This window comes from Streptomyces sp. NPDC093065 (assembly GCF_044754585.1).
In the GTDB taxonomy this organism is placed as follows: Bacteria; Actinomycetota; Actinomycetes; order Streptomycetales; family Streptomycetaceae; genus Streptomyces.
In genome coordinates this window covers 166613-223403 of sequence record NZ_JBIVPJ010000009.1, presented here as the reverse complement: position 1 = coordinate 223403, position 56791 = coordinate 166613, and the positions used below count along the sequence as shown (strand labels likewise).

Annotated in this window: 46 protein-coding genes, 4 pseudogenes and 2 riboswitches (2 of these 52 cut by a window edge); of the genes and pseudogenes, 23 read left to right on the top strand and 27 right to left on the bottom strand. The window is 72.5% G+C overall.

All coding sequences use genetic code 11. The features are described from left to right. Both ACIQFU_RS18370 and ACIQFU_RS18365 read right to left on the bottom strand, forming a co-directional pair. Positions 1-624, bottom strand: the beginning of a protein-coding gene (locus ACIQFU_RS18370) for an HtaA domain-containing protein (RefSeq protein ID WP_402552663.1). The gene continues 981 nt to the left of window position 1, outside the view; the window shows 624 of its 1605 coding nt (coding positions 1-624); its start codon is at positions 622-624; the stop codon falls past the left edge of the window. 30 nt (positions 625-654) lie between these two features. Continuing rightward, positions 655-2085 carry an HtaA domain-containing protein gene (locus ACIQFU_RS18365; RefSeq protein ID WP_402552661.1) on the bottom strand — a complete coding sequence of 477 codons (1431 nt, stop codon included), beginning with the start codon at positions 2083-2085 and terminating at the stop codon, positions 655-657. Between the two features lie 109 nt (positions 2086-2194). On the opposite strand from ACIQFU_RS18365, the gene ACIQFU_RS18360 reads away from it, so the two are divergent. From ACIQFU_RS18360 to ACIQFU_RS18340, 5 genes and pseudogenes are all read left to right on the top strand, one after another. Next, the gene (locus ACIQFU_RS18360) at positions 2195-3214 is read left to right on the top strand and encodes a hemin ABC transporter substrate-binding protein (RefSeq protein WP_402552659.1); all 1020 of its coding nucleotides are present in this window, start codon (positions 2195-2197) and stop codon (positions 3212-3214) included. Then, the gene (locus ACIQFU_RS18355; protein WP_402552658.1) at positions 3211-4302 is read left to right on the top strand and encodes a FecCD family ABC transporter permease; all 1092 of its coding nucleotides are present in this window, start codon (positions 3211-3213) and stop codon (positions 4300-4302) included. The genes ACIQFU_RS18360 and ACIQFU_RS18355 overlap by 4 nt, the downstream gene beginning before the upstream one ends. Next, positions 4299-5141 carry a heme ABC transporter ATP-binding protein gene (locus ACIQFU_RS18350; protein WP_402552657.1) on the top strand — a complete coding sequence of 281 codons (843 nt, stop codon included), beginning with the start codon at positions 4299-4301 and terminating at the stop codon, positions 5139-5141. The genes ACIQFU_RS18355 and ACIQFU_RS18350 overlap by 4 nt, the downstream gene beginning before the upstream one ends. 38 nt (positions 5142-5179) lie before the next feature. After that, positions 5180-5793, top strand: a pseudogene (locus tag ACIQFU_RS18345) (FTR1 family protein); the annotation flags it as partial. Next, complete coding sequence (locus ACIQFU_RS18340) at positions 5753-6742, top strand: hypothetical protein (RefSeq protein ID WP_402552655.1); 990 nt, start codon at positions 5753-5755, stop codon at positions 6740-6742. The pseudogene ACIQFU_RS18345 and the gene ACIQFU_RS18340, both read left to right, overlap by 41 nt. 22 nt (positions 6743-6764) lie before the next feature. Here the strand turns inward: ACIQFU_RS18340 and ACIQFU_RS18335 are convergent, their stop codons facing one another. The 6 genes from ACIQFU_RS18335 to ACIQFU_RS18310 all read right to left on the bottom strand — a co-directional run bounded on the left by ACIQFU_RS18335 (position 6765) and on the right by ACIQFU_RS18310 (position 12789). Continuing rightward, positions 6765-7496 carry a bifunctional DNA primase/polymerase gene (locus ACIQFU_RS18335; protein WP_402552653.1) on the bottom strand — a complete coding sequence of 244 codons (732 nt, stop codon included), beginning with the start codon at positions 7494-7496 and terminating at the stop codon, positions 6765-6767. Positions 7497-7601: 105 nt separating this feature from the next. Next, positions 7602-8252 (bottom strand): TetR/AcrR family transcriptional regulator, encoded by a 651-nt coding sequence (locus ACIQFU_RS18330; protein ID WP_402552652.1) that lies wholly within the window; start codon positions 8250-8252, stop codon positions 7602-7604. 64 nt (positions 8253-8316) lie between these two features. Beyond that, a complete protein-coding gene (locus ACIQFU_RS18325) occupies positions 8317-9003 on the bottom strand; it encodes a response regulator (RefSeq protein WP_402552650.1) in 687 nt (228 codons plus the stop codon). Between the two features lie 74 nt (positions 9004-9077). Further along, entirely contained in the window at positions 9078-10067 is a 990-nt protein-coding gene (locus ACIQFU_RS18320) for a small ribosomal subunit Rsm22 family protein (protein WP_402552648.1), read from the bottom strand. A gap of 284 nt (positions 10068-10351) precedes the next feature. Next, positions 10352-11515, bottom strand: coding sequence for a serine hydrolase domain-containing protein (locus tag ACIQFU_RS18315; protein WP_402552647.1), 1164 nt, complete (start codon positions 11513-11515; stop codon positions 10352-10354). Next, positions 11476-12789, bottom strand: coding sequence for a multidrug effflux MFS transporter (locus ACIQFU_RS18310; protein ID WP_402552646.1), 1314 nt, complete (start codon positions 12787-12789; stop codon positions 11476-11478). The genes ACIQFU_RS18315 and ACIQFU_RS18310 overlap by 40 nt, the downstream gene beginning before the upstream one ends. A 92-nt stretch (positions 12790-12881) precedes the next feature. Here ACIQFU_RS18310 and ACIQFU_RS18305 point away from each other — a divergent pair, with 92 nt between their 5' ends. After that, the gene (locus ACIQFU_RS18305; RefSeq protein WP_402552644.1) at positions 12882-13922 is read left to right on the top strand and encodes a Gfo/Idh/MocA family protein; all 1041 of its coding nucleotides are present in this window, start codon (positions 12882-12884) and stop codon (positions 13920-13922) included. Here the strand turns inward: ACIQFU_RS18305 and ACIQFU_RS18300 are convergent. After that, complete coding sequence (locus ACIQFU_RS18300) at positions 13909-15579, bottom strand: alkaline phosphatase D family protein (RefSeq protein ID WP_402552642.1); 1671 nt, start codon at positions 15577-15579, stop codon at positions 13909-13911. The two genes, ACIQFU_RS18305 and ACIQFU_RS18300, sit on opposite strands and share 14 nt — an antisense overlap. Positions 15580-15711: 132 nt before the next feature. On the opposite strand from ACIQFU_RS18300, the gene ACIQFU_RS18295 reads away from it, so the two are divergent. Continuing rightward, a complete protein-coding gene (locus ACIQFU_RS18295) occupies positions 15712-16503 on the top strand; it encodes an SDR family oxidoreductase (RefSeq protein WP_402552640.1) in 792 nt (263 codons plus the stop codon). A gap of 202 nt (positions 16504-16705) precedes the next feature. Here ACIQFU_RS18295 and ACIQFU_RS18290 read toward each other — a convergent pair whose 3' ends face one another. Next, positions 16706-17032 (bottom strand): nuclear transport factor 2 family protein, encoded by a 327-nt coding sequence (locus tag ACIQFU_RS18290; RefSeq protein ID WP_402552638.1) that lies wholly within the window; start codon positions 17030-17032, stop codon positions 16706-16708. Positions 17033-17175: 143 nt separating this feature from the next. Here ACIQFU_RS18290 and ACIQFU_RS18285 point away from each other — a divergent pair, with 143 nt between their 5' ends. Both ACIQFU_RS18285 and ACIQFU_RS18280 read left to right on the top strand, forming a co-directional pair. Further along, entirely contained in the window at positions 17176-17718 is a 543-nt protein-coding gene (locus ACIQFU_RS18285) for a DoxX family protein (protein ID WP_402552636.1), read from the top strand. Positions 17719-17769: 51 nt separating this feature from the next. Then, positions 17770-18108, top strand: coding sequence for a MazG-like family protein (locus ACIQFU_RS18280; RefSeq protein ID WP_402552634.1), 339 nt, complete (start codon positions 17770-17772; stop codon positions 18106-18108). A 61-nt stretch (positions 18109-18169) separates the two neighbouring features. Here the strand turns inward: ACIQFU_RS18280 and ACIQFU_RS18275 are convergent, their stop codons facing one another. Continuing rightward, positions 18170-19165 carry a polysaccharide deacetylase family protein gene (locus ACIQFU_RS18275; protein WP_402552633.1) on the bottom strand — a complete coding sequence of 332 codons (996 nt, stop codon included), beginning with the start codon at positions 19163-19165 and terminating at the stop codon, positions 18170-18172. Positions 19166-19202: 37 nt separating this feature from the next. Continuing rightward, a complete protein-coding gene (locus ACIQFU_RS18270; protein WP_402552632.1) occupies positions 19203-20204 on the bottom strand; it encodes a glycoside hydrolase family 11 protein in 1002 nt (333 codons plus the stop codon). Between the two features lie 255 nt (positions 20205-20459). On the opposite strand from ACIQFU_RS18270, the pseudogene ACIQFU_RS18265 reads away from it, so the two are divergent. Then, a pseudogene (locus ACIQFU_RS18265) lies at positions 20460-21356 on the top strand (LLM class flavin-dependent oxidoreductase); the annotation flags it as partial. 29 nt (positions 21357-21385) lie between these two features. On the opposite strand, the gene ACIQFU_RS18260 reads toward ACIQFU_RS18265, so the two are convergent. The 4 genes from ACIQFU_RS18260 to ACIQFU_RS18245 form a co-directional block, all read right to left on the bottom strand. After that, on the bottom strand, positions 21386-23644 hold the full coding sequence (locus tag ACIQFU_RS18260; RefSeq protein WP_402552630.1) for a UvrD-helicase domain-containing protein: 2259 nt from the start codon (positions 23642-23644) through the stop codon (positions 21386-21388). Positions 23645-23691: 47 nt separating this feature from the next. Next, positions 23692-26832 carry a Zn-binding domain-containing protein gene (locus tag ACIQFU_RS18255; protein WP_402552628.1) on the bottom strand — a complete coding sequence of 1047 codons (3141 nt, stop codon included), beginning with the start codon at positions 26830-26832 and terminating at the stop codon, positions 23692-23694. Between the two features lie 256 nt (positions 26833-27088). After that, positions 27089-27370, bottom strand: coding sequence for a type II toxin-antitoxin system RelE/ParE family toxin (locus ACIQFU_RS18250; protein WP_402552626.1), 282 nt, complete (start codon positions 27368-27370; stop codon positions 27089-27091). Positions 27371-27375: 5 nt separating this feature from the next. Further along, positions 27376-27657, bottom strand: coding sequence for a type II toxin-antitoxin system Phd/YefM family antitoxin (locus ACIQFU_RS18245; protein WP_402552624.1), 282 nt, complete (start codon positions 27655-27657; stop codon positions 27376-27378). Between the two features lie 316 nt (positions 27658-27973). On the opposite strand from ACIQFU_RS18245, the gene ACIQFU_RS18240 reads away from it, so the two are divergent. From ACIQFU_RS18240 to ACIQFU_RS18230, 3 genes are read left to right on the top strand one after another with little or no spacing between them, the layout of a single operon-like run. Continuing rightward, complete coding sequence (locus tag ACIQFU_RS18240; protein WP_402552623.1) at positions 27974-29029, top strand: hypothetical protein; 1056 nt, start codon at positions 27974-27976, stop codon at positions 29027-29029. Further along, positions 29026-30315, top strand: coding sequence for a hypothetical protein (locus ACIQFU_RS18235; RefSeq protein ID WP_402552621.1), 1290 nt, complete (start codon positions 29026-29028; stop codon positions 30313-30315). The genes ACIQFU_RS18240 and ACIQFU_RS18235 overlap by 4 nt, the downstream gene beginning before the upstream one ends. Further along, positions 30312-33662 (top strand): WD40 repeat domain-containing protein, encoded by a 3351-nt coding sequence (locus tag ACIQFU_RS18230; protein ID WP_402552619.1) that lies wholly within the window; start codon positions 30312-30314, stop codon positions 33660-33662. Before ACIQFU_RS18235 ends, ACIQFU_RS18230 begins: the two co-directional genes overlap by 4 nt. Here ACIQFU_RS18230 and ACIQFU_RS18225 read toward each other — a convergent pair. Together ACIQFU_RS18225 and ACIQFU_RS18220 are read right to left on the bottom strand one after the other, a co-directional pair. Then, positions 33638-34213 carry an ATP-binding protein gene (locus tag ACIQFU_RS18225; protein WP_402552618.1) on the bottom strand — a complete coding sequence of 192 codons (576 nt, stop codon included), beginning with the start codon at positions 34211-34213 and terminating at the stop codon, positions 33638-33640. The two genes, ACIQFU_RS18230 and ACIQFU_RS18225, sit on opposite strands and share 25 nt — an antisense overlap. A gap of 214 nt (positions 34214-34427) precedes the next feature. Next, entirely contained in the window at positions 34428-34574 is a 147-nt protein-coding gene (locus ACIQFU_RS18220) for a hypothetical protein (protein WP_402552616.1), read from the bottom strand. 138 nt (positions 34575-34712) lie between these two features. Here ACIQFU_RS18220 and ACIQFU_RS18215 point away from each other — a divergent pair, with 138 nt between their 5' ends. After that, entirely contained in the window at positions 34713-36350 is a 1638-nt protein-coding gene (locus ACIQFU_RS18215) for a CBS domain-containing protein (RefSeq protein ID WP_402552614.1), read from the top strand. Between the two features lie 23 nt (positions 36351-36373). On the opposite strand, the gene ACIQFU_RS18210 is transcribed toward ACIQFU_RS18215, so the two are convergent. Further along, positions 36374-37837 carry a PHB depolymerase family esterase gene (locus tag ACIQFU_RS18210; RefSeq protein WP_402552612.1) on the bottom strand — a complete coding sequence of 488 codons (1464 nt, stop codon included), beginning with the start codon at positions 37835-37837 and terminating at the stop codon, positions 36374-36376. A gap of 303 nt (positions 37838-38140) precedes the next feature. Here ACIQFU_RS18210 and ACIQFU_RS18205 point away from each other — a divergent pair, with 303 nt between their 5' ends. The 3 genes from ACIQFU_RS18205 to ACIQFU_RS18195 all read left to right on the top strand — a co-directional run bounded on the left by ACIQFU_RS18205 (position 38141) and on the right by ACIQFU_RS18195 (position 42568). Beyond that, on the top strand, positions 38141-38914 hold the full coding sequence (locus tag ACIQFU_RS18205) for a 3-hydroxybutyrate dehydrogenase (RefSeq protein WP_402552611.1): 774 nt from the start codon (positions 38141-38143) through the stop codon (positions 38912-38914). A gap of 124 nt (positions 38915-39038) precedes the next feature. Further along, positions 39039-40466 (top strand): MFS transporter, encoded by a 1428-nt coding sequence (locus ACIQFU_RS18200; RefSeq protein WP_402552610.1) that lies wholly within the window; start codon positions 39039-39041, stop codon positions 40464-40466. Positions 40467-40564: 98 nt separating this feature from the next. Next, positions 40565-42568 (top strand): helix-turn-helix domain-containing protein, encoded by a 2004-nt coding sequence (locus tag ACIQFU_RS18195; protein WP_402552609.1) that lies wholly within the window; start codon positions 40565-40567, stop codon positions 42566-42568. On the opposite strand, the gene ACIQFU_RS18190 is transcribed toward ACIQFU_RS18195, so the two are convergent. Next, entirely contained in the window at positions 42561-43505 is a 945-nt protein-coding gene (locus ACIQFU_RS18190; protein WP_402552608.1) for an alpha/beta fold hydrolase, read from the bottom strand. The genes ACIQFU_RS18195 and ACIQFU_RS18190 overlap by 8 nt on opposite strands. Positions 43506-43651: 146 nt before the next feature. Continuing rightward, a pseudogene (locus ACIQFU_RS18185) lies at positions 43652-44359 on the bottom strand (branched-chain amino acid ABC transporter permease); the annotation flags it as partial. Between the two features lie 238 nt (positions 44360-44597). Between ACIQFU_RS18185 and ACIQFU_RS18180 the strand changes: the two are divergent. After that, the gene (locus tag ACIQFU_RS18180; RefSeq protein ID WP_161167603.1) at positions 44598-45107 is read left to right on the top strand and encodes a DinB family protein; all 510 of its coding nucleotides are present in this window, start codon (positions 44598-44600) and stop codon (positions 45105-45107) included. Between the two features lie 31 nt (positions 45108-45138). Here the strand turns inward: ACIQFU_RS18180 and ACIQFU_RS18175 are convergent. Further along, positions 45139-45240, bottom strand: a pseudogene (locus ACIQFU_RS18175) (IS630 family transposase); the annotation flags it as partial. Positions 45241-45293: 53 nt separating this feature from the next. Here ACIQFU_RS18175 and ACIQFU_RS18170 point away from each other — a divergent pair. Further along, on the top strand, positions 45294-46586 hold the full coding sequence (locus ACIQFU_RS18170) for an IS256 family transposase (RefSeq protein WP_402552607.1): 1293 nt from the start codon (positions 45294-45296) through the stop codon (positions 46584-46586). Positions 46587-46601: 15 nt separating this feature from the next. Here the strand turns inward: ACIQFU_RS18170 and ACIQFU_RS18165 are convergent, their stop codons facing one another. From ACIQFU_RS18165 to ACIQFU_RS18145, 5 genes are all read right to left on the bottom strand, one after another. Continuing rightward, positions 46602-47015 carry a (2Fe-2S) ferredoxin domain-containing protein gene (locus tag ACIQFU_RS18165; protein ID WP_402552606.1) on the bottom strand — a complete coding sequence of 138 codons (414 nt, stop codon included), beginning with the start codon at positions 47013-47015 and terminating at the stop codon, positions 46602-46604. Next, positions 46996-47817 carry an ABC transporter ATP-binding protein gene (locus ACIQFU_RS18160; RefSeq protein ID WP_402552604.1) on the bottom strand — a complete coding sequence of 274 codons (822 nt, stop codon included), beginning with the start codon at positions 47815-47817 and terminating at the stop codon, positions 46996-46998. The genes ACIQFU_RS18165 and ACIQFU_RS18160 overlap by 20 nt, the downstream gene beginning before the upstream one ends. Next, positions 47814-48827 (bottom strand): FecCD family ABC transporter permease, encoded by a 1014-nt coding sequence (locus tag ACIQFU_RS18155; RefSeq protein ID WP_402552602.1) that lies wholly within the window; start codon positions 48825-48827, stop codon positions 47814-47816. The genes ACIQFU_RS18160 and ACIQFU_RS18155 overlap by 4 nt, the downstream gene beginning before the upstream one ends. After that, positions 48824-49873, bottom strand: coding sequence for an ABC transporter substrate-binding protein (locus tag ACIQFU_RS18150; protein WP_402552601.1), 1050 nt, complete (start codon positions 49871-49873; stop codon positions 48824-48826). Before ACIQFU_RS18150 ends, ACIQFU_RS18155 begins: the two co-directional genes overlap by 4 nt. A gap of 51 nt (positions 49874-49924) precedes the next feature. Continuing rightward, positions 49925-50101, bottom strand: a riboswitch (cobalamin riboswitch). A 14-nt stretch (positions 50102-50115) separates the two neighbouring features. Continuing rightward, entirely contained in the window at positions 50116-51531 is a 1416-nt protein-coding gene (locus tag ACIQFU_RS18145) for a short-chain fatty acyl-CoA regulator family protein (protein ID WP_402552803.1), read from the bottom strand. A 376-nt stretch (positions 51532-51907) separates the two neighbouring features. Here ACIQFU_RS18145 and aceA point away from each other — a divergent pair, with 376 nt between their 5' ends. From aceA to metE, 4 genes are all read left to right on the top strand, one after another. Further along, complete coding sequence (aceA, locus tag ACIQFU_RS18140; RefSeq protein ID WP_402552600.1) at positions 51908-53197, top strand: isocitrate lyase; 1290 nt, start codon at positions 51908-51910, stop codon at positions 53195-53197. An 83-nt stretch (positions 53198-53280) separates the two neighbouring features. Further along, a complete protein-coding gene (gene aceB / locus ACIQFU_RS18135) occupies positions 53281-54879 on the top strand; it encodes a malate synthase A (RefSeq protein ID WP_402552599.1) in 1599 nt (532 codons plus the stop codon). Further along, complete coding sequence (locus tag ACIQFU_RS18130) at positions 54876-55745, top strand: 3-hydroxybutyryl-CoA dehydrogenase (RefSeq protein ID WP_402552597.1); 870 nt, start codon at positions 54876-54878, stop codon at positions 55743-55745. Before aceB ends, ACIQFU_RS18130 begins: the two co-directional genes overlap by 4 nt. Positions 55746-55942: 197 nt before the next feature. Further along, positions 55943-56168, top strand: a riboswitch (cobalamin riboswitch). A gap of 152 nt (positions 56169-56320) precedes the next feature. Next, positions 56321-56791: the beginning of a 5-methyltetrahydropteroyltriglutamate--homocysteine S-methyltransferase gene (metE, locus tag ACIQFU_RS18125; protein ID WP_402552596.1), read on the top strand. It continues 1848 nt past the right edge of the window; only the first 471 of its 2319 coding nucleotides appear in the window; it begins with the start codon at positions 56321-56323; its stop codon lies off the right edge, out of view.

Below are 56791 nucleotides of genomic sequence, written 5' to 3'. Positions count from 1 at the left end.
CTCCGTGGTCGGCCCGGTGGTGGGCTCCGTGGCCGGCGGTGTCTTCTCGACCACCGTCAGCGGGTCGCCGGCCGCGCCCGCGTAGCCCGCGCTGCCGAGGTACTCGCCCGCCTCGGTGGTGAGGGTGGTCGCCATGTCCGTCATCTCGCGGGTCACGGCGACCGTGGCCAGCGGCACGTCGTCGCCCTTCTTGGTGGGGGCCGCTCCGGAGGTGTCGACCGTGGTCACGTCCGCGGTGATCTCACCGGCGGCGCTGTCGAAGCGCACGTCGGTGAACGTCACCTCGAAGCCGTGCGCGGCGGAGGCGCTCACCAGCTTGCCCTTGAAGCCGAGGTCGACGGCGTTCGTCGTGTGGTCGTAGGTGCCGGTGCCCTCGGTGAAGGTGAAGGCGCCGTTGCCGGCCGCCTGGGAGGCGCCGTCCGACGCGGTGAAGGTGCCGAACATGCCGACGTAGGTCCGGTAGGACTGCTTGATGCCCCACGTCAACTCGTAGTCCGAGAGCGGGGTTTCGGCTGCCGAGGCGGTGGTGGCGCCGCCCAGCGTGGCGAGGGCGGCCGTACCGAGGGCGGCGGCCGTGGCCACGGCGGCGGCGAGTGCGGTGGAGCGGCGTCGTCTGACGGGCATGGCTCGGTTCTCCTTGGGTGTCGGGGGTGTTCAGCCCTGGTCCGGGTCCGAGGGGGACGCGGCGGGCCGGGCGCGGCGCCTGCGGAGGGCGACGGCCACGAAGGCCGCGGCCGCCAGCAGCAGGGCGCCGGCCGCGAGGGAGACGGGAAGTGCGGGGAAGCCGCCGTCGTCGGTGGTGCTCGCGACGGGTGCGGCGGAGGTGTCGGCGCCGGTCTTGGCGGGCCGCGGGCTCGCGCCGGCCGTGGGCTCGCTGCCGAGGTCGGGCAGGGCGGGCAGTTTCGCGTCGGCGGTGAGGGCGACGGCGAGGGAGACCGGGTCCATCTCGGTGCCGGCCTGGTACATGCCGCCGAAGGCCTTCGCGCCGCGCGCGGTGAGCTTGGCGGGAGCCTCGGTGACCTTCACCAGACCGCCGGCCGGCTTCAGACCGGCCGCGGCGAAGGTGACCAGGGGCACCTTCTTCTCCTTGGCGTCCGGGCTCGTCACGTCGGCGTACAGCGTGCCCTTGCCGTCCTTCACGGTGGCCCGTACGCCGCCGAGGCTCAGGTCGAGTCCGTGGGCGCCGGTGAAGCGGACCGTGCCCTCGAAGGCGGCGGTGAGATCGCCGTCCTCGTACGTCCCCTCGCCGCCGGGGAAGCGGAAGAGCGCGCCGCCGTCCTGGGCGCCCGCGGACAGGGCCCACTTGCCGTCGGCGATGTCGCCGGTGACGTACTCGCGGAAGGTGCGGCGCACGCCCCAGTCGACGGCGCCGTCCCGGATCGCGCCGCCCGACGCCTTCGTGGGCTTCGGCGACTCGACCGACGGCGAGGACGTGGCCGACGGCTGCTTCTCCCGCTGCGGCGCGGGCGCCCGGACGTCGGCGGACAGGCTCACCGGGTCGAGCGCGGTGCCGGCGGTGTAGTACCCGGCGAAGGAGCGGGCGCCCTGGGCGGTGAGGGTGGCGGGCAGGTTGTTCAGGGTGACGGTGGCGCCGCCGCCCCGCATGTCGATGCCGCCGAGGGAGAGGGAGGCGAAGGGCACCTGACGGGACGTCGTGACCGTCCCGGTGTCCTTCGCCTTGCTGGTGACGTCCACGTGGAGCGTGCCGGTGGCGCCGGAGATGCTCACGGTGGGCCGGCTGAGGGTGAGGTCGAGCTGATGGTCGCCGCCGCTCGTGCGGTGGCCGAGGAAGTGGACTCCGCCGGAGAAGGACGCGCGGAAGGCGCCGGTGGCGGCGTCGTAGGTGCCGGTCGCCGAGTGGAAGCGGAAGGCGCTGCCGCCGACGGTCGCCGCACCCCCGGTGAGGGAGTAACTGCCCTTGGCGATGGGCCCGGTGACATAGCTCTGGAAGGAGGACTTGATGCCCCAGTCGAGCCGTCCGCCCTGCACGGACCTGCTCTCGGCGTGTGCGGCGGTCACGGGCAGCAGGGCGCCGAGGACGACCGCGCACACCACGGTGACCAGGGCGCGAAGACGGGCGGGCATGCGAAGTCCTCCGGATCGGGGGGCCGGTAGCGAGCAAAGGTAAGGCTAACCTAAGCTCTAGTCGACCGGCACCGGCCGTCGACGAGAGGAACGGACCACCGTGCGACGCTTGCGAAACCCCCTGGCGGGAGCACTGCTGTCCGTGCTCGCCCTCGCCCTGACCGCGACCGGATGCGGAGGTTCCACCCAGGCCGCGCCCGGCGACGGCGGCGGCTCGAAGTCCGCCCCGAGCGAGAGCTCCGTCGCGAACCGGGTCGAGCCGCTCGCGAAGAGACCCGAGCCCCGCCTCCCGGTGACCGTCCGGTCCGCCGACGGCGAGCGGGTGACCGTGAAGGGCGCCGAGCGGATCGTCCCCCTGTCCGGCAGCCTCAGCGAGATCGTGTTCACGCTCGGGCTCGGCGACCGGGTCGTGGCCCGCGACGTCACCGCCACCTTCGAACAGGCGGCGAAGCTCCCCGTGGTGACCCGCGGCCACGACGTCTCCGCCGAGAGCGTGCTGTCGCTCAAGCCCGACCTGGTGCTCGCGGAGACCACCAGCGGACCGGAGGAGGCGGTGGACCAGATCCGCGCCGCCGGGGTCCCGGTGCTCTTCGTCGAGGCGGCGGGGGGCCTGGACGACGTGGGCCCGCGCATCCGGGCGGTCGCCGGCGCCCTCGGCGTACCGGCGGCCGGGAAGGAGCTGACCCGGCGCTCGGAGCAGCGGATCGAGGCCGCACGCAAGGACGTTCCGCACGGCGAAAAGCCGCGGGTCGCCTTCCTGTACCTGCGCGGCTCGGCCTCCGTCTACCTCATCGGCGGCAAGGACTCGGGCGCCGGTTCGCTGATCGAGGCGGCCGGGGCGGTGGACGCCGGGGCCGCCTCCGGCCTGGACAAGGACTTCACCGCCATCACCAGCGAGGCCCTGGTCAAGGCCGCGCCGGATGCGATCCTCGTGATGAGCAAGGGGCTCGAGTCCGTCGGCGGCGTCGACGGGCTGGTGAAGATCCCCGGAGTCGCGCAGACCCCGGCCGGGATGGACCGCCGGATCGTCTCCGTCGAGGACGGCGTACTCCTCAACTACGGCCCGCGCACCGACCAGGTGCTCGAATCGGTCGTGGCCCAGCTGTACGGCGAGGACGGCGCCGAGTGACCGTGCTGGACAAGCCCGCCCGCCCGCAGGCACCCGCCGACCCGGCTCCGCCGCGCGCCCGGCGTTCCACCGCCTGGCTGCTGACCGCCGCCCTCGCCGCCGGTCTCCTGGTCCTCGTCCCCGTCGCGGCCGGGACCGGCGCCTATCCGATCCCGGTCGGCGACGTGCTCGGCTCGCTGCTGCACCGGACCGGGCTCGGCGGCACGGAACTGGACCGGGTGGCCGAGTCGGTGCTGTGGAACGTGCGCTTCCCCAGGATCGTGCTCGCGCTCCTCGTCGGTGCCTCGCTGGGCTGCGCGGGCGCGCTGATGCAGGGCGTGTTCGGCAACCCGCTCGCCGAGCCGGGCGTCATCGGCGTCTCCTCGGGCGCGGCGGTCGGCGCGGTCGGCGCCATCGCGTTCGGCCTGAACTTCCTCGGCACCTGGACGGTGTCGGTCTTCGCCTTCGCCTCCGGGCTCGTCACGGTGCTGGTGGTCTACGCGATGTCCCGCTCGGGCGGCCGTACGGAGGTCGTCACGCTGATCCTGACGGGCATCGCGGTGAACGCCTTCGCGGGGGCGCTGATCGGGCTGTTCCTGTTCTTCGCGGACACGGCGGCGGTCAACCAGATCACCTTCTGGCAGCTGGGCTCGCTCGCCCAGGCGACCTGGCCGAAGGTGCTGGGGGTCCTGCCCTGCGCGGCGCTCGGCCTCGGGCTCGCCCCGCTGTACGCCCGCCGGCTCGACCTGCTCGCCCTCGGTGAACGTCCGGCCCGGCATCTGGGCGTGGACGTGGAGCGGCTGCGGATCGTACTGGTGCTGGTGATCGCGCTGCTGACCGCGGCGGCGGTGAGCGTGGCCGGGGTCATCGGCTTCGTCGGGCTCGTCGTGCCGCACCTGCTGCGGATGCTTGCCGGGCCCGGTCACCGGTTCCTGATCCCGGGCAGCGCGCTGCTCGGCGCGCTGGTGCTGCTCGCGGCCGACCTGGCGGCCCGCACGGTCGCGGAACCGGCCGAGCTGCCGCTGGGCGTACTGACGGCGCTGCTGGGCAGCCCGTTCTTCTTCTGGCTGCTGCGCCGCACCAGGCGCAGGCAGGGAGGCTGGGCATGAGAAGTGTGAGGCTGCCGCGGTTCGCGCCGTCCCGTCCGGTGCCGCCCTCCCCGGCCGCGCCGGGCGACGTACTCGCCGAGGCGGAGGCGGTGCGCGTGCACCTGGGCGGGCGTCCGGTCCTCGACGGCGTGGACGTGCGCGTCCACGCGGGCGAGCTGCTCGCCCTGGTCGGTCCCAACGGGGCGGGCAAGTCCACGCTGTTGGGCGCGCTGGCCGCCGACGTTCCGCCCGCCGAGGGCGTCGTACGCGTCCACGGCCGCCCGGCGACGCGGTGGTCGGCGCACGAACTCGCCCTGCGCCGGGCGGTGCTGCCCCAGTCGGCGTCGCTGTCCTTCCCGTTCGCGGTGGAGGAGGTGGTGCGGATGGGCCGGGCGCCCTGGGCGGGCGGTGACCGGGAGGAGGAGGACGACGCGGCCGTCGCCGAGGCGATGGCGCGCACGGAGGTGACCGGCTTCGCCGGGCGCCCGTTCTCCGCGCTCAGCGGCGGTGAGCGGGCCCGGGTCGCGCTGGCCCGCGTCCTCGCGCAGCGCGCTCCGCTGCTGCTGCTCGACGAGCCGACCGCGGCCCTCGACCTCAGGCACCAGGAGCTCGTGCTGCGGCTGTGCCGGGAGCGGGCGCGGGCCGGGGACGCGGTGGTGGTCGTCCTGCACGACCTCGCGCTGGCGGCGGCGTACGCGGACCGGGTGGCGGTCCTGCGCTCGGGCCGGATCGCGGCCGACGGTCCTCCGGCGGAGGTGTTCGCCGAGGGGCTGCTGTCGGAGGTCTACGACCAGCCGGTGGAGGTGTTCCCGCACCCGCGCACCGGGGCGCTTCTCGTCGTCCCGCACCGGGCGCCGTGACACGCCCGTCCCCTTACCGGCGCCGACGGCCCGCCCTCTGGATGCGGCGCACCGCCCGGCACCTGAAGGCCGAGCTGCACGGCAGGCTGGACGCGGCCCTCGCGATGGGCACCGGCGCGCTGGTGGCCACCGCGTTCCTGGCGGTGGGCCGGGAGGGCCTGGAGACGGCGCTGTTCGTGTGGGCGTCGGTGCACGCGGCGAGCGACGGCACCCCCCCCCCCGCCCGCTGATCGGCGTCGCCCTGGGACTGGTCACGGCGGTGCTGCTCGGCTGGCTGTTCTACCGGGGTGCGCTGCGCATCAACCTGGCCCGGTTCTTCACCTGGACCGGCGGCATGCTGGTCGTCGTGGCGGCGGGCGTGCTGGCGTACGGGGTGCACGATCTGCAGGAGGCCGACCTGGTGCCGGGGCTGACGAACCTGGCCTTCGACATCAGCAACACCGTCGACCCCTCCAGCTGGTACGGCACCCTGCTCAAGGGCGTGTTCAACTTCCAGCCCGATCCGACCGTCCTCCAGGTCACGGTGTGGCTGCTGTACCTGGTCCCGGCACTCGCGCTCTTCCTCGCCCCGGTAGGGTTCGCCTCCGGGAAGGGGAAGGTGAAGGAACCTGATGAGCCAGGACCGCGGCCCTCGAAGGCCCCGCAGGCTTGAGAAGTGCGCGCTCATATCCGCCTCGGCGACCGCTTTGTCGTTGGCGGCGAGCGGATGCGTGGTGGTGCACGGTGAGCGCGAGGTGCTCCCCTCGGCCACCCGGGCCGAGGCCGCGAAGGCGCTGGAGCAGTTCACCACCGCGTACAACAAGGCGGACAAGGCGTACGACGCCGGTCTGGACGCCGACCGCACGACGGGCGCCCTCGCCGCGATCGACTCGGCGCGGCTGGAGGCGGGGGCGGCCGGCCACCCGGACGGCAACCCGACGCACACGCCGCTGGAGCTGACCGACGCCAGGTTCACGATCCCCAAGAAGGCGGGCTGGCCGCGCTGGTTCGTCGCGGACACCAAGGCCAACAAGGGCGGGAACGCGCGCTGGTTGCTGGTGTTCACCCGGAGCGGACTCGACGAGATCTGGGAGGCGGCGTACCTGACGCTGGTCGCCCCCGGCAAGGTGCCCGAGTTCAAGACCGACCAGGACGGCTGGGCGGAGGCCGTGCCCGCGAACTCGTCCGACGTGAGCATCCCGCCGGCCGGGCTGAGCAAGGGCTACACGACGTATCTGCAGGACGGCGGCGAGACCTTCGCGGACGGGACGCACACCAGTGCCTGGCGCGCGTTGCGCGAGAAGCGGTCGACCCGCCCGGGCCTGGCGACGCAGTACATCGACGAGCCGCTGACGAACGGCGACTACGCGCCGCTGGCGCTGCGGACGAAGGACGGCGGGGCGCTGGTGTTCTTCGCCACCCGGCACTTCGAGAAGCAGACCGCCGCGCGGGGCGCGTCGGTGCCGACGCCGAACAAGGACGTGCTGGCGCTGACGGACGGCGAGATCAAGCAGTCGCTGACGATGGAGTTCGTCTCCAACGAGGTGGCGCTCGACCCGGCGGACGGGCCGGTGACGGTACTGGGCCGGGTCCAGGGCCTGACGTCGGCGAAGGGCGAGTAGCCGCCTCGCGCGCCGCGGACTCTCAGCGGCGCAGCGGCCAGGCGGCGCCCTGGTGCTCGCTCTCCTCGCCGGCGTGCCGGGCGCAGGCGTCGGTGAGGGTCTCCAGGAGGGTCAGCGGGTCCGGCAGCGGGTGCTCCGGGCCGCGCACCCAGTGCACGGTCCGGTCCTGGCCGGGGAGCCGGGCCGGCGGCACCAGTACGTAGGAGCCGCGGCAGTGCCAGCGCAGCCCGGGGTGCTCGTCCATGGTCTCGGGGTGGCAGTCCAGCTCGCAGGGCCACCACTCGTCCTCGTCCTCGGGGGTGCCGCGGGTGAGGGTGAACAGCAGCATGCGCCCGTCGCCGCTCTCGGCGACGGGGCCGACCTCGACACCCGCGGCGAGCAGCCGTTCCAGCGCCTCCCGGCCGGCCTGGAGCGGCACGTCGAGTACGTCGTGCACCATGCCGGTCGCGGTGATGAAGTTCGCCTCGGGCTGGTGCCGGGCCCAGCGCTCGATCTGGGCGCGGTCGGTGGTGGACTGCGTCTGCCAGGCGAACGACACGGGGTGCCGGGCCGGGGTGGGACAGCCCACGCGGTCGCAGGAGCAACGGTATCCGGCGGGGTGCGCGGCGGGCGCCAGGGGCAGTCCCGCACCGGCGGCGGCGAGCAGCAGGTCCTCCCGGCCACCTTCCGGGGCGGCCTCCTTGGGGCGGCGTCCGCGCAGCCACGAGGAGAGTTTGCCCTGCAGACCGCTCCGACCGCCGAACTCCGCGCTCATCTATCCCCTTGCCTCGCCGTCGTGCGCTCCAGCATGCCCTATCGTCGCACCATTCGGCGCTTCGGGGTCGCGAAGGGACAAACTTCCCTGGTCAGGGCTCTTCGGTCACCGGGGAGCGAGCCCGTGCAGCGCGTAGTCGACGAGGGTGTCGGTGTAGGCGTGGGAGAACGGCCCGGTGTGCTGGAGCCAGCGCTGGGCGAGCGGGGAGACGAAGAGCTCCAGCGCGATCCGCAGGTCGATGTCCTGCCGCACCTGGCCGGCCCGCTGAGCGGCGCGCAGCCGGTCGGCGTGGAGCTGCAGCGACGGCTCCAGGAGCCGGGCCACGAAGGTCCGGCCCAGCTCCTCGTTGACGACACCCTCCGCGGCCAGGGCGCGGTAGGGGGCCTCGAACCTGGGATCGCACAGTTCGTCGACGGTGGCGCGCAGGACCGTCTTGAGGTCGGCGGCCACGTCGCCGGTGTCCGGAATGGTGTACGCCTCCTCGCCGGCGGCCTCCACGAGCCGGTCGCCGAGGTCGAGGAAGGCCTCCAGCAGGACGTCCGCCTTCGAGGACCACCAGCGGTAGATCGTCTGCTTGCCGACGCCGGCGCGGGCGGCGATGCCCTCGATGGTGGTCCTCGGGTAGCCGACCTCGCCGACCAGGGCGAGGGCGGCGTCGTAGATGGCCTGGCGGGACCGCTGGCTGCGCCGGGTGGCGTCGGGGTGCGGCCGCTCGGCGGCGGGGGCGGGGGTGCGGGTGGACTTCTGTGTGGCCATGCTCCGAAGCTACCAGGTTGACAAGACGCAGCGTCTCGCTGGCGGCGGAGAGTGGGCCGACGGCTCAGCGGCGTGGCGCCCGCGCGTTCTCCAGGTAGTGCAGAACGGCCGCCACCCGCCGGTCGACCTGGTCGGCCGGGGACAGGTCGAGCTTGGCGAAGATGCTGCGGATGTGCTTGTGGACCGCGCCGTCGGTGACCACGAGCCGTCCGGCGATGGCGCTGTTGCCCAGGCCCTCGGCCATCAGGGCGAGCACCTCCCGCTCCCGCGGACTGAGGCGCTCCAGCCGGGTGTCCTTGCGGGACCGGGTGAACAGCTGGGCGACGACCTCGGGGTCGATGGCGGTGCCGCCGCCCGCGACCCGGCCGAGCGCGTCCATGAACTCCTCGACCCGGCCGACGCGTTCCTTGAGCAGGTAGCCGAGGCCGCTCACCCCGCCGGTCAGCAGGTCGGTGGCGAAGGACTGCTCCACGTACGCGGACAGCACCAGAACGGCGAGTCCGGGGTGCCGGCGCCGGGCCTCGACGGCCGCACGGACGCCTTCGTCGGTGTGGGTGGGCGGCATGCGCACGTCCAGGACGGCCACGTCGGGCTCGTGTTCGTCGATGGCGTCGAGTACCGACTCGGCGGTGTCCGCGGTGGCCACCACGTCCATCCCCTCGGCCCGCAGCAGCAGGGCAAGGCCCTCGCGCAGCAGCGGGTCGTCCTCGGCGATCACGAGGCGCGGGGCACGGTGCACGTCACGGTCCACGGGGAGGTCCACTTCCAGGTCGTCGGGCCGCAACGACCCTACTCGTCGCGGGCGTTGGCGCCGGACACCCTCCGTCACCCCTCTCCGGCCGGCCAGGGGTCGCCCCAGGCCGCGTCCCGGGCCGCCTTGTACAGGTCGCCGTGGCGCTTGGTGACCGTCCGGCGGCCGAGCCGCTCGTCGGGCTCGCACAGGTCGAGCAGGACCTGGCCCTTGCGGATCTGCGGGCGCCGGACCACGCGGGAGGCGGCGGGTTCGACGGGAAGCCGGGTGGCGGCGACGTAGCTGAACTTCTCGTCCTCGTAGGCGAGGGAACCGCTCTTGACCTGCCGGTGCAGGCTGGACCGGCTGACGCGCGCCGCGAAGTGGCACCAGTCGGTACCCGGCACGATGGGGCAGGCGGCGCTGTGCGGGCAGGGCGCGGCGACCCGGAACCCGGCGGCGATCAGCCGGTCGCGGGCCTCGATGACGCGGGCGTATCCGGCGGGGGTGCCGGCCTCGACGATCACGACGGCCTGCGCGGCCCCGGCGGCGGCGTCGACGAGGGCGGCGCGGTCGGAACCGGTCAGTTCGTTGAGCACGTAGGACACCGTGACGAGGTCGGCGCTCCCGACGGTGAGCGCCGCTCCGATCCGGGCGCGCTGCCAGCGGGCGTCGCGCAGGGTGTCGAGGGAGGCGGCGATCTCCCGGCCGAGGGCGAGCGCGGGCTCGGCCCAGTCGAGCACGGTCACCGGACGCGTCCCGTCCCAGGTGTCGCTGACGGCCCAGGTCGCGGCGCCGGTCCCGCCGCCCACGTCCACGTGGCTGCCGGGCGCCCAGCCCGGCACGGCCGCGGCGAACTCGGCCAGTGCGGAGCGCACCGCGGCGAAGGTGGCGGGCATGCGGTACGCGGCGTAGGCGACGACGTCGGCACGGTCGCGGAGGATGGGGGCGTCGGTCGGGGTGTCCCCGCGGTAGTTGGCGATCAGCCGCTCGACGGCCTGCGCGGCCTGCCGGGGCGGGAGCCCGTCGACGAGGTCGGCGAGGGTGGCTCGCAGGGTGTCGGCGGGGGTGGCGGGGTGGTTCACCCGGCGATTGTACGAGGCCCCCCGTGGGGCGCGGTGGGTCGCGTGGTCCGGGGTCGACGGGCGCCCCGGGGCGGGTGCGGGCGCGGGGAGGGGTGCGCGGCCCGGCGCTGACGGGGCGGGCGGGGTGTCCGCCCGCAGCGGTCGGCGCGTCAACGCCCCGAGCCTCTTCAAGTGACCGATTCCGCGCCGTTCCGAGGACGGGCGCCCCCGGCCCGGCCACGGCCCACCACCGAACCCGAGGCGCTACGCGCACCCCCACCGAACCCGCACAGGCGCCGCAGGCATCACGCCCGCACCGCCCGTGCCACCTCGGTGCACAGGGCGGCGCGGGCGGCGTTGGACGCGGGGCGGCGCCGGGGGTGGACGGTGTTGGCGAGGAGGATCGCGAAGGTTTCCGTCGCCCGGTCGAGGACCAGCATCGTGCCGGTGAAGCCGGTGTGGCCCGCCGTCCCGCGCCCCGCCAGTTCGCCCATGAACCACGGCTGGTCGATGACGAAACCGAGTCCCGGTTCGGTGAAGAGCAGCTCCACGAAGTCCGGGCCCAGGATGCGGGCCGGCCCGTGGGAGCCGCCCGCGAGCAGCGTCCGGCTGAAGACCGCGAGGTCCCGCCCCGTGGAGAACAGTCCCGCGTGACCGGCCACCCCGCCCATCGCCCACGCGTTCTCGTCGTGGACGACCCCGCGCAGCATCCCCCGGTCCGTCTTGGCCCACGGCCGTCGCTGGTCCTCGGTGGCCGCCGCGTCGGGACACGGCCCGAAGCGTGTCGCCGCCATGCCCAGCGGCCGGGTGATCCCGTCGCGGACCAGGACGTCGAGGGTACGGCCGGTGATCCGCTCCAGGACGTGCTGGAGGAGCAGCATGTTCAGGTCGGAGTAGCAGTACGTGCCGGGCACCCCCACGGGCGGCTCCGCACGCAGCCGCCGCAGCCGTTCCGCGTCGTCGGCGCAGTCGTACAGCGGGAGCTCGGGCCGCAGCCCCGAGGTGTGGGTGAGCAGCTGCCTTACGGTGACGCGGTGTTCGGCCGCGGCCCGGAAGTCCGGCAGGTAGGCGCCCACCTCCGCGTCGATCCCGAGCGTGCCCCGCTCGATCTGCTGCACGGCGGCGACCGCGGTGAACAGCTTCGTCAGGGAGGCGAGGTCGAAGGGCGTGTCGACGGTCGCCGGCACCCGGGAGCGGGCCGGCAGCTCCACGCCCGTGTCGCTGTGCGGGTCGTAGGAGGCGTAGCGCACCGCCCAGCCGGCCGCCTCCTCGACGGCGAGCACGGGCCCGCGCCCCACGGCCACGACGGCACCCGCCGCCCAGGGGCGTTCGCCGTGGGTGAGGTCGTGCACCTGGGCGACGACACGCCGGAGCCCCACGGGATCGAGCCCGGCCCGCTCCGGGGTGTCGCCACGCAGTCTCGGAGCGCTCAGTTGTCCGCTCCCTTGCCTGCTCCCTGCCCGCGGCACATGGTCACGAGGAAGCCGAGCGCCACGACCGCCGCCGCGAGCTGGACCACGGCCATCGGTACGGCGGTGTCCTCCCCGGCGATCCCGACCAGCGGGGAGGCGACGGCGCCGATGAGGAAGGAGGACGTGCCGAGCAGCGCGGAGGCGGAGCCGGCGGACTTCCGCACCCGCATCAGGGCGAGCGCCTGGGTGTTGGGCAGGCTGATGCCCATCGCGGACATGAGCACGAACAGCGCGACGGCGACCGGCCCGAGCCCGACCTCGCCGAAGACGCCGAGGGACATCAGCAGCAGCGCGGTCGCGGCGGCGATCACGACGACGAGGCCGACGCCGAGCACCCGGTCCAGCCTGACCCGCCCGACCAGGATCTTGCCGTTGATCTGCCCGACCACCACGAGCCCGATGGAGTTGAGGCCGAACAGCAGGCTGAACGTCTGCGCGGAGGCCCCGTAGATCTCCTGGACGACGAACGGGGACGCGGCGACGTAGGCGAAGAGCGAGGCGAAGGCGAAGCCGCCCGCGAGCATGTACCCGGTGAAGGCGCGGTCGGCGAGCAGCCCGCGCATCGCGCGGAGGGTGTCGCCGACGCCGCCGGCGTGCCGCTCCTCGACGGGCAGCGTCTCCGGCAGCCTGGCCCACACGACCGCGCCCAGCACCACGCCGACCACCACGAGGACGACGAACACGCCCCGCCAGTCCGTCACGCGCAGGATCTGCCCGCCGATGAGCGGCGCGACGACCGGCGCGACGCCGGAGATCAGCATGAGGGTGGAGAAGAAGCGGGCCATGGCCACGCCGTCGTACAGGTCGCGTACGACGGCCCGGGCGATGACGATTCCGGCGGCGCCCGCGAGCCCCTGGACCAGCCGGAAGGCGACGAGGAGTTCCACGTTCGGCGCGACGGCGCACAGGGCGGTGGCGACGACGTAGACGGCGAGCCCGGCCAGCAGCGGGCGCCGGCGCCCCCACTTGTCGCTCATCGGGCCGACCACGATCTGCCCGAGGGCCATGCCGGCCAGGCAGGCGGTGAGCGTGAGCTGGACGGTGGCGGCGGGCGCGCCCAGGGAGCGGGTGACCTCCGGGAGCGCGGGGAGGTACATGTCCATCGCCAGCGGCGGCGTGGCCGTGAGGCTGCCGAGGATCAGGGTGACGAGCAGACTGATACGCCGGGCGGCGGGCAGCGGACGGACGGCCTCCCTGGCCTTCGGCGCCGGGTGCGGCATGGGTGGCGTGGACGACGGTACGGACGGTATGGACGGCCCGCGCTCGGGCATGTGCCCCTCCCTCTTCTACAGATCCGCCGCCTATGCTCTCAGGTCGTACGCAGTTGAACGAACCTGAGCGAGGGTGGGGCAGGGTGTCAGCGGTGACCGGGCAGAAGGTGCGCTGGGGGATTCTCGCGACCGGCGGGATGGCGGCGCGGTTCACGGCGGATCTGGTCGATCTGCCGGACGCGGAGGTCGTGGCGGTCGCGTCGCGTTCCCAGGAGTCGGCGAAGGCGTTCGCGGAGCGGTTCGGGATACCGCGGGCGTACGGCGGCTGGGAGACGCTGGCGCGGGACGAGGACGTCGACGTGGTGTACGTCGCGACGCCGCACTCGGCGCACCGGACCGCGGCCGGCCTGTGCCTGGAGGCGGGCCGGAACGTGCTGTGCGAGAAGCCGTTCACGCTCAACGCGCGCGAGGCGGCGGAACTGGTCGCGCTCGCCCGCGGGAACGGCGTCTTCCTCATGGAAGCCATGTGGATGTACTGCAACCCGCTGGTACGGCGCCTGAAGGCGCTGGTCGAGGACGGCGCGATCGGCGAGGTCCGCAGTCTCCAGGCGGACTTCGGCCTCGCGGGCCCGTTCCCGCCCGCGCACCGGCTGCGCGACCCCGCGCAGGGCGGCGGCGCGCTCCTCGACCTGGGCGTGTACCCGGTGTCGTTCGCGCAGCTGCTGCTCGGTGAGCCGTCGGACGTCGCGGCGCGCGCGGTGCTCTCGGAGGAGGGCGTCGACCTCCAGACGGGCGCGCTGCTCTCCTACGACAGCGGCGCGCTGGCGACCGTGCACTGCTCCATCACCGGCGGCACCCCCAACTCCGCGTCGATCACCGGTTCCGAGGGCCGTATCGACGTGCCGGACGGCTTCTTCTTCCCGGACCGCTTCGTCCTGCACCGGGACGGCCGGGACCCGCGGGAGTTCCGGGCCGACCCGGCCGACGGGCCCCGCGAGAGCCTGCGGCACGAGGCCGAGGAGGTGATGCGGGCCCTGCGCGCCGGGGAGACCGAGTCGCAGCTGGTCCCCCTCGACGGCACGCTCGCCGTGATGCGGACGCTCGACGCGATCCGGGACCGCGTCGGCGTCCGCTACCCGGGAGAAGCGGGCGAGACGGGGGAGGCCGCGGAGCCCGCCGTCACGCCGGCTTGAGCCCCGGCTCCCCCGCCTCGACGACGAAGGACCCGGCGTTCTTGAGCGGCGCGCCCTCGGTGGTCACGTGGGACACCGTCTTGAAGTCGGCGCGCGCCGACTCGCGGCCCAGGGACACCGTGGCGTAGCCGCGCAGCCCGTTGAAGAACCTCAGGTGCGGATTGGCGGCCATGAGGGTGTCCCAGTTGGACGGCTTCTCGGAGCCGTCACCGCCGCTGGTGACCGAGGTGGTGACGATCTCCGTGCCCAGGGTCCGGGAGTCCGGGTCGTCGAAGTCGCGCTTGACGTCGAAGCCGTAGGAGACGTGCACGTCGCCGGTGAGCACCATGAGGTTCTCGATCCCGGCGGCCTGCGCGCCGGCCAGGATCCGCTCGCGGGAGGCCGGGTAGCCGTCCCAGGAGTCCATGGAGACCTTGGACGGCGTGCTCGTCGAGTTGTACCGCTGGGAGAAGGTGACCTGCTGGGGCACCACGTTCCACAGGGCGTTGGACCGGTGCCAGCCGTTGATCAGCCAGCGCTCCTGGGCGTCGCCGGTGAGCGTGCGGCCCGGGTCCTCCGACTCGGGTCCGGGGAACTGCCAGCCGTCGCCGTAGGCCTGGTCGGAGCGGTACTGCCGGGTGTCGAGCACGTCGAACTGGGCGAGCCGTCCCCAGTGCAGGCGGCGGTAGAGCTTCAGGTCCGGGCCGTCGGGCAACTGCGGGCGCCGCAGCGGCATGTTCTCCCAGTAGGCGCGGTAGGCGGCGGCCCGGCGGATGAGGAACTCCTCCGGCGGGACGCCGTTCTCCGGCGTCTCGTCGGCGTAGTTGTTCTCGGTCTCGTGGTCGTCCCAGGTGACGACGAAGGGGTGCGCGGCGTGCGCGGCCCGCAGGTCGGGGTCCGACTTGTAGAGGGCGTAGCGCAGGCGGTAGTCCTCCAGCGTCACCGTCTCGTGGTTGAAGTGGGCGGGCAGGGTGCCCGCGGGGTGGGCGCGGGAACCGCCGGTGGCGTTCACGGCGTACTCGTAGAGGTAGTCGCCGAGGTGGAAGACTACGTCGACGTCCTCCCGGGCCAGGTGCTTGTAGGCGGTGTAGTACCCCTGGTCGTACCTCTGGCAGGAGACGAGCCCGAAGGTGAGGCCGGAGACCCGGCTGTGCCGGGCGGGTGCGGTGCGGGTGCGGCCGACGGGGCTGACGTACCGGCCGGCGCGGAAGCGGTAGTGGTAGACGTGGTCCGGCGCGAGGTGGCCGACCTCGACGTGCACGGTGTGGTGGAACTCGGGGTGGGCGGTGGCCCGGCCCCTTCTGACGACGCGGCGGAACCGTTCGTCGAGGGCCAGCTCCCAGCTCACCTCGACGCGTTTGGCGGGCAGTCCGCTGTCGGCCTGGTACGGCACCGGGGCCAGGCGCGTCCACAGCAGCACGGAGTCGGGCTGCGGGTCGCCCGACGCGACGCCGAGCGTGAAGGGGTCGGCGGGAAGCTGCGCGGCGTCCAGTTCGGCGGCGCTCGCCGCGCCGGCGGCCGGCAGGTTCACGGAGAAGGCCAGCGCGGCGGCGGCGCCGGTGACGGTCAGGAAGCGGCGGCGGCCCAGGCTCCGCGCGGCGGCGCGGAGTTCGGGCGCGTGCGAGGGCTGCGACTGGGCCGGGACCGGGGTCGGGGCCTGGTGGTTCGCGGGTGTCATCCGTTCCTCCCCTTGCGGTGGTTGCAAGGGGCATTCGACGGTCCGGGAACGACCCGGGCTTGGCGCGGACATGGCGATCGCATGTCGGACGAATGAGTTCCGCATGTTCCGCGACCCGTACCCTGCCGAGTCATGAACACCGTGAGAACCACCGACGAGGAAAGCACCGGCACGCGGAAGGTCGCCGTCGTCACCGGCGCCGGATCCGGCATCGGCCGGGCGGTCGCCGTCGAACTGCTCACCGCCGGCTGGTCGGTGGCCCTGGCCGGCCGCCGCCCCGAGCCCCTGGCCGAGACGGCCGCGGCGGCACCCGCGGGCGCCGGCACGGCGCTCACCGTCCGGGCCGACGTGTCACGCCCCGAGGACGTGGCGGCCCTGTTCGGCGCCGTGCGCGAGCGGTTCGGGCGGCTCGACCTGCTGTTCAACAACGCGGGGACGTTCGGGCCCGGCGGCGTGCCCGTCGAGGAACTGCCCTACGAGGCATGGCGGCACGTGGTGGACACCAACCTCAACGGGGCGTTCCTGTGCGCGCAGGCGGCGTACCGGCAGATGAAGGAGCAGGACCCGCAAGGCGGCCGGATCATCAACAACGGCTCGATCTCCGCGCACACGCCGCGTCCGCACTCGGTGGCGTACACGGCGACCAAGCACGCGCTGACGGGTCTGACCAAGTCGCTGTCGCTGGACGGCCGTCCCTACGGCATCGCGGTCGGCCAGATCGACATCGGCAACGCGGCGACCGACATGACGGCCGGCATGCAGACCGGCGCGCTCCAGGCCAACGGGGAGACGGCACCCGAGCCCGTGATGGACGTCGCCGACGTGGCGCGCACGGTGCGGCACATGGCCGGCCTGCCGCTGGAGGCCAACGTGCAGTTCGCGACGGTCATGGCGACGGCGATGCCGTACGTGGGGCGCGGCTGAATCTCTTCACACGATCGGAATTTCAGAGTCCGCGGTATTGCGGCCGGTGAAGGACGTATGCTCAAATCTCCTTCACCAGAACTTCACACTTGAGGCGTTGGTCTTCCACAACGCTCCATGGGCCACACCGAGGGGGGAGGCGGCAGCCGTTCCGCACACCGGTCGCACCGGCGCGCGGAACGGCTGCCGCAACATCTTCGGGTCAGGCCTGCCCGGTCTCGAAGCGGGCGATCCGGCCGTCCTCGTCCACGGTGAAGTCCCACCGGGTGCGCATCTCGCCCCAGGTGTCGTTGCGGTAGCGGGCGATGAGGGCGCGACCGCCGTTCGACTCGTTGTCGACCTCCATGTGGCCGTTGGAGGAGAAGATCTCCTGGTCGATCCACTGGTCGAGGTTCCGGTCGTCTCCGTCGTCGGCCATGGTGGCGTCCGGCGCGAGCAGCGCGAGGAAGGCCTCGCGGTCGTGGGCGTTGACGGCGGTGACGAAGGCGCGGACGGCCGGGTCACTGAGTCGCGTGGTCTGAATGGTCATGGCGGCAGCGTCACACCGGCTCCGCACCCCCGCCACCCGCCACCACCCGAACGGCGCCCGTGACGGGCCCGGCCGCCGCCGAGGGGCGACGGTGGACAGATGAACCGCCGCCGCCCGTGGGGGCCGTCCGCCAGGGAGTCGAAGTGAAGTGCTGTGACCGGCGTGATCTCGGACTGCTGCTGCTCCGCCTGGGTACCGGCGGCGTCCTGGCGGCGCACGGGGCGCAGAAACTGCTCGGCTGGTTCGGCGGGGGCGGGATCGAGGGCACCGGCCGGGCCATGGAGGCCATGGGCTACGCGCCCGGCCGGGCCAGCGCCACCGCGGCGGGCCTGGCGGAGGCGGGCGGCGGGACGCTGCTGGCCCTGGGCCTGGCCACACCGGCCGCGGGTGCGGCGGCGGTCGGCGCGATGGCGGGCGCCGCCGCGGTGCACGCCCCGAACGGCTTCTTCGCCCAGTCCGGCGGCTACGAGTACGCGGTCTCCCTCGGCCTGACCGCGGCGGGCCTCGCGGTCTCGGGCCCCGGCCGCCTCTCCCTCGACCACGCCCTCGGCCACGCGGTCAACCGGAACTGGATGGTGCCGGCCGCCCTCGCGGTGACGGCGGCCGCCACGACGGTGGTCGTGGGGGCGCGGAACAGGCGGCTGCGCAGGGCGGCGGAGGGGCAGCAGGAGCCCCTGTTCGACTGACGGCCGCGGGGGCGCCGGTGGGCCGGCCGGGGACATGGCACGCTGCTCCGCATGAGCGACAACCCCGACGGCACGCGAGCCGACCTCTGGAACACCGTCGACGACCTGTGGAGGTGGCTGGAGGCGGACCAGCCCGTCGGCGGCCGGGAGGGCCTGCTGCTGCGCATGCTGAAGCTGTCGGAGGAGGTCGGCGAGGTCGCCGAGGCGGTGATCGGCGCGACCGGCCAGAACCCGCGCAAGGGCGTCACGCACACCTGGGACGACGTGGAGGCGGAGCTGTGCGACGTCGTGATCACGGCGATGGTGGCGCTGCGGACCCTGACGCCCGAGGCCCGCGAGGTCTTCGGCCGGCACCTGGCACGGGTCGCGGGACGCTCGCTGGGCACGTGAGCGCGTACGGAGGTCCGCACCCGTGGGAGTCGGTCACGGGTGCGGACCGGTCAGAGCCTGGTCAGCCCGCGCTGCAGGACACGGTCGGCCAGGTCCAGTTGCCGTTGGCCTGGATGGTGGCGCCCCAGTTGTTGCCGCTGCCGTTCGGCTTGGCGGTCAGCGTCTGCGCGTTGGGGTAACTCGCGTTGACGTTCCAGGTCGACATGACCTTCGCCGGGGACGGCACGTTCATCGTCACCGTCCAGTCACTGCCACCACTGACGGACACGTCGAGGTTGTACCGGTCCCCCCACTTCTGCCCGGCGGACAGCGTCGCCGTACAGCCACCGCCACCACCACCGCCCCCGCCGCCGCTGCCGCCGTCGGGGGCGACCGCGCGGCCGGTCTGCGGCGAGATCATGCCGGAGCACAGTCCCTTGCCGGCCAGGGTCTGCGCGATGCGCGGGATCGCCGCGAGGGTGTTGGCGGGCCAGTCGTGCATGAGGACGACCTGTCCGTTGCCGAGGCGCGAGACGGCCTGGACGATCGCGTCGGTACTGGCGTTGTTCCAGTCCTGGGAGTCGACGTCCCAGATCACCTCCGTCAGCCCGTACTTGGCCTCGACCGACCGGAGCGTGGCGTTGGTCTCGCCGTAGGGCGGCCGGAACAGCCTGGGCGTCCCGCCTCCCGCGCCCGCGATCGCCTGCTGGGTCCGGGAGATCTCCGAGTCCATCTGGGCCTGGCTCAGCTGGGTCATGTGTGGGTGGGTGTAGCTGTGGTTGGCGACCCACATGCCGGCGTCGACCTGGGCCCGGACCAGCGCGGGGTTCTGGGCGGCGTACTGCCCCTGGTTGAACATGGTGGCCCGCAGTCCGTTCTGCCTGAGCGCGTTGAGCAGGGACTGGGTGCTGCCGGAGGGGCCGTCGTCGAAGGTGAGCCCGACGTAGCCGTTGCAGGCCGCGGCCCGGGCCGGAGCGGCGCCGGCCACGACGGTGCCCGCGGCGGCGAGCGCGGTGACGGCGACACCGGTGGCCAGGGTGCGCAGGGGGCGCGATGATGCCCTTGTTCTGGTACTCATACGAGTGTTTCCTCCTCTCTCGGGCGGGCGGCGCCGGTCAGCCCGCGCTGCAGGAGACCGAGGGCCAGGTCCAGTTGCCGTTGGCCTGGATGGTGGCGCCCCAGTTGTTGCCGCTGCCGTTCGGCTTGGCGGTCAGCGTCTGCGCGTTGGGGTAACTCGCGTTGACGTTCCAGGTCGACATGACCTTCGCCGGGGACGGCACGTTCATCGTCACCGTCCAGTCACTGGCACCACTGACGGACACGTCGAGGTTGTACCGGTCCCCCCACTTCTGCCCCGCGGACAGCGTCGCGGTGCACCCGCCTCCGCCGCCGCCGTTGTCGCCGCCACCGCCGGAGCCCGTGCCGCCGACGTTGATGTTGGAACTGCCGCTGCTCTGGTAGCCCTCGGTGGCCATGATCATGTAGTAGCTGAAGTTGCCCAGCGGCATCCCGGCCCGCGCCCACGCGTCGAAGTGGTTGCCGGTGGTGATGGTGCCGCCGGTCCGCTTCGACTGCCGCACGCTCCAGTACTGGTCGAAGGTGCGGGTGCCCTCGACGGAGGGCTGGTTCACGCGGGTCGTCCTGTAGATGTCGTAGGTGCCGCTGTCACTGGTGACGGTGCCCTTGAACTCCCCCGTGGGCCGGTAGGTGCCCCAGTTGTCGACGATGTAGTACTCGACGAGCGGGTTCGACGTCCACCCGTAGAGCGCCAGGTACGCGTTGCCCGACGGGTTGAAGGTGCCGGAGTACTGCACGGACCGGCGTCCCCCGTTGCTCCAGCCCTTGCCGGCCACGAAGTTGCCGGTGTTGCGCCACGAGGTGCTGTACTGGCCGCCGGACCCCATGTTCATGGAGACGGTGCCCTGGCTGTCGGTCCAGAACGAGTAGTAGTAGCCGTTGTTGGTGCCCTCCTGGTTGGTCGTGACGACCGTGTCGGCCTGGGCGGTGCCCGGCAGCATCAGCGCGGCGAGCGCGGCCAGCGCGACGGCCCACGCACTGCGGACGAGCAAGGTGACGGAGCCTCGTCTGCGGCGCCGCGACGGGACGAGCAGGTTCATGGGAGGCGTTCCTCTCCTGCGGGGTTCGGACAACGGCGCCAGTGTTGGCCTGCACGCGTCAAGCGTCAACAGTTTCGGTTAATGTTTCGAAACCTTCGCCCTGGCAGAAGTCACCGCGCACGGACGGAAGTTCCAGTTCAGTCAACCTGCCACGCATCCCGGCGTACGACTGAAAGAAGTAGCCGACAAAAGTTGCCGGAAAGAGTGAAGAGGTAGTCCGAAAATTTCGAAGCCTCGAAGCCCCGCTCTCTGGACAGCGGCCGCACCGACCGCATCCGCCTCGGCCCCAGCGTCTCCCCGGTGACGCTGCGCGAGCCGACCCTGGTCGCCCAGGCCCTCGCCACCCTCGTGCGGCCGCGCCGACGGCGTGCTGTCCAGCGGCAACTTCGGCCTGCCGGCCCGGTACCGCATCGACTGGGCCCGCACCAGGCCGCTGTCCCGCGTGAAGGAAGCGCTGCACGTGATGCGCACGTTCCTCGACGAGGGCGCGATCACGCACGAGGGTGAACTCTTCTCCTACGACAGCCTGTTCACCTTCTCCCGCCCGGTCCAGGACCGCCTGCCGCTCAAGCTCGGCGCGATGCGGGGCCCCAAGTCCGGCGAGGCGGCCAGGGAGTTGTCGGACGGCTGCCACCACGCCCTGAGCTACACGCGCGAGGCCTACGACTACGCGGTGCGGCACATCAGGGCGGGCGCGGAGCGGGCCGGGAAGGACTGGCGCTCGCTGGACATCGGTGCCTGGGTGGTCTTCGCCACCGGCCCCGACTCGACGACCGCCAAGGAGGCGGCACGCAGCATGGTCGGCATCTACGCCTCCTCGATGCCGGAGGAGCAACTGCGCCGCAACGGCGTCGACCCGGCGGAACCGAAACCGGTCGTCGACGCGATCGGCGCCGGCGACCTGGCCCGCGGCATCGAACTGACCACCCCGGAGATCGCCGAGCGCCTCTCGGTCGCCGGCACGCCCGAGGAGTGCCGGGAGAGGATCGAACGGGACATCGCGCCCAGCGGCGTCAACCACACGATCTGCGCGATCACCGACCGCGCCCGGTACGGGCGTTCACGGGCCGGGACCTGCCGGACGCGGCGGACGTGGACACGCAGCTGCGGCTGATCGCGGAGCGGGTGATGCCGGGGTTCGGGTTCGGGTGAGAGGTGCCGGAGACCGCGCCGCCCCGCGGTCAGGCGGCTGACGTTCCGGAAGGCGGCCCGCCCTGTCGGAGCAGCTCCGTGGCCCGGTGGGCGGTTCGGTCCGCGTCGGCCGGCAGGAAGCGGCTGGCCCGACCGCTCCAGGTGACGACGAGTTCGTCGCGGGCACGGGTGGCGGCGACGAACACCAGGGATCGAGCACGTTGCTCTTCCTGACGGTAGCGGTCCGGGTTGGTGTCCCGGTATTGCTCGATGCGCTGGTGGGGCACCTGGCCCTCGCCGACCGACGTCAGGAAGACGCGCTGGAACTCCAGGCCCTTGAAACGGTGCATGGTGCCAATGCGCACCGCGTCCTCGTCCGAACGCACTCCGTCCCTGCCGAGCTCGACGACCGGCAGGCCGAATTCTCGGAGGAGGACGTTGGCGAATTCCTGTGCCGCGCCCGAGTCCGGGACGCTGACGGCCATCGCCGAGTAGGCCGTGCCGTGCAGTTCGTGGCGTTCCTTGACCAAAGTCGCCACAGCCCGCATCTCGGTCAGCCGGTCTGGGGCACGCCAGAACTGGGGGGCGAGTCCGGTCAGTACGGACCGGTAGCCGTCGAGGGTGTCGGTCCCGGTGTCGAGGTCGTCGAACGGGGCGCCCTCGATCAGGCGGTTGGCGCTGCCGAGGATCTGGCGGGTGGTGCGGTAGTTGAGGGTGAGGCGGCGCGACGCCCGGCCACGGATCTCGATGCCCTGGTGGCTGAGCACGACCCGGCTGCCGTAGATGCGCTGATGGGCGTCTCCGGCGAGGAAGAGGTCGTTCGGTCCTCTGCGGACCATCGCGCGAAGCATGCGCCAGTGCGAGGCGGACAGGTCCTGTGCCTCGTCGACGACGACGTGCCGGTAGCGGGGTTTGAGCCACATGCCGCTGCCGGCCTCGCGGTGGACGAGGTCGCGGCCCTGCTGCTCCTCCTCCTTGTAGCGGGCCTGCTCCTCAGCACGGGCGATGCGGTGCTGTTCGAGTTCGGCCGCGCGGTCGGCGAGGAGCGCGTACGTCGTCCGCCGCGGCGGAGCGTCCAGGTGGGCCTTGTACGCCTGGACGAGCTGCCACACGTCGTGACGCTGGGCGGTACTGATGCGCGGACGGCCCGCGCGGCCGACGCGTTTGTAGGTCTCCCAGGCGCCGCACCGGTTCGCGAGGACGACGTGCTTGAACTCGGCGTCCAGGAAGTCGGCGTCGTAGTCGAGCAGGTCCGACTCGTAGCGCACTGTGTGCCACAGGTTCATCGCCGCGTCGTCGTCGAGCGGCCGGCCCGTTTCGCGGCGGGACTCCCGGACGACCTCCAGGGCAAGCGCGTCGACGGACTTGACGTCGACCCGGCGCAGCAGCGCGTCGCCTCCCAGCTGACGCAGGCGCTCACCGAGTTCCCGGGCGAGGTTGGTGTTGTAGGTGGTGAGCAGTACGGGGCGGGTGTGTCCGGGCGGCAGTCGTTCGACGAGATGGCGTACCCGGTGCAGTGCGACGACCGTCTTGCCGGTGCCGGGTCCTCCGGTCACCTTCGCGGAGCCCTTGAAGTCGCCTGTCGCGAGCCGGTGCTGCTCGGGGTGGAGGAAGAGGCGCCAGGCGTCGAAGCTGCGGCCCAGCGCGCCGAGGACGGCGTCGTCGTCGCTCTCGGCCCGGGAGACCGCGCGGCGGGCGGCGCGGGCCCAGTCCCGGGGGTCGACCTCCTCGTCGGCGCGCCACTTGTCCGTGATGTGGCGTCGTACCTCGTCCGGGTCCGTACGGTCGCGCAGGGCCAGGAGGACGTCGCGGGTGAGTTCGGGGAGGTTGTGGGCGAGAAGCCGGTCGAACTGCTCGTCCGAGGTGATCTCGCGCAAGGTCGGCAGCAGGGAGGGCACGACGCCGAGGTCGAGGAGGGTCCGGTCCTCGTACCGGGCGAAGAGGGGGGTGGCGCGGTCCCGCAGGGAGACCACGGTGGCGTCGGCCACGCTCTGGTCGACGACCTCGACGGCGCCGGAGACCGGGTTGATCTCCACGGTGAGGCGGGCGAGTTCGTCGCGGGCCCGTGCTCCGTCGCGGACCGCGAGGACGCGCATCTCGTCTCCGCCGTCCGTCGACAGGAGCAGGACCATGCAGCGGGGGTCGGGGTGGGCGAGGTACAGGTCCCCGTTGTCGCCGGCCCGGCGGAGCGGTGACAGGCGCAGGGCGCGGTTGGTGCGGTCGGCGCGCAGCCGGTGGACGAAGTCTCCCACCGCGTCGGCCACGGCCACGTCCCGGCGCTCGAGGTCGCCGTGGGCCTGGCGGTCCACCTGTACCCGCGTCCTGGTCCGCTGCCCAGCTCGCCCCGCCCCGTGGTTCATCGTGCGACCCCCTCCTCGCCCAGCAGCCGGGCGAGTTCCGCCACGTCCCAGTCCCCCGGCGCGCGCACCTGCCAGCCGGCCGACGCGCACTGGGCCATGTACTCCGCGTCCTCGGCGTCCTCGGCCAGGACGATTCCGATCCTAGGCCCGGGCCAGGCCAGTTCGACCGTGCGGGACACGCCGTCGACGTCCCAGGAGGCCTTGCCCGCGGGAACGTCCCCGCGGGCGGCCAGGTCCGCGGCCAGCCCGGCGACGACCGGGTCGCCCCATTTCGACAGCTCCCCGAGGGTCAGTTCCCAGGCCGTCCGCTCCACGGGGGTCATGCCGGACGCCGGTCGCGGGACGAGGGCGGGCTCCCGGACCGGCCCGTCCTCGTCACGGCCCTCGTCGCGGTCGTGGTCACTGTGGCCGTCGCGGTCGTCATCATGGTGGTCGCCGCGATCCTCGTCGACGGGTGCCAGGCCGGTGCCCGGGGTGGCGTCGCGCAGTGCGGAAAGCAGTCCGTCGGCGGGGCCGGTGGTGGCGGCGAGCAGGGCGGCGTCGAAGGTGTCGACCGTGGTGCGGGCGAGGGCGATTCCGTCGGCCTGTCCGCCGCCCGTGGGGTCGAGGAACTGGATGATGTTGCCCCAGCACAGCCAGGCCTTCCAGCGGCGCCGGTGGTCGTCCCGGTCACCCTCGACGGCTTCCGGGCGGTCGTCGAGCACCGCGAGGGCACTCCACCGCATGCCCTTGCCGTCGGCGCGGCGGGCCCCGGCGACGACGAGGGGCAGACCGGAGCCGTCTCGGAAGGGCAGCAGCTTGATCCCCTGGCCCGAGACGGCCGGCACGGGCTCGCCGCGCACCGCGGCGTCGATCCACCCGACGGCGGTGTGCGGGTCCGCGTCGACGAGTTCCGCTCTCCGCAGGGAGGCGGGCGCGCTGACGGCGAGCTGGGCGAGCTGCTGCCACCGGTTCGGGCGCGGGTCGCGCAGGAACCCGAGGAACGAGGGGATGGCGCCGGAGAACAGCAGGGCGTCCACTTCGGCGGGGTCGCGCCGGGCCTTGCGCCACTGTTCGCGCACCAAGGCGCCGGGGCCCGCCGTGGACGTCACCTCGTACGGCGGCCAGGCCGCGTCAGCCGCCCGGCCCGCGATGACGGCGTCGAGCGGGTCGGCCGGGGCGTCGGGGCCCCGGTCGGCCTCGCCCTTGAGGGCGCGGTCCCAGGCCGCGACGTCATCCCAGGTGATCTGCCAGACGAGGATCCCGTCGGCGCGCAGCCGGGCACGCTTGGCCGCGTCGGCGGCGATGCGGTTGGTGCGGGACGAGGCGTGCCAGCGGTAGCCGTCCAGGTAGACGGCGATCGGCAGGGGCGGCGCCCCGTCCCCGGCCGTGTCTCCCGCCACCGGCCGGAACAGCAGGTCCGGCCGGGTGCGGTAGTCCTGCAGATCCTTCTGGGCGACGACCTCCCAGCGGACCGGGCCGCCGTCCGGCCGGGCGAGGGTGAACTGCTTACCGTTCCTGCCGGTGGGCGTGGTGGCGTGATCCGCGGCTGCGTTGCCCGGCATCTCCAGCCAGCGGTCGAGGCATTCGATGAACCGGCGTTCCAGGTCGCTCTCCGCCTGGTCGGCGAAGCGGAGGCCTGCGTCGGCCGCGTCCTTGCGCACGTCCCATCCGCTTCTGCCGTCGGAGCCCAGCAGGCTGTCCAGCATCCACAGGGCCTCCTGCCGGTCGAGGTCCTTGTAGTCCCGCTCGGGGGCGTATCCGAGCAGGCAGCGGTGGCAGGCCCGGCGGGGGGACGGACCGCAGGGGCACTTCCGCAGCTCCTCCTGGGCCGCGGCGAGCACGGCCCGGAACTCCTCGCCCTCCCGGTCGACGAGGCGTTGCAGGTAGCCGGTGCCGCCGGGCAGCGCGTCGTACAGGACGAGGTAGTTGCGGGTGAGGTCGGTCTCCCGGTCGGGCTCGGTGGCGGGGGCGGAACGGATGTGGGCGGGGTCGCCGCCGTAGCGCTTGGCCAGGCCGAGGTGGAGGGCGGCCGAGAACGAGGCGAGGCGCTCGGGCACGTTCAACGTGGCGGCGGGCAGCAGGATGCGCAGGGCTTCGGTGCGGTGCTCGGTGGCGGTGATGACCTGTACGTCCTCCGGCCTGGCCTGCTTGTCGCGCCGCCGGGTGGGGCACCACGGCCGGTGGTGGGCCAGCTCGATGCGGCCGAGCAGGGACTGGCTGAGGGTGTCCTGGGCGGGTCCGTGGCCGGGCTCGCGGTCGGTGGCGCCTCCACAGCGCGGGCAGACCGTGAACCCGGTGACGGCGACCTCGGCCCCGGCGAAGAGCGTGTCGTTGCGCCTTCCGTGGCGGCTCTTGCCAAGGTTGAAGCGGCGGATGACCGCCTCGCGGACGTGGTCGACGCCGAACGTGGTCTTCTGGTGCCGCCAGGTCTGTCTGATGTCGGCGGGGTCGATGTCGACGGCGGTGACGGTGGTGTAGGGGGTCCGGGTGCGGCTGTCGTGGTCGTCGACGATGCGGGCGTCGTCCCGCTTGTCGTGGGCGGTGACCTTCCGGGGGACGACCACCCGGTGCAGGGCGCTGCGCCCGCCGATACCCGGTCCGCCGCAGCGGGGGCAGGGCGAGGTGTCCCCTTCGGCGTGCTCGCCGCCGCGGACGTGGCCGCACTCCTTGCACACCCGCCACGTCCGGAGTCCGACGGGCAGGCCGCCGTTGGCGTCCTGTGGGGTGGGACCGAGGTCGAAGCCGTCGACGACGTGCCGGTAGCCGCGTACGTAGTAGGCGTTGCCGGGGGCGAGTTCGGTGAGTGCGGCCTCGGCGGGCCGGTCGTAGGTGCGCGGTTCGTTGCTCCAGCGCGTCTTGGCGGGCTCGGCCTTGTCGGTCGCCCCATCGGGGGTCCCCAACGACCGCGCCCGGTGCGCCGGTTCCTTGTAACTGAGCTGTGCCTCGAGGCGTACGCCGTCCTCGACGAGGCTGTAGTTGGGCAGCAGACCGTGTTCGACGAGGAACCCCTGCGGCGTCGGCCTGTCCCATCTCCTGGAGGCGCGGCGAGTGTGGGTCTCATGACGCGCTGCCGCCCCCCGTATGCCGTGATCCGTCCCGCGAACCGGCCGTCCCGGCGGCACGAAGCGCTCGCCGGGACGATCGGAATCGATCACATTCCACTCTACGGGTGGGGTCCGACAGCCCCGCCGGCTTCGGGGCAATCAGGGCCCGAGGTCGATGAGGCGCACGGCTGCGTCACCTGACTCCGGCCTCACGCAGCCGCCGGTCCAGCTCCGCGTTGAGAGCCACCAGTTCGCTCTCGCTCGGGTTGTAGCCGTTCCACTCGCGCAGGTCGATGCGGGTCCGTTCGGCCCGCGATGCCCGCTCCTCGGGGGTGCCGGGGTGGTTGGGTTCGGGGGGGGCGCCACGTCAGGGAACCTGGCGGTAGACATCGCGGCGGTTGCCGAGGGCCAGGACCCACACGATCAGCCGACCGTCCTCGACGGTGTAGACGACACGGTAGTCGCCGACTCTGAGCCGCCGCCGGGCACTGTGGCCCTGAAGGGCCTTGATGTCGAACGCCGACGTGTCGCCCGAGTCCATGGCCTTCTGCAACTCGGTGAGGCGATACAGGATCCGCAGGGCGTCCGGGCGCGGGATTTTGAGCATGTCCCGCTGTGCGTGTGGCGTGAAGCGCGTCACGTACCCCATGGGTGTCAGTCCTGCCCGGCGCGGAGCATGGCGGCCATCTCCTCGAGCGAGACCGCCCCCTCCAATCCCTCGGACTCGGCTTCGTCGGCCAGCCGGTTGAGCCAGGCCTCTTCGGTGTCCTCGGCGATCCGGCGCAGACGCCGGTACTCCTGGATGTCGATTACGACGGCCTCCTGCTTTCCGCGCCGCGTGATGATCGTCGGGGTCTCCTCCCGCCGGGCACGGTCGATCACGTCGGCGAGGTGACCTCGGACCTCGGCCATGGATTCAATCACGGGATCACTCATGTCACGAATGTATCAGATGTACATGAGATTCCCGCAGCCCTGCGGTCCCGGGGACTTGCGGAGGCCGGCACAGCCGCCCTGATTCCGTCGGCGTTTGCCGAACTCAGGCTGAATGGGGGGCATTCCTGTTACGTTGCTCTACTTGCCCGATAGCGGTGGGAGCCGCGCGCGAAGACGCGCGGGTGATCGTCCGACCCGAGTGGCCGCCAGGCGCCGGAGCCCCGGCCCCTCCCCCCACCGCCGTGGGCCGCTGCCTCGGGTCGGACCGGCAGGGACCGGGCCGCCGCACGACTCCCGGTCCTGTTGTGGAGGAACTGTGTGTCCTGAGAGGTTCACGTCCGGCCCCGTCCTGGCCGGCGATCTCCTGGAGGAAGGAACGGTCGCCGGCTTCGGTTACGTCCCCTCCGGCAGACCGAAGGCCGCCTGCGACCGGCTGCTGCTGGCCGGAGAGGAGTCCCTGGCCGAACCGCCCCACCGGCCCGTCCCGGCCGACGCCGGACGGGTCCGCGTCCTCGCGCCCACGCCGGCCCAGCGGGTGGCCCCCGACCGGGTGCACCGTGCCGCGGCGGTCGACGACGCGCTGCCGGACACCGTCGCTGAGACCCTGGCCTTACCCGGGTCGCCATGGGGCGCGGTCGCGGGTTCCCTGATCGCCGAGGTGCGCGAGGCGCACCATCTGCTGTGGCTCACGGGCGGGTTCGCCCGGGACGTGATCGCCGGCTCCGCCCCCGAGGTGAACGACCTCGACCTGACAGGCACGGCGCCGCCGGGCCGCTTCTCCGATCTGGCCAAGGGGGCACGGCGGCGCAGCGGACTCGAGTTCCGGCGCAAGGTGTCCCCGTTCTCCCTGGTCTGTTCGGCCGTGCCGCCCCAGGGCGGCGAACGGCTCTACGAGTACCGGACCCTGAATTCCGCCGAGTTCACCTTCCCGGCCTGCGGCAGCGATCTCAAGGCGGACGCCGGCTGCCGGGACTTCACCGTCAACAGCCTCTACTACGACCCGGTGGGGGACACGGTGGCCGATCCCACCGGCCGGGGGCTCGCTGACCTGCGGGCCAGGCCGCGCCGCCTCGTGTGTGTCAACCCCACCGATGATCCGCTGGACCAGGCCCGGATCATCCTGCGCGCGGTGAAGTTCGCGGCACGCTGGACGGGAACGGCCGGCTGCGACCTCGGTGAGACCGCGGCCCGGCTGGCCCACCTGCCGACGACGGTGTGGGACGGACTGGCACCGGCGGCGTGGCAGCGCCTGACCGGCGACCATCACCGGGCCCTGGGCGACCACGACCGGCAAGGCCAGTTGAGCATCGCCACCGCGCTCGGCCCGGCCGCCGCCGGACTCCTCACCGTTCTGCTGGAGGTGCGGCCGTGACCGCTGTCCACCGCCCCCTGAGCGACTGGGTCCTGCGCCTCGAACCGGCACCGTCCCCGGGTACGAGCCCGATCAACGACGGCGACGAACGGGCCGACGCCCGAAGCCTCCCCCTCTTCGCGGCGGGCTGGGTACGCAGCACCGCGCCGGCGGGTCCGGACCGTACGCCGGCACTCGCCCTGCACCATCCGGGCTCCGCCCTCACCTATGTCGAACTCGACGACTGCGGGACGCCGCTGCCGGTCGACGAAGCCGGCGCGGACTGGATCGACCAGGTCGAGGCGTCCTGGCCCCGGCCCGAGTTCGCCCCGCCCGACCTGGCGGCCGTCACCGCGCTCTCCCCGGAGATCCGCTATCTACTGCTGCACCGGCTGAACCAGGAGGGCGCGCCGCCGCCCCATGTCTTCCACTGCCTGCCCTGGGAGCCGGTGACCGAGCTGGCGTCGGCCGTCGCCAGGCTGCTCGACGGTACGGAGCCACCGGCGTTGTCCCCGCAGGCACTGGATCTCGGGCACTGGGTGACGCCCGCGGCGACCGGTGTGACCGGCCCCCTGGAGCAGCTGCACGAAGGGCTCACGATCCCCGACCCGGTGCTCGCCGCGCGCGGCGGCACGGCACTGTGCTTGGGACTGCGCTCCGCAGACCCGGCGCGCTTCCCCGACCCGGTGCGGGCCGCCCTGGCCGACGTCGTGGACCGGCTGGCCTCCGTCAATCCGTTCCTGCGGCACGCGGCGGCACTCGCGGCCACCCGGCTGGCGGGCACGGCCTCGAACACCTTCGTCACCACACTCGACGCCGACCTGCCCAAGGCGGCGGCCGCGGAAGACCGTACGGTGGTCCGCCGGCTCGGGGACGGCGGGCCGCTCACCGTCCGCGCCGAGATCACGGCAGGCGGACGGCTGACGCTCACGGCGGAACTCGCCGTGGAGGCGACGGCGCAGCGAGAACGGCTCCTCGACGCGTACGGCGGGGCGTTCGTCCCGGTGCTGGTGTCCGCGGACGGGCGCGGCCTGCGCTACTGGGTGGCCCTGGAGGCGCGTCGGCGCTGGCTGTCCGGCGCGCTCGTCGTCCCCGCCGGGCGCGGGCGTTTCGAGGTCACGGCCGAAGACGCGGTGACCGGGCTGTGGGGCTTGTCCGGTGTCACCCCGGACGAATTGCTGCCGTCGCTGGCCGGAGCGAACCGCTCGGGTCTCCAGGTGTGGCGGGCCACAGCGGAGCGCGCGCCCGCCGGGCATCCGCTCCACCGTGCGGTCCGGCTCCTCGACGAGCGGGGCGGCGCGTCATGACCTTCGCCGAGGACATGCACACCCTGCTCGCCGACGAGCTGGCCGACTCCGACGCCGAGACGGCCCTGTACGGGGCGGTGATCGGCACTCCGCTGCTGCTGGAATTCGTGCGGGCCCTGATCGCGGCCCGGGACGTGGCGTCCCTCCGGGCGCTCTGCCACGGCACCGTCGAACTGCACGAACTGACCGAGCGCTACGGCACGGTCGCGGGTGCCCTCCCCACTCCCGCCGACGCTCCCTTCTCCGGCTGCGGCCCAGTGACCGGGGCGGTGCGGGCGGTCGCGGCCCTGGGGCTCGTCCTGGTCGACGAGGAGGAGCGGGTCGAGGAGCACCTGGGCATCGCGCTCACCTGGCTGGCGCACACGCGTGCGGTGGTCGGCGCGCCGTGGCCGGCCGGGCGGGCCGCACCAAAGTGCGCGCACGAGGACCGGCTGTCCTCCGTCGTGCGGGCACTGGGCACCGATCCGCACGGCACGGCCGTGATCGTGTGGCTCCTGGGGCTCCAGGAGGCCGCCCCGAAGAAGGGCGCGACGGCCGCGGTGGACGTGCTCCTGGACCAGGGGGATCGCGGCATCAGGGCGACGCTGCGGTGCACCTCACTGCGGCGGCTGCCCGACGCCCTGGTCCCCGACCCGGCCTCCATGCTGCTGTTCAGCGCGGACCCTCGGTTCCGTTCCGGCCTGGAGACCGCTTGGCGGACCGCCTGGACCGACCGTCGCCGAGACGGCCGTAGCGGCCGGCACAGACGGATCGGCGCGGTCCTGTGGTCGCTGCGCGATGCCGACGGCCCCGTGGACCACGTCCAGGATGTCAGCCTGACGGCGGCCTTCACCCTCCTCGTCGACGAGATCCGCCGACGCAACCGCAGGGTGCTGGGCCCGTTCACCTGGTGGCGCCTCGGCGGCTCGACCGCCGTCGTCGGCGGTGTGGACGACGACGGGCGGATGGTCCAGGTCACCGGCTACCGCAACAAGTTCGGCACCGCGGCCGGCCTGGACCGGGTCCTGGTACCGGCCGGCGACCTGGAACAGGCCCGGGACCTCGCGCGAGGACTCCAGACCAAGGTCATCGGCGTACGGACCTGGGGCGACGCGGCCCGTCGTAGCCGCGTTCCCAACCGTGGGGCCCGGTGGCGCTTCGTCCTCGTCTGTCTCGCCGTGCTGCTCGCGGGCTCGGGGACCGGCGGCGCGATATGGAACCACCAGCGGCAGATCCAGGCTCTGCGCGACACCGCCGCCGAGGTCAGGGACGAGGCGTACGAGATCTCCGGGAACGGGGATCCGGGCCGGGGGCTGCTGCTGGCCATGGCCAGCGATGACATCGCGGGCCGGGCCGGTGACAAGACCGACGTCCTCGACTCGATGGCCCGCGACAGCTCCTCCCTGCGCCGGATCCTCCGCCCCGAGGAGGGACGGTTCGAAGATCTCGCGCTGTCCGAGACCGGGGAGTGGGCCGCATTGTCGACGACCACCGGAGCCGTCCAGATCCTGTCGGGCCTGACCGGTGACACGAAGTGGCGGCAGAAGGGAGGAGGCGCGGAACTCCCCACCCCCGGCGTGTACGTCAGCGCTCTGGCCTTGTCACCCGCCGGCCAGTGGGCTGCTTTCGCCTCGACCGACCTGCGCCTCACCGTCCTTGAGCGCAAGGACGGGAAGTGGTCGGTCACGGCACGCCCCACCCTGCCCGTTCCCTCCCACCCCGGACCTCTGCACACCGAGTCCAACGCAATCGATCACCTGGCGTTCACCGCCGACGGGCAGCGCGTCGTGGCCTACTCCGACAAGGTGGGGCTCTTCGTCTGGGACGTGGAACACCCGGACAGCGCGCCGAAGCGGTGCGAAGAGGGTGGTGACTCCCGAGCATTGTCGGTAACGGACGAGGAAGCCCTGCTGACCACGGACGGGGAGGTCGTCCGGATCGACCTCACCACCTGTGCCCGGTCCGTGGTCCTCACCGCTCCCGAGGGGGTACAGCTCCACGGAGCCGTGCAATACACGGAGAGCGACACGGACAACGGAGTGGTTGCCGCGGCTACTCGGGACGCCCAGGTGTTCACGCTGCGCTCCGACGGGTCCGAAAGCGTGCTTTCCAACCGTGGACCGTACCGGAACGTCTCGATCACCTCGTCCCGCGACGGTGTCCATCTGAGCGCGACCACGGAATCGGCCACCCTCGGGTGGAAGGTGGACAAGAGGACACAAGAGTTCGGTCACGCCAACGCCGGACCCTCACAAATGAGCAAGGGCATCATGCTCCGCCACTACGGCGCGGTCGCGGAACTCCACGACGACCGGCACTCACCGGCGACGACGGCCTGGGCCCCGTGCGTCTGCGGCTTGGCGTCGGTCGCCTGGGCGGGCGACGCGCTGGTGCTCCGGTCGGGCCGCAGCGTACACGTCCTGCCTGGCGCGGCCGGGATGGCTCCCAGCGTCTTCTCGGATCCGGACACCGCCCAGCGCCTGCCCATGCCCCTCGGTGCCACGGCCCATGAACTGGCCACGAGCAAGGACGGTCCTTGGGCCGCGGTCCTGTACGGCAGCGAGGGCGGTGATGACCGGAGGCTGGCGGTCTGGGACGTCGAGACACAACGCAGGACTCCCGTGCGGCTGCCGGAGGGGCCGGGGCCGCGTCATGCCGCCATCGTCGGCCGGGATCTCTACCTCGGCTACAGAAGCGGCGATGTCCGGCGCGTCCGGTTTACCGACGGCGCGTGGCGGAGCGCGGACAGTCGCCGGCTCGCCGCTCCCGTCGTCGCGCTGGGGGGTGGTGGCGGCGACGCCGGCACGACCGATCGTCTCTACGCCGTGGTCAGCAAGGGCAGCGACGCCCCGCCGTCCGTCGTCGGCCTGAGCACCCCGGGCCTGTCGGTCACCGGGACGCGACGGCTTCAGGGCGCGACCTCGATCGCGAAGGTCGAGGTGATGCGCGACGGTGAGGTGGTCGTGGGATCCGGGGCCGGCACGATCACCTTCCTCACCCGGGAGTTGGACGTCCGCGGACGTACGGTCGACGGGGACCTTCAGTTCGTTCAGGATCTGACGGAGGTGCCGAACCGCGCTCAGGTGCTCGTCTCGGGAAAGGCCCACAGCATCGTCCTCGACCGCAGGTCCCTGGACCCTCAGGAGGCATGGAAGCACGGAGCTCCGTTCCTCTCCTCCGACGTCCCGGCGGACGGCAAGGTACTGGCCACCTACAGTTTCGCCACGCTCGACGCCTCCCTGTGGACGCTTGAGGACTCCGATCTGCGGGCACAGGTCTGCCGGGCCGTCGGGCGTGACCTGAGCCGTGAGGAATGGCGACAGTACGTCGGAACAGACCTGTCCTACAGGCCGGTCTGCCGGAACTGAGCGGGTTCGGGGATCGATACGCCGTCGTCCAGCGCGTACTCCGCCCAGATCGTCTTGCCCGGACCGTCGGGACGGGGGTGCCAGTCCCAACGGGTGGCGAGGCCGGCGACCAGGAGGAGACCCCGGCCGGATTCGGCGGCGTCGGGAGCGGGGTCGAGGACCACCGCTCCCGGTCGGGGCGGGACGCGTTCGGCGCGCGTGTCGGTGACCTCCGCCCTGACGGTCGTGGAGCGGGCGTCGGCGTGCAGGTGGAGGCGGAAGTGGAAGTCCCGGCCGGGGACGTGGCCGTGCACGACCGCGTTCGCGGTCAGCTCCGCGACGATCAGCACGATCGCCTCGTGCGCGTCGGTGCCGTACGGGATGCCCCAGGCGTCCAGCCGGACGGCCGCCAGGCGGCGGGCCAGGCGGGCGCCGCGCGGCGTCGAGGTGAAGCGCATCTCGAAGGTGCGCTGCGCTGTCGCCGCCGCCGATGCGCCCGGGTTGTCGATCAAGTGGTGCCTGAGAGCGATGCGTTGCGTCGGGCTAGGGATGTCGGTGGGCTTGCTCGTCATGGCTCCCACGGTCCCGTCGGTCGCGTAGTGTGACCAGTGGTGACGCACCGACGCGGGCCGCTGTACGCGCGATGCCTCCCCGAGTACGAAGCGCGGGGCGTGACGGCGTTCCCTGCGGGGGCGTTGGGCCAGGGAGGCGGTGTTCGATGACGGAGCGTACGGGTTCGGACGGCGGGGACGGCGAGGCGACGGCGGTCGTGAGTGTCGGGGACGGCTAGGCCGCGGCCATCTCGTCGGGCAGGCCCTCCAGCGGGATCCTGCGGGCCAGGTAGGCGACTTCCATACCGCCCGCACCGAGTCGGGCGAGCAGTTCGAACGGCCCCACCACGCGCGGGTCGGCCTCGGTGTCCAGCGGCTCCATCGGCGCTCTCGTACCCCCACGCTCTCGTCACGGCCTTCACCTCGGCCACCCTGCCGCCGGTCAGTCTACGGGCTGTGGTGAAGCGCACACGGACGACGGCACTTGATCATGTGCCGTGTGCTCACGGGGAGGAGCGGTATGCGGGCCTGGGTGGTGCGTGCGGGGGAGAACGGGGAGCGCGAGCGGGCAGCCCTGGAGGACGGCGTCCTCGTCGTCGGCTGGGACCGGCTCGCGTTGGGCCACCTCTCCGACTACGACACACGTGACGAGATCAGAGCGGCCGTGGCCGCCGCCTACCCCGACGAGGGCCCGTACACGATCGGGAACTGGACCGGCCAGCTCTACCGTTTCGTCCACGAGATCCAGCCCGGCGATCTCGTCGTGCTCCCCCTCAAATCGTCGCGGGTGGCCATCGGCCGCGTGACGGGCGGCTACGAGTACCGCTCGGCGGACGCCGAGGGCATGCGGCACGTCCGGCGCGTGGAGTGGCTCGTCCGGGACCTCGACCGGCGCGAGATTCAGTCGGACCTGCTCGACAGCCTCGGATCGCTGCTGACCGTCTTCGAGATCAGCAGGTTCGGTGCGGCGGAACGGGTGGCCGCGCTGGCCGAGGGCAAGCCCGATCCGGGGCGGCCCGATGCCGACGAGTTCGCCGCGACCCTCACCGAGCCCGCGAAACTGTACGAGGAGGTACGCAGGCGCGGCGACGGGGAACCACTCACCCTGTCCATCCGGGACTTCCTCGCCGTATGGGGCGTCCAGCGGCGCCACCCGGCGTCCACCGAGCAGATCAAGAACGACCTGGAGGCGCGCGGGCTGGTCACCGTCCCGCCCTTCACCGACGGCACGCTCGACAGCCGGATCGCGGTGCTGGCGGGAGGCGCCGAGCCGGACGAGTCGGGGACGAGCGCGGTGAGCCGGCTCACCTTCAAGGCAATGTCGACGACGGTGAACGACGTCCTTGGAAGTCCGGCCACGGAAACGGGATCGGCGCCCTCGAGCGTCTCGGCCGGTCTCACCGGCCGACTGCCCGAGGAGGACGACGAGACCCGGGCCATCGCCTACCGGGTCAGCAACCTCGAGTCGGCGAACCGGATGCCCGAGTGCGTACGCGTCGGCGACAGCCTCGGCACGGCCACGACGCTCATGGTGCTGCGCGGGTACAGCCAGCTGCCCGTACTCGACACGGACGGGCGGCTGCGGGGCGTCGTCAGCTGGGAGTCGATCGGACGCGCCAGAATGGCGGACCCCGCACCCGGCCTGCACGCGGCGACCGTACGCGGTCAGGAGGCGAACGGCTCGGACGACCTGCTCGACTGGATCGGGGCCATCCAGCAGTACGGATACGCCGTCGTCCGCGACCCCGACCACAAGGTGTGCGGTCTGATCACCGCCGCCGACCTCACGTTTCAGTTCGGCACGCGAGTGCGCCCGTTCGTTCTGGTCGAGGAGATCGAGCAGCGCCTGCGCCGCGTGGTGGACCGGTGCATTCCGCTCGACCGCATCAGGGCGACGGTCCCGCGCGGACGCGCCTCCCGGGTGCACTCCGCCGCCAATCTCACCTTCGGGGCGTACAAGCACCTGCTCAAAGAGCCGGAGAACTGGGCCGCCCTGGGCTGGGGCATCGACCAGGACCACTTCCTGGCTGCTCTGGAGGAATGCCGCAACTTCCGCAACGACCTCATGCACTTCAGTCCGGACCCGGTGACCGACGACCAGTTGGGCCCGGCGCAGGGGCTGCTCGAACTGCTGCGTTCGGTGGACCCGCAGATCTGAGCGCGGACAGCGTGCGCGGTGGGTCAGCACCCCCCGTCCGCGAGCACGAAGTACCCCGGTGACGTCTCCTTCAGGGTGTGGGTGACGGCGACGTTGTACAGGCCCATGTTCTGGTCGGAGCCGTTGGCGTAGGTGTAGCCGAGGCTCTGGTGGGCGCGGCCTGCGGTGACGTGGTGGTAGTTGGTCGCCGTGTAGCACTTGGCTGCGGCGCCCGTGGTCGTCGCCGTGACCGCCCCCGAGCGCGCCCCCTCGGCGCCGGAGGAGTCGATCGCGGCGACCGTGTAGCGGTAGGCGGTGCCCGCGCTCAGGCCGGTGTCGGTGAAGGACGTGCCCGTCGGGGAGCCGACCCTGGTGCCGTCGCGGTAGACGGCGTACGAGGTGGCGCCGTTCACCGCGCTCCAGGACAGTGACGCGCCCGTGTCGGTCGTGCCGGTGACCGTGAGCCCGGCCGGGGCCGGCAGGGTGGCGTCGCCGCCGTCGTCGGGGGATCCGTCCAGGTCCCAGAACAATCCGGTGTAGTAGCTGGAGCAGATGGTGTCGAGGTAGTACGTGCCGGTGCTGCCGCACTGGTCGGTGCCCGGGCCGGGGCTCACCGCGAGGCCGTGGGCCATGCCGGAGACCGAGAAGAGGGCGACGGCGGGACGGCCGGTGGAGTCGTCGTAGGTCGTCTCCGCGGTGCCGCCGGGCAGGGTCCGCGTGCCGGAGGCGGTCTGGCCGATGCCCCAGACGTCGGTCCACTGGTCGCGCAGCTCGGTGCCGTTGACGGGGGCGACGGTCCCGTCCGCGGTGCCCTGCCAGATCGCGACCCGGGGCCACGGGCCGGTGTACCCGGGGTAGGAGCCCCGGACCTTGTCGCCCCACTGCTTCGGGGTGAGCCGCTGGTCGCCGTACTGGCAGCCCGACGCGGCGGCCAGGCTCGTCGCGCACTGCGCGGGCAGGCCGGAGTCGACCGCGCCGCCCGCGAACACGTCGGGGTAGGCCGCGAGCAGGTCGGCCGTCATGCCGCCGCCCGCGGAGAGGCCGGTGACGAAGACGCGGTCGGGGTCGGTGCCGTACTGTGCCGCCGCGTGCTCGACCATCTGCACGACCGAGGCGGCCTCGCCCCGGCCGCGGGTGTCCTCGGCGGGGTCGAACCAGTTGAAGCAGGACAGGCTGTTGTTGGCCGGACCGGTCTGCGGATACACCACGGCGAAGCCCCAGGCGTCGGCGAACTTCTGCCAGCCGGAGTGGGCGTGGTAGTCGCTCGCCGACTGGGTGCAGCCGTGCATCGCCACGACCAGCGGCGCGTTGTCGGGGAGGTCGGCGGGCGCGTACTCGTACATGGCGAGGTTGCCGGGGTTGGCGCCGAAGTCCGTGACCTGCCGGAGGCCGTCGGCCGCGGCGGCGGGCCGGGCGAGCGGGGAGAGGGTGGTCAGGGCGGCGGTGAGAGCGAACGCCGCGGCCAGGGCGCAGCGTCCGAGGGCGCCGCGCGGGGTGAGGGAACGCATGGGTGACTCCCGTGGGTGGTGGGGTGGGAGGACTGCTGGGCGGACGCGGCGGCGGACACCACCGGGCCGCTGAGGAACCGGCTTGCTGGGAGCGGACCGTACGACCGCTCCGATGACCGCGACATGTCAACGGCAGCCAGGAGGGCGGCGGCGCGGTGGTGGTCACGACCATGGCGCCGACGGGGACCGTGTGGCAGGGCGCGGCACGGACCCCGGCATGGTGGACGACACCATGCGCCGGGCCGGGATTGTGTGACCGGCCCACGTGTCTGAGGTCTCCCATCCTTCCTACGGTGTTCCGCCATGGAGAGCACCGAGAATCCCCTCACCCCCCGGTTCCTGGCCGGACGCAAGGCCCTGGTCACCGGGGCGGCCGGCGGGATCGGCCGGGCCTGTGCCCTGGCGCTGGCCGCCGCGGGCGCCGAGGTCTACGCCGTCGACCTGGCCGCCGGGCCCGCCAAGGACGTGGCCGCGGCGACCGGCGGCACGGCGATCGTGGCCGACCTCTCCGATCCGGACGCCGTGGATACGCTGCCGGACGACGCCGACATCGTGGTCAACAACGCCGGTCTCCAGCACGTCGCCCCCGTCCACGAGTTCCCGATGGACCGCTTCGCCCTGATCCAGCGGGTGATGGTGGAGGCGCCGTTCCGGATCCTGCGCCGCACCCTGCCGCACATGTACGCGCGGGAGTGGGGCCGGGTCGTCAACATCTCCTCGGTGCACGGCCTGCGCGCCAGCGCCTACAAGTCGGCGTACGTCATGGCCAAGCACGCCCTCGAAGGGCTCAGCAAGGTGGTCGCGCTGGAGGGCGCCGCGCACGGCGTCACCAGCAACTGCCTCAACCCCGGCTACGTCCGCACCCCGCTCGTCGAGGACCAGATCGCGGACCAGGCGCTCGCCCACGGCATTCCGGCGGGCGAAGTCGTCGAGCGGGTCTTCCTCGACCGCACCGCGATCAAGCGGCTGATCGAGCCGGCCGAGGTCGCCGAGGCCGCCCTGTGGCTGTGCGCCGAGAACACCGGCTACATCACGGGGTCCTCCCTCCCGCTGGACGGCGGCTGGACGGCCCACTGACGCCACCCGGCACCACCCACCACGCACCCTCCCCCACCGCCCACTCCCCGGACCCGCTCGACCATCCCCGACGTCCCCCGAGCCCGGCGGATCCGACCCTCCTCGCCCCGAGACGGTGACACACATGGCCAGCGCTCACACCGCCGTGAACGACCCAGGCAGCCCGAAACGGCCGGCCGGCCTCCGCAAGGTCGTCGCGGCCAGCCTCGTCGGCACCACCATCGAGTGGTACGACTACTTCCTCTACGGCTCCGCCGCCGCCCTCGTCTTCGGCCGGGTCTTCTTCCCCGAGTCCGACCCGCTGACCGGCACGCTGCTCTCCTTCCTCACCTACGCCATCGGCTTCGCCGCCCGGCCCGTCGGCGCCGTCGTCTTCGGCCACTTCGGCGACCGGCTCGGACGCAAGAAGCTCCTGGTGATCAGCCTGCTGATGATGGGCGGCTCCACCACTCTGATCGGCTGCGTCCCCGGCTACGCCACGCTGGGCGTCGCCGCCCCGCTGCTGCTGACCACGCTGCGCCTGGTCCAGGGCTTCGCGCTGGGCGGCGAGTGGGGCGGGGCGGTGCTCCTGGTGTCCGAGCACGGCGACGCCCGCCGCCGCGGCTTCTGGGCGTCCTGGCCGCAGGGCGGCGCACCCGCGGGCAACCTGCTCGCCGTCGGTGTGCTGTCCCTGATGACCACCGTGCTCAGCGACGACGCGTTCAACTCCTGGGGCTGGCGCGTGCCGTTCCTGCTCTCCGGCGTCCTGGTGATGCTCGGCATGTGGATCCGGCTGTCCGTCGACGAGTCACCGCTGTTCAAGGAGGCGCTGGCGAAGTCCGAGCGGCGCAAGGCGGAGCGCAAGGCCGAGGAGCTGCCGTTCGTCGCCGTGCTCCGCGACCACTGGCGGGACATCCTGGTCGCGATGGGCGCCCGCATGGCGGAGAACATCTCGTACTACGTGATCACCGCCTTCGTCCTGACGTACTGCGTGGAACACCTGGACATCGCCAAGCAGCCGGCGCTGAACGCGGTGCTGATCGGCTCGGCCGTGCAGTTCTGCCTGATCCCGCTGTTCGGCGCGCTCTCCGACCGGGTCGGCCGCAAGCCGGTCTACCTGGTGGGCGCGATCGGCGTGGGCGCCTGGTCCTGGGCCTTCTTCGGTCTGCTGGACACCAGGTCCTTCCCGGCGCTGGTCCTGGCGGTCACCGTCGGGCTGGTCTTCCACAGCGCGATGTACGCCCCGCAGGCCGCGTTCTTCTCCGAGCTGTTCGCCACCCGGATGCGCTACACCGGCGCCTCCATCGGCGCCCAGCTCTCCTCGGTCGCGGCCGGCGCCCCGGCCCCGCTGATCGCCACGGCGCTGCTCGGCTCCTACGGCTCCTCCACACCGATCTCGGTGTACGTCGCGCTGTCCGCCGTCGTCACCGTGATAGCCGTGGTCGCCGCCCGCGAGACCCGCGGCACGGACCTGGCCGCGGTCGAACCGGCCGGACCCGGCGCAGGGGCGGCCCGCCCGGCCGCCGGCCCGAAGGAGACCGCGTCCGCCCGACCCTCCGGTGGCCGCCGGTGACCTTCCGGGGCAATCCGGCACCGAGGGGGCGGGCTCCCCGCCCCCTCGGTGCCGCCACGCTTGCGGGGGCTCCCCCTCTTCCTCACAATGGTCCGCCCATGCCCAAGAACACGTCCGTCGCCGCCCACCTGCGCCGTCTGCTCGAACTCCTCGCCGCCGGCGCCCCCGCCGAGGACTTCGGCGCCGTCGCCACCGAGGCGCGGCGCGACGGCGCCCGCACCGACGACCTCGCGGAGATCGAGCAGGCCACCCAGGCCGCGCTGCGCGTGCACAGCGCGCTGCGCCAGCACCAGCGCCGGGAAGCGGAACTCACCGCCCTCTTCGACACCGCGGGCGACCTCGCGGCGCTGCGCGACCTGGACGCCGTCCTGCGGTCCATCGTGCGCCGCGCCAGGATGCTGCTCGGCACCGACACGGCGTACCTGACGCTCCCCGACGAGGAGGCGGGCGACACCTTCATGCGGGTCACCGACGGCTCCGTGTCGGTACTGTTCCAGAACCTGCGGCTGCAGCTCGGCGAGGGGCTCGGCGGCCTGGTGGCACAGACCGCGCGGCCCTACGCCACCCCGGACTACCGCACGGACGAACGCTTCCACCACACGCACAGCATCGACGCCGGTGTCCTGGACGAGGGCCTGGTCGCGATCCTCGGCGTCCCCCTGCTCCTCGGCTCCGGCAGCGGCGGCAAGGTGATCGGCGCCCTGTTCGCCGCCGACCGCACGCCGCGGACCTTCTCCCCGGACGAGGTGGCGCTGCTGTGCTCGCTGGCCAACCACGCCGCGATCGCCATCGACACCGCGAAGGCGATGACCGACGCCCGGGTCGCGCTGGCCGAGTTGGCGGAGGCCAACGCGGTGATCCGGGAGCGTTCGGCCGCCATGCAGCGGGCCGAGGAGTCCCACGACCGGCTCAGCGACCTGGTGCTGCGGGGCGGGGACGTGGCCGACGTGGCCGCAGCCGTCGCCGATCTGCTCCAGGGCGACGTCACGGTGTTCGACGCGGGCGGGTGGCCGCTCACGAGGACCGCGCGCGGGATGGGACCGGCCGGCCGGGACACGGCACGGGACACGAACGGCGGCGCGGAGGAGAGCGGCGGCGACGCCGGTGGTGGCGGATCGACCCCGGCCGACGCGGCCGACGCGGCCGCCGTGGTGCGCGCCGCGGAGGACTCGCGCGCCACCGCCCACGCGGTGGTCCACGACGGGCGCTGGGTGTGCGCGGCGCTGGCCGGGCAGGAGATGCTGGGCAGCCTGGTGCTGTCCGGGCGGCCGGATCTGGACGGCCCCGACCGGCGCCTGTTCGAGCGCAGCAGCGTCGTCACCTCACTGCTCCTGCTGCTGCGGCGCTCGGTCGCCGAGACCGAGAACCGGGTGCGCGGCGACCTGGTCACCGACCTGCTCACCGCACCCGACCGCGACCCGGCCGGCCTGGTGGCGCGCGGCCGGAACCTCGGCGTCGACCTGAACCGCCCGCACCTGGTGCTGGTCGCCTCGACGGACGCGGCCGTGCGCGAGCGGCTGGCCGGGGCGGCCGTGCAGTACCTTTTCGGCAGTGGCGCCGTCAGCGCGGAACACGCCGATACGGTCATGCTGGTCCCGGCCGGCGGCACCGCGCCGGGCGAGGCGGCCCGGGCCGCGGCCGAGCAGCTGACCCACCTGGTCGGCGCCCCGGTCACGGTGGCCGGCGCCGGGCCCGCCGCCGGTCCGCGCGCCCTGGCCGACGCCCACGCCGAGGCCGCGCGCTGTCTGCAGGCGCTGCGGGTGCTCGGCCGCCGGGGGGCCGGGGCCAGCGCGGGCGAACTCGGCTTCCTCGGGGTGCTGCTGGGCGAGGACCACGACGTGGAGGGCTTCGTCACGGCCACCCTCGGACCGCTGCTGGAGTACGACGACCGGCGCGGCACTCAGCTGGTCCGGACGCTGGCCGCGTACTTCGGCTGCGGCGGGAGCCTGACGCGGGCGAAGGAGGAGCTGCACGTGCACATCAACACGGTGGTGCAGCGCCTGGACCGCATCCAGGCGATCCTCGGCCCCGGCTGGAACAGCCCGGAGAACGCGCTGGAGCTGCAACTCGCCCTGCGGCTGCGGCTGCTGTCCCTCAGCTGACGCCCGCCGCCGCCAGCAGGCGCCGTGCCACCAGGTGCGCGCCCTCGTCGCCGACGAGGATCGTGTAGTGGTTGGTGCCGGGGGCGGGCGTGGTCTTGAGCAGCGTGTCGTCCACACCGGCCGCGGTGAGCCGCCGCCCGTCGTACAGGCCTTGCGGCTCGTCCATCAACCCGCGTTCCGCCCACAGCAGTTCGGCCGGTCGGGGCAGGCGGTGGACGGCGTCCGCCACCTCGCCGCCGAGCTGGTCGGTGCCGTCGACGCGCACGGCGTCCAGCCGGCACGAGGAGCGCAGCGCCGGTTCCTCGCCGACCAGGTCCCGCTGGATGTAGGCGTCCACCCAGGGCGACCAGGCACCGGCGAAGGCGGGATGGCGCTGCCAGAACTCCCGGTAGGCCGCCCGGTCGGGGAACGTCATCGACAGGCGCCGCATGGCCGGCCCGATCACGGCGGTGATCAGCTCGTCCGGGGACGTCCCGGCGGGCACGGGGAAGCCCACTCCGCCGTCCACCAGCAGCAGGCCCGAGAGCAGGTCCGGGTGGCGTACGGCGGTCAGGGCGGCGGTGAAGGCTCCCATGGAGTGCCCGGTGAGGACCACGGGCCCGGCGTCCAGCGCCCGCACCACGGCGGCCATGTCGTCGGCGTGCGCCCCGATGCCGTACGGGCCGGCGAGCGTGCCGCTGCCGCCCCGGCCGCGCAGGTCGGGCGCGAGCAGGGTGACCCGGCCGGCGAGATGGTGGGCGACGCGGGCCCAGGTCAGGCCGTTGGCGGTGATGCCGTGCAGCGCGAGCACCACCGGCGCGCCCGGTGCGGCGGCCGGCCAGCGCAGCACGGCCAGTTCACCGCCGGCCACGGGCACCCGCAGCTCCTCGTACGCCGGGAATCCGGGACCGCCCGCGGCGGGGCGGGGCGTCGGGTCGTGCCTCGGGGTGTCACTCACGGGGCGGGAGCCTCCTCGCGGTCGGTCGCGGGCGGAAGGAGCGGCCCGCGGAATACTGGACGGCTGCTGGACGACACGGGCCCGGGGCGGCCGCCGGGACCGTACGCGGTCGGCCCGGCCGAGACCTCGTGCCTCCACGTGCCGGCTCACGGGGCGGGAGCCTCCTCGCGGTCGGTCGTGGCGCGGGCGGTGCGGGCGGCGCGCAGCCGCCGGGGCAGGCGGACCACGCCGCCGGGCAGCAGGTATATCACCGCGACGAACAGCGCCCCGAGCAGGAACAGCGGCTGGGACAGCGGCACCCGCAGCACGGCGGGCAGGTCGGCGACGCCGCCCGAGCCGGCCAGGTCGCCGAGCCGGTGGTCGGCCCAGGTGTAGAGGATGCCGCCGAGCATCGGACCCCAGCGGGTGCCGGAGCCGCCCAGCACCACCATGACCAGCAGGGACAGGGTGAAGTCGGAGGTGGTGGTCTGCGGGGTGGCGCCGCCGGTGAGCAGCAGGTAGACGATGCCGCCGAGCGCGGCGAGGGTGCCGGCCAGGACGAAGGCGATCAGCTTGAAGCCGTACGGGCGCAGGCCCAGCATCTCCACCCGGCGTTCGTTCTCCTTGATGCCCTCCCAGACCCGGCCGGTGGGCGAGCGGACCGCCCAGTGGACGACGGCGAGCACGAGGACCAGGTAGGCGAGGGCGATCCAGTAGAGGTTGGCGGTGTGGCCGATGCCGACGAGTGAGGCCGGCAGCCGGTCCGCCGGGGCGGCCCTGCCCTCCTCGCCGCCGGTGATGCCGCCCGGGTCGCGCTGGACGAGGATGGAGCCCGCCTGGGCGAAGGCGAGGGACACCATGGAGAACCCGATGCCGCCCCGGCGTGGTCGGCTTGCTGTCCTAGTGCCGTGACCGGGAAAGTTTGCCGGGTAGGCGGTGCAGAACGACGTGGCGCCGATCGGCTGGGGGTTGTCGTACCCCCGGTGTAGCGTCCGGGCCGGAGTCAGATCATGTTCTGTGGTTGACGGAGGCGCGCGGATGACAAGTACGACGGGTGAGGCCATGGTGGGCGGCATCCCAGCTGAGCAAGATCCAGGCGCAGGGCGCCGTTCGGTGAACGCTGAACTCGCCGCGCTCAAGGGTGCCCTGGACAGCCAGCGCGCGCACGTCGTTGGGATCCTCGAAGGGGTCTCGGAGGAGGATCTGCGGCGGCCGGTGCTGCCCAGCGGTTGGAGCTGCCTGGCGTTGCTGCGCCACCTCACGGTGGATGTCGAACGCTTCTGGTTCCCCGGAGTGATCGCGGGCGAACCGGATGTGGCCGGACAGCTCGCGGCAGGCGCGGAGGCGCACTGGTACGTCCCCGAGGGGATGAGCACCAGGGAGGTCTTCGCCGACTACCGGGCGGCCATCGCACGCGCAGACGTCGTGCTCGCCGCCGCCAACCTGGACCAGGAGCCTGCCGCGTGGCCCGTGGACATCTGGCCGACCTGGCGGCTGCCCGACGTGCGCCGCATCCTCATCCACGTGCTCACCGAGGTCGCCTGCCACAGCGGTCACTTGGACGCGGCACGCGAACTGATCGATGGCACCACCTGGCTCGGCGGCAACCCCTACGCTGGATAGTCCTCTGCCCCAGTGAGCAGCATCGAGATCTTCAGGCCGCGGTGGCGAGAGGCCGGCCGCCCCAGCGGGTTCCCTTCTCGCTGCGAACACGGGCTCGTTCACGACGCTGAGCGGCCAGAACAGCGGGGTGCCGGGAGTGGGACTGTAAATCGTTCGGTGTAACTCCCGATCATGGAGGATGCATCGATGACCAGTGAGAACGTGACCGGACCCGAGGCCGTCGAGCCCGCGAAAGCTGTGCCGGCGAAGGCGGTGGACGACCAGTTGATCGACGAGCTGGTGGGTCGTGCCCAGGCTGAGGGCCTGCAGTTGACGGGTGAGGGCGGGCTGCTGCAGCAGCTGACCAGGCGGCTGCTGGAGTCCGCCCTGGAGGGCGAGATCACCGATCACCTCGGCTATGACAAGCACGATCCGGCGGGCAAGAACGGCGGCAACTCCCGCAACGGCAAACGCTCCAAGACGGTGCTCACCGATGTCGGCCCGGTGGAGATCACCGTGCCCCGCGACCGCGACGGCTCGTTCGAACCGAAGATCGTCAAGAAGCGGCAGAAGCGCCTGACCGGCATCGACGAGATGGTCATCTCGCTGGCCGCGAAGGGCCTGACCACCGGTGAAGTCCAGGCCCACCTGGCCGAGGTCTATGGCGCCGAGGTCTCGCGCCAGACCATCTCCACCATCACCGACAAGGTGCTGGAAGGCATGGCCGAGTGGCAGAGCCGGCCCCTCGACCCGGTCTATCCGGTCGTCTTCATCGACGCCATCCACGTGAAGATCCGCGACGGTGCGGTCGCCAACCGGCCCATTTACGTGGCCCTGGCGGTCACCACCGAGGGCCGGCGCGAGATCCTCGGGCTGTGGGCCGGGGACGGCGGCGAGGGCGCCAAGCACTGGCTGCACATCCTCACCGAGATCAAGAACCGCGGCGTCAGCGACGTGCTGATGCTGGTCTGCGACGGGCTCAAGGGCTTGCCGGAGGCGGTGGAGACCGTCTGGCCGCGGACCATCGTGCAGACCTGCGTGGTGCACCTGCTGCGGAACTCTTTCCGCTATGCCGCCCGCCAGGACTGGGACAAGATCGCCAAGCTTCTGAAGCCGGTCTACACGGCGCCGACCGAGGAGGCCTCTCTGGAGCGGTTCGCCGAGTTCGCCGACGCTTGGGGCCGGAAGTATCCGGCAATCGTGAAGCTGTGGGAGAACGCCTGGGAAGAGTTCACCCCGTTCCTGCGGTTCGACACCGAGATCCGCCGCATCGTCTGCACCACCAACGCGATCGAGTCGGTGAACGCGCGGATCCGCCGGGCGGTCAAGGCCCGTGGACACTTCCCCAACGAGCAGGCCGCCCTGAAATGCGTCTACATGGCGATCATGTCCCTCGACCCCACGGGCAAGGGCCAGGTTCGCTGGACCATGCGCTGGAAGACCGCGCTGAACGCCTTCGACATCACCTTCGACGGCCGCCTGTCGGCAGCCCGCCAGTAGTCCCAACTACCCCAGTTACACCGCTCGTTTGACAGACCCGCTCATCGCCCTGTGGGGCGGGGTGAAGACATACAGGGCAAGGATGTCGGGGCAGGGGGCGACACCAGGGCCGCCAGCCTGCACCCAGGCGGTGATGTCTTCGGTGGCGTCAGGGTCGTTGACGAGGCCGAGCCAGACCGGTCGGGCTCCTGCGGCGCGTGCGACGGCGGAGGGCTGGACGACGATCACGTTGGCGTGTTCGCATACGTCGAGGCAGTCGGATACGCGGACCGGGACCTGCTCGGTAAGGCGCGCGAGTTGCCGGTCGTGGTCCACGCCGGTGATTTTCGGGGTTCCGCAGCAGCAGTCCCGGCATACGACAACGCGGCACGGTGCCGGTTCGGGTGAGGTGTGCTCCGTGCCGACCGCTTCAGGGTGCTGTCGGGGCATCGCTCGTCACGCTCCTCTTCGGGGGAGATCCGTCCCGGGCGGCTGGGCGCAGGAAGCGGATCACGGGGTGGCCGGGTTCGTGCGTGACCTCGGTATGGACGCCGTAGACCTGCTCGATGAGGTCGGGGGTGAGGACCTCGGCGGAGGTGCCCTCGGTGACCGCGCGGCCGTCGTGCAGGACGAGGAGGCGGTCGCAGTACATGGCGGCGAGGTTGAGGTCGTGCAGGGCGATCACGGTGGTGACCGGCAGGGCCGCGACGAGTTCCAGGAGGTCGAGCTGGTGCTGGATGTCGAGGTGGTTGGTGGGTTCGTCGAGGAGGAGTTCGCGGGGTTCCTGGGCGAGGGCGCGGGCGATCTGGGTGCGCTGGCGTTCGCCGCCGGAGAGGGTGTGCCAGGACTGGCCGGCCCGGTCGGTCAGTCCGGTGCGTCGCAAAGCCTCGGTGACGGCTGCCGCGTCGGCCGCGGTCGGGGGTGTCCAGGCTCGCCGGTGCGGGATGCGGCCGAGGGCGACGACGTCCCGGACGGTCAGTTCGGTTTGGGTGTGGGTGTGCTGCTCGACGGTGGCGATACGGCGGGCGGTGGCGCGGCGACCGACGTCCATGAGCGGGCGACCGTCCAGGCTCACGACTCCGGTGCTGGGGGCGAGGACCCCGGCCAGCAGCCTGAGCAGCGTCGACTTGCCCGAGCCGTTGGGACCGAGCAGACCGACCGTCTCGCCGGGGCGCAGGGTGAGGGTGACGTCGTCGACGACTACCTTGTCACCGATGCGCCGTACGACGCGGTCCGCGTGCAGGCTGGTCATGCTCTTCCCCGTCCGCGGTAGAGGACGATCACGAACGCCGGTACGCCAATGAGGGACGTCACCACGCCCACCGGGACCTCCTGGGGGTCTAGGACGGTTCGGGCGAGGGTGTCCACCCACACCAGGAAGACGGCTCCGGTCAGCGCGGTGACCGGCAGCAGGCGGGCGTGCCCGGAGCCGGTGAGGGTGCGGGTGGCGTGCGGCAGGACCAGGCCGACGAATCCGATCGCTCCGGCGCAGCTGACCAGGGCGGCGGTGAGCAGCGCGGTCGCGCAGAGCAGGACCAGGCGGGTGCGGGCGACCCGGACCCCGAGTCCCGCGGCGGCTTCGTCGCCGAAGGCGAACGCGTCGAGGGTTCGGGCGTAGCCGAGGCTGACGACGAGCACCACCGTCAGGACGACGGTGCAGAGCAGTACCTGTCCCCAGTCGGCGCCGGTGAGCGAGCCGAGCAGCCAGAACAGCACGCCCCGGGTGGTCTCGGCGTCCGCGGAGGTGAGGACGATGAAGGAGGTCAGCGCGGAGAACAGCTGCATGGCCGCCACCCCGGACAGGACCACCCGGTCGGTGCTGCCGCCGAGGGTGTGGCTGAGCAGCAGCACCAGGGCGAAGGAGACCAGCGCGCCCAGGAAGGCGCCCGCCGACAGGGACACCGCTCCCCCGCCGACGCCCAGCACGACCACGGCGACCGCCCCGGTGGACGCGCCGGAGGAGACCCCGAGGACGAAGGGGTCAGCGAGCGGGTTACGCAGCAGCGACTGCATGACCGCGCCGCAGACGGCGAGTCCGGCCCCGCACACGGCGGCGAGCAGGGTGCGCGGCATGCGCAGATCCCAGACGATGCCGTCCCGCAGCGGCGCCAGGGTGCTCTCGCCGAGGCCGAGATGGGCCGCGACGGCGGCCCAGACGTCCCCTGTCGAGATGTCCGCCGGTCCGATCGTCACGGCGACGGCGATCGACACGAGCAGCGCGGCCAGTCCGCTGCCCGTCAGCAGCAGGGAGCGGATGCTCACTTGGCGAGGCCGAAGTCGCGCAGACCTGCTGCGACCTTCTCGATCCCCTGGATGGTGCGGATGGACGGGTTCATCGCCTGCCCGCTCAGCAGGACGTACCGCTTCTTCTTCACGGCGGTCAGATTGCGGGTGGCGGGGTTCGCCTCCAGGAAGCGGATCTTGGCCGCGGCGGTCTCGGCGGTCTGCTGCTTGCGGGTCAGGTCGCCGATCACGATGACGTCGGGGTCGCGGTCGGCGACGGTCTCCCAGTTGATCTGGGGCCATTCGTCGTGGGAGTCGGCGAAGGCGTTCTTCGCGCCGACCGCGCGCGTGATGGCGCCCGGCGCGCCGCAGCAGCCGGCGAGGTACGGGGACTGGGAGTTGGCGAACCAGTACATGAGGGAGACGTCGGATGCGTGCAGTCCGGCGGTGGCCGTGCTCACCCGCTTCTTCAGCGAGGCGACGAGCTTCTCACCGCGCTCCTCGACGCCGAACGCGCGGGCGAGATCGCGTATTTCGCCGTAGACGGCGTCGAGGGTGAGCGGTTCGCTGCGCGAGCCGTCGCCGCCGCTGTCGTTGTCCTTGCCTGCGCAGTCGGAGGGTGAGACGTAGGTGGGTACGCCCAGCTTCTCGAACTGCTCGCGGGTGGCGACCCCGCCCTTGCCGAGGGTGGAGATGAACGAGGCGGTGACGAAGTCGGGTTCGGCGTCCAGGACCTTCTCGAAGGACGGGTTGTTGTCGGCGAGGCGCGGCACGGTGGCGTTGGCCTTCTCCAGGCCCTTCATCACCGGGTCGGTCCAGGTCGCCGTACCGGCCATGCGGTCGGCGAGGCCGAGGGAGAGCAGGATCTCGGTGGTGCCCTGGTTGAGGGAGACGGCCCGCTTCGGGGCCGACTTCAGGGTGACCTTGTGGCCGCAGTTGTCGAGGGTCACCGGGTAACCAGCGGCTGAGGTCTCCTCCCGCTTCGCGTCACCCGCGTCGGAGGAGCCGCACGCGGTGAGCAGCAGGGCGGACGCGACGAGCAGCGCCGGGGTATGGAGGAGGGCGGGGGTGCGGAGCACGGGCATGCCTCTGGGGTCGGGGCTCGTTCGCGGAGCCGGCCTACGGACGTCCCCCGCGCTGGGCGCGAAGGTGCCAGCAGGTCTTCGGACTCGGGTTCGTCCGGCCGGGGCGCCTTCCCGGTCTCCCAGTGGCGTCGTGCCCCGCCCGTCCCCCTCACCGCTGCGCGTCAGTTCCGGATTCGCACCGGATTCCCTGACCACGGATGTGGTTCGACTGGCCTGTCGAGGCTATCAAGGTAATCGCTGGGTCAAGTCGTGTGATCGGTCACGGGGTACGGCACGAAGGTGCTGGTGTTCTGGTCGATCCGCAGCGGACGGCCGAGCGGGGGTGCCCCGCGCTGGGGGCAGTCGAGGCGATCGCAGACGCGGCAGCCCATGCCGATGGGGGTGGCGGCGGAGGTGCTGGTCAGGTCGAGTCCGTCGGAGTAGACAAGGCGGTGGGCGTGGCGGATCTCGCAGCCCAGGCCGATGGCGAAGGTCTTGCCTGGTTCGCCCCAGCCGCCACGGTGCCGGGTGACCGCTCGCGCGGTCCACAAGTACCGCTGCCCGTCGGGCATTTCGGCGATCTGCACGTGGATGCGGCCGGGGGCCGCGAACGCCTCGTACACGTTCCACAGCGGGCAGGTGCCGCCGGCCCGGGAGAAGTGGAAGCCGGTGGCGGACTGGCGTTTGGACATGTTGCCGGCGCGGTCGACGCGGACGAAGGAGAAGGGCACGCCGCGCAGCCGGGGGCGTTGGAGGGTGCTGAGGCGGTGGCAGACGGTCTCGTAGCCGAGGCCGTGGCGGTCGGTGAGGAGTTCGAGGTCGTAGCGGGCTTCCTCGGCGGCTGTGTGGAAGGCGGTGTAGGGGAGGATCAGCGCGGCGGCGAAGTAGTGGGCGATGCCGATGCGGGCCAGGGCGTGGGTGGGGGTGCCGGGCTGGAAGTCTTCGGCGGCCTGGCGGGCGAGTTCGACGTCGTGTTCGAGCAGGGCGAGCTGGGTGGCCATGCGGAAGGCGCGCTGGCCGGGGCGCAGGCGGGCCGAGAGGTGGAGGGTGCGGGTCGGCTCGTCGTAGTGGTGGAGACGATCGCTCGATTCGCCGGTCAGCCGTACGCCGTGGTGGTCGGTGAGGCGTGCGGTGAGCACCCGCAGGACGTCGCCGGGGCGGACGCCGATCTCCTGGGCGAGTTCCTCCGCCGCGAGGTCGGTGTCGTGGAGGTAGTTCTGGCGGCGGTAGAAGAAGTCGCGGATCTCCTCGTGCGGCGAGTGTGGTGAGCGAGGTGCGGCCGGGTCGGTGTCGCGGGCGTCGGTCGCGCCGGCGAGGCGTTCGGCCAGGAGGTGGTTGCGGCGGCCGAGGTCGAGCAGGACCTGGGCGACGCCGGGCATGCGGGAGGCCAGCTCGGCGAGGTCGGCCGGACTCACCCGGGCTGCGGTGATCTCGCCTGCCAGGGTCTCGCGGAGGTCGGCGACCAGGCGGCTGGTGTCGCGTTCGGAGAAGAAGGCCGGGTCGACGCCGAACGCCTCGGTCAGCCGCAGCAGGACGGGCACGGTCAGCGGGCGGGAGTCGTGCTCCATCTGGTTCAGGTAGCTCGGCGAGATGCCCAGCACCCGGGCGAGCGCGGCCTGGCTCATCCCGCGTTCCTCGCGCAGGCGTCGCAGCCGCGCTCCCGCGTAGATCTTGCTCACCATGGTCCTCCGTGTCCGGGACGCGGTCAGCGTACGTGATCAGCCTCCGGATCACTCCCTTCGCAACCTTGGCAAAACACGAGGCGAAGATTCGCAGAAATTGGCAGCCATCCACAGTTGATGGCACTGAGTGCCAGTGTCAGAGTCTGAGTGCGGCCCGCCGGACCCCGGCGACCACCGCCCGCACCCGGGGCACGATTCATGCCCTGACGTCGGAGCTCCCGGCGAAAGCGGTGTCCGTACCGGCAGCATTGCTCACCTCCGCCACACGGCGGCACGGCGGGCCGCACCCCAGTTTCACGACACACAGTGCCACCCCTGTTCGCCCGGACCGGGAGCTTGGCAGACGCAACAGACCGAGGAGACGGTGACAGTCATGGCAGAAGCGAGGACGAGCACGCAGGCGGCCGAGGAACTCGCCCAGCGCTGGGCCACCGACCCCCGCTGGCAGGGCATCGAGCGCACCTACGGCGCCGAGGACGTCGTCCGGCTCTCCGGCAGCGTCCGCGAGGAGCACACCCTGGCCCGCCGCGGCGCCGAGCGCCTGTGGCGCCAGTTGCACGAGCAGGACTACATCCACGCGCTCGGCGCGCTGACCGGCGGCCAGGCGGTGCAGCAGGTGAAGGCCGGGCTGCAGGCCATCTACCTGTCCGGCTGGCAGGTCGCCGCCGATGCCAACCAGGCCGGGCACACCTACCCCGACCAGTCCCTGTACCCGGTCAACTCCGTGCCCCAGGTGGTCCGTCGCATCAACAACGCGCTGCTGCGAGCCGACCAGATCGCCACCGCCGAGGGCGGCTCGGACACCACGGACTGGCTGGCGCCGATCGTCGCCGACGCGGAGGCCGGCTTCGGCGGGCCGCTGAACGCCTTCGAGCTGACCAAGGCGATGATCGCGGCGGGCGCGGCCGGTATCCACTACGAGGACCAGCTCGCCTCGGAGAAGAAGTGCGGCCACCTGGGCGGCAAGGTCCTCGTCCCGACCTCGCAGCACATCCGCACCCTGAACGCGGCCCGCCTGGCCGCCGACATCGCCGACGTGCCGACCCTGATCGTCGCCCGCACCGACGCTCTCGCCGCCAACCTCCTCACCAGTGATGTCGACGAGCGCGACGCCGAGTTCGTGACCGGCGAGCGCACCGCCGAGGGCTTCTACCGGGTGCGGAACGGCATGGCGCCGGTCATCGCCCGCGGGCTGGCTTACGCCCCCTACGCGGACCTGATCTGGGTGGAGACCGGCACACCGGACCTGGCGCAGGCCCGCGAGTTCGCCGAGGCCATCCACGCCGAGCACCCCGGCCAGATGCTCGCCTACAACTGCTCGCCCTCCTTCAACTGGAAGGCGGCCCTGGACGACGACCAGATCGCCAAGTTCCAGCGGGAGCTGGGCGCGATGGGCTACCGCTTCCAGTTCATCACGCTGGCCGGCTTCCACTCCCTCAACCACGGCATGTTCGACCTCGCCCGTGGCTACGCCGAGCACGGCATGACCGCCTACGTCGACCTCCAGGAGCGCGAGTTCGCGGCCCAGGCGCAGGGCTTCACCGCCGTTAAGCACCAGCGCGAGGTCGGCACCGGCTACTTCGACCTGGTCTCCACCGCCGTCAACCCGGCGTCCTCCACGACCGCGCTGGCCGGATCCACAGAGGAGGAGCAGTTCCACTAGGCCGCCCCTCACGGTCCGGCCCCTGACCGAACGGGGGCCGGGCTGCAGTCCCCGCCACCCTGCTCCCCGTTCAGGAGTCCTGGATGTCCACCACCACTCTCGCCCGGACCCTCCGCGTCCTGGCCGCGCCGGGCGACCGGCACGACGAGATCCTCACCCCTGCCGCCCTCGGCTTCGTCAGCCGGCTCGCCGCCGAGTTCGGCGAGCGCCGCGACGGTCTGTTGAAGGAGCGCCGACGGCAGGCGATCCGGCTCGCGGCCGGTTCCCCGCTCGACTTCCCCATGGTCACCTCCGCGGTCCGCGCCGATCCCGCCTGGCGTGTCGCGCCGCCCGCGCCTGGCCTGACCGACCGCCGCGTCGAGATCACCGGGCCGCCGCAGCGCCGTATCGCCGTCAACGCCCTCAACTCCGGTGCGAACGTGTGGATGGCCGACTTCGAGGACGCCACCTCCCCCACCTGGGAGAACGTCATCGGCGGCCAGCTGACCCTGCTCGATGCCATCGAGCGGCGCATCGACTTCACCACCGAGGAGGGCAAGGAGTACCGGCTCGGCGAGCGCGGCCGGCTGGCCACGATCGTGGTACGGCCGCGCGGCTGGCATCTCGACGAGGAGCACCTGGCGTACGACGGCCGGCCCGTGCCTGCCGCACTGGTCGACTTCGGCCTGTACTTCTTCCACTGCGCCCAGCGGCAGATCAACGCCGGGTACGGCCCGTACTTCTACCTCCCCAAGCTGGAGAACCGTTACGAGGCCCGGCTGTGGAACGACATCTTCGTCCTCGCCCAGGACCTGCTCGGCATCCCGCGCGGCACCATCCGCGCGACCGTGCTCATCGAGACCATCACCGCGGCCTTCGAGATGGAGGAGATTCTCCACGAACTGCGCGAGCACAGTGCGGGGTTGAACGCGGGCCGCTGGGACTACCTGTTCAGCCTCATCAAGACCTTCGGGCACCGCACTGACTTCCTCCTGCCCGACCGCGCCAAGGTCACGATGACCGCCCCGTTCATGCGGGCCTACACCGAACTCCTCGTCCGCATCTGCCACAAGCGCGGCGCGCACGCCATCGGCGGCATGGCCGCCCAGGTGCCCGCCAAGGACCCGGCCGCGAACGAGGCGGTCCTCGCCACGGTGCGGCTGGACAAGGAGCGTGAGGCGGAGGACGGCTTCGACGGCTCCTGGGTCGCCCACCCCGGACTGGTACCGGTCTGCCGGGAAGCCTTCGACGACGTCCTCGGCGAGCGGCCCCACCAGCTGGACCGCAGGCGGGACGACGTCGAGGTGACCCCCGCCGACCTGCTGTCGGTGCGCCGCATCAGCGGCCCGCCCACACCGGAGGGCGTCCGCGCCAACATCGCGGTGGCGCTGCGCTACTTCGACGCCTGGCTGCGTGGCCAGGGCGCGGTCGCCATCGACGGCCTGATGGAGGACGCGGCCACCGCCGAGATCGTCCGGGTGCAGATCTGGCAGTGGCTGCGGCTCCGGGTCGTCGACCGCGAGACGGTTCTGCGCATCCTCGACGACGAGGCAGTCGCCCTCGCCGCCGTCCGGCCGTGGGCACCGGTCGATGAGGCCCGCGAGTTGTTCGAGCGGACGGCGTTCGTCGGCGAGTTGCCGCTGTTCTTCACTCCGGACGGCTACTCCCGTCATCTCGTTCAGCGGGCGGAGGCTCAGGGATGAGCGCGGCCATCGCACGCGTCGGTGTGGTCGGCGGCGGGCAGATGGGCGCAGGTATCGCCGAGGTGTGTGCGCGGGCCGGCCTGGACACCGTGGTCTGCGAGGCCGACGCCACCGCCGCCCGCGCGGCACGAGAGCGGGTGGCCTCCTCCCTCGAACGCGCCGTCCGGCGGGGCAAGATGGAGTCCGCCGCCGCTCAGAAGGCCCTGGCCCGTCTGGTTTTCACGGGTGAGCTCGACGCCCTGGCCGACCGGCAGCTGGTCATCGAGGCCGTCGTCGAGAACGCCGACGCGAAGACGGAGATCTTCGCCGCCCTCGACAAGATCGTCGAGGACCCAGAGGCGATCCTGGCCACCAACACGTCCTCTCTCCCGGTCATGCGGCTCGGCATGGCCACCGGCCGCGCCGACCGGGTCGTGGGCCTGCACTTCTTCAACCCCGTTCCCATTCTGCCGCTCGTCGAGGTCGTGGCCTCCCTGCACACCACGCCCGAGACGGTGGCTGCTGTCGAGTGCTTCGCTGCCGAAACCCTGGGCAAGACGGTCATCGGGTCCCGGGACCGGGCGGGCTTCGTCGTCAACGCCCTCCTCGTCCCCTATCTCCTGTCCGCCGTCCGGATGGCGGAGTCCGGCTTCGCCACCGCCGAGGACATCGACACCGGTATGGAACTGGGCTGCGCCCACCCCATGGGCCCGCTGAAGCTGGCGGACCTGATCGGGCTCGACACCGTCGCCTCGATCGCCGAGTCCCTCTACGACGAGTTCCGCGAACCGCTCTACGCCCCTCCGCCGCTGCTCCAGCGGATGGTCGAGGCGGGTCTGCTGGGCCGCAAGACCGGCCGGGGGTTCCACACGTACATCCAGGACTGAGCATCCTGGCAAACCCGGGCTGAGGGGCCCGGGGCGCGCCTGCCGGGTGAGGGTCCGGCGGGCGCGGACTGGGGAAAGGGCGGGAGACGCGTGTGCGGCGTTTCCCGCCCTCCGCCGGTTTCACACCTGTCAGCCGCGTGTGTCGGCTCACCATCCGAATGATGGACGTGACCCTCCGGACTCGCGGCCGTCCGCTTAGGCTGGCTGGTGCAGCTGGTTCGCCCCGTCCGCCAGGCGGGATGCGTCGTAAGAGGGAACCCGGTGAAAATCCGGGACTGCCCCGCAGCGGTGAGCGGGAACGACCGCCGTCATACGCACTGGACCCGACGTACAGGTTCTGGGAAGCGACGGCCAGTAGGTGTCCTCCGGTCAAGGAGGGCGTGCCCGTGAGTCCGAAGACCTGCCACCTGCCCGCGCGCGGACGACTCCGCGCGCGGACATCCCGGTGACCTCGTGGGCGGGTCGGCGTACATACCGAGCGGACGGCCACAAGCCGTTTCCGTCCGGTCCGTCACCCTTCGCGCTCTCGTCCCGTCGCCGGGATCTCAGGGAATCGTCTCGCGAAGGAGATCTCCGTGACCACCAAGTCCGCAGCCGCGGCAGCCCGGGCCACCGTGTACGGCTACCCCCGCCAGGGACCGGACCGGGAACTGAAGAAGGCGATCGAGGGGTACTGGAAGGGCCGCGTCACCGCCGACGCCCTCCGGACCACGGCAGCCGAACTGCGCGCAGCCAACTGGCGCCGACTCGCCGACGCCGGCATCCGCGAGGTCCCGACCGGCGACTTCTCGTACTACGACCACGTCCTGGACACCACCGTCATGGTCGGTGCCATCCCCGAGCGGCACCGGGACGCCGTCGGCGCCGACGCCCTCGACGGCTACTTCGCCATGGCGCGCGGCACCCAGGACGTCGCGCCGCTGGAGATGACCAAGTGGTTCGACACCAACTACCACTACCTGGTCCCCGAACTCGGCCCGGACACGGTGTTCACCGCCGACACGGCCAAGCAGGTGGCCGAGCTGGAGGAAGCCCTCGCGCTGGGC

Coding starts and splice junctions, on each gene's coding strand:
- ACIQFU_RS18365 (WP_402552661.1), bottom strand. CDS start 2,085: ATGCCCGCCCGTCTTCGCGCCCTGGTCACCGTGGTGTGCGCGGTCGTC.
- ACIQFU_RS18350 (WP_402552657.1), top strand. CDS start 4,299: ATGAGAAGTGTGAGGCTGCCGCGGTTCGCGCCGTCCCGTCCGGTGCCG.
- ACIQFU_RS18340 (WP_402552655.1), top strand. CDS start 5,753: ATGAGCCAGGACCGCGGCCCTCGAAGGCCCCGCAGGCTTGAGAAGTGC.
- ACIQFU_RS18335 (WP_402552653.1), bottom strand. CDS start 7,496: ATGAGCGCGGAGTTCGGCGGTCGGAGCGGTCTGCAGGGCAAACTCTCC.
- ACIQFU_RS18330 (WP_402552652.1), bottom strand. CDS start 8,252: ATGGCCACACAGAAGTCCACCCGCACCCCCGCCCCCGCCGCCGAGCGG.
- ACIQFU_RS18310 (WP_402552646.1), bottom strand. CDS start 12,789: ATGCCCGAGCGCGGGCCGTCCATACCGTCCGTACCGTCGTCCACGCCA.
- ACIQFU_RS18300 (WP_402552642.1), bottom strand. CDS start 15,579: ATGACACCCGCGAACCACCAGGCCCCGACCCCGGTCCCGGCCCAGTCG.
- ACIQFU_RS18295 (WP_402552640.1), top strand. CDS start 15,712: ATGAACACCGTGAGAACCACCGACGAGGAAAGCACCGGCACGCGGAAG.
- ACIQFU_RS18290 (WP_402552638.1), bottom strand. CDS start 17,032: ATGACCATTCAGACCACGCGACTCAGTGACCCGGCCGTCCGCGCCTTC.
- ACIQFU_RS18280 (WP_402552634.1), top strand. CDS start 17,770: ATGAGCGACAACCCCGACGGCACGCGAGCCGACCTCTGGAACACCGTC.
- ACIQFU_RS18275 (WP_402552633.1), bottom strand. CDS start 19,165: ATGAGTACCAGAACAAGGGCATCATCGCGCCCCCTGCGCACCCTGGCC.
- ACIQFU_RS18270 (WP_402552632.1), bottom strand. CDS start 20,204: ATGAACCTGCTCGTCCCGTCGCGGCGCCGCAGACGAGGCTCCGTCACC.
- ACIQFU_RS18250 (WP_402552626.1), bottom strand. CDS start 27,370: ATGGGGTACGTGACGCGCTTCACGCCACACGCACAGCGGGACATGCTC.
- ACIQFU_RS18245 (WP_402552624.1), bottom strand. CDS start 27,657: ATGAGTGATCCCGTGATTGAATCCATGGCCGAGGTCCGAGGTCACCTC.
- ACIQFU_RS18230 (WP_402552619.1), top strand. CDS start 30,312: ATGACCTTCGCCGAGGACATGCACACCCTGCTCGCCGACGAGCTGGCC.
- ACIQFU_RS18225 (WP_402552618.1), bottom strand. CDS start 34,213: ATGACGAGCAAGCCCACCGACATCCCTAGCCCGACGCAACGCATCGCT.
- ACIQFU_RS18220 (WP_402552616.1), bottom strand. CDS start 34,574: ATGGAGCCGCTGGACACCGAGGCCGACCCGCGCGTGGTGGGGCCGTTC.
- ACIQFU_RS18215 (WP_402552614.1), top strand. CDS start 34,713: ATGCGGGCCTGGGTGGTGCGTGCGGGGGAGAACGGGGAGCGCGAGCGG.
- ACIQFU_RS18210 (WP_402552612.1), bottom strand. CDS start 37,837: ATGCGTTCCCTCACCCCGCGCGGCGCCCTCGGACGCTGCGCCCTGGCC.
- ACIQFU_RS18205 (WP_402552611.1), top strand. CDS start 38,141: ATGGAGAGCACCGAGAATCCCCTCACCCCCCGGTTCCTGGCCGGACGC.
- ACIQFU_RS18200 (WP_402552610.1), top strand. CDS start 39,039: ATGGCCAGCGCTCACACCGCCGTGAACGACCCAGGCAGCCCGAAACGG.
- ACIQFU_RS18195 (WP_402552609.1), top strand. CDS start 40,565: ATGCCCAAGAACACGTCCGTCGCCGCCCACCTGCGCCGTCTGCTCGAA.
- ACIQFU_RS18170 (WP_402552607.1), top strand. CDS start 45,294: ATGACCAGTGAGAACGTGACCGGACCCGAGGCCGTCGAGCCCGCGAAA.
- ACIQFU_RS18165 (WP_402552606.1), bottom strand. CDS start 47,015: ATGCCCCGACAGCACCCTGAAGCGGTCGGCACGGAGCACACCTCACCC.
- ACIQFU_RS18160 (WP_402552604.1), bottom strand. CDS start 47,817: ATGACCAGCCTGCACGCGGACCGCGTCGTACGGCGCATCGGTGACAAG.
- ACIQFU_RS18150 (WP_402552601.1), bottom strand. CDS start 49,873: ATGCCCGTGCTCCGCACCCCCGCCCTCCTCCATACCCCGGCGCTGCTC.
- aceA (WP_402552600.1), top strand. CDS start 51,908: ATGGCAGAAGCGAGGACGAGCACGCAGGCGGCCGAGGAACTCGCCCAG.
- aceB (WP_402552599.1), top strand. CDS start 53,281: ATGTCCACCACCACTCTCGCCCGGACCCTCCGCGTCCTGGCCGCGCCG.
- ACIQFU_RS18130 (WP_402552597.1), top strand. CDS start 54,876: ATGAGCGCGGCCATCGCACGCGTCGGTGTGGTCGGCGGCGGGCAGATG.